Origin of the sequence: Streptomyces sp. NPDC005263 (assembly GCF_042872365.1) — a bacterium.
Classification (GTDB): Bacteria; Actinomycetota; Actinomycetes; order Streptomycetales; family Streptomycetaceae; genus Streptomyces.
The window spans coordinates 1-57,671 of the sequence record NZ_JBIAKJ010000010.1; the positions used below are offsets into that span (position 1 = coordinate 1).

Annotated in this window: 49 protein-coding genes (1 of these 49 running past the window's edge); 34 read left to right on the forward strand and 15 right to left on the reverse strand. The window is 70.0% G+C overall.

Annotation, left to right across the window (positions count from 1 at the left end):
- Window positions 1-374: 374 nt before the first annotated feature.
- Window positions 375-1,430 carry an LLM class F420-dependent oxidoreductase gene (locus tag ACFYRY_RS34740; protein ID WP_389154916.1) on the forward strand — a complete coding sequence of 352 codons (1,056 nt, stop codon included), beginning with the start codon at window positions 375-377 and terminating at the stop codon, window positions 1,428-1,430.
- 158 nt (window positions 1,431-1,588) lie between these two features.
- A complete protein-coding gene (locus ACFYRY_RS34745) occupies window positions 1,589-2,377 on the forward strand; it encodes a ferritin-like domain-containing protein (RefSeq protein ID WP_389154918.1) in 789 nt (262 codons plus the stop codon).
- A 1-nt stretch (window position 2,378) separates the two neighbouring features.
- Here ACFYRY_RS34745 and corA read toward each other — a convergent pair whose 3' ends face one another.
- Complete coding sequence (corA, locus tag ACFYRY_RS34750) at window positions 2,379-3,374, reverse strand: magnesium/cobalt transporter CorA (RefSeq protein WP_389154921.1); 996 nt, start codon at window positions 3,372-3,374, stop codon at window positions 2,379-2,381.
- A 62-nt stretch (window positions 3,375-3,436) separates the two neighbouring features.
- On the opposite strand from corA, the gene ACFYRY_RS34755 reads away from it, so the two are divergent.
- The 4 genes from ACFYRY_RS34755 to mshC all read left to right on the forward strand — a co-directional run bounded on the left by ACFYRY_RS34755 (window position 3,437) and on the right by mshC (window position 7,006).
- Complete coding sequence (locus tag ACFYRY_RS34755; RefSeq protein ID WP_389154924.1) at window positions 3,437-4,123, forward strand: histidine phosphatase family protein; 687 nt, start codon at window positions 3,437-3,439, stop codon at window positions 4,121-4,123.
- A gap of 121 nt (window positions 4,124-4,244) precedes the next feature.
- Window positions 4,245-4,835 carry a DUF3090 domain-containing protein gene (locus tag ACFYRY_RS34760; RefSeq protein ID WP_389154927.1) on the forward strand — a complete coding sequence of 197 codons (591 nt, stop codon included), beginning with the start codon at window positions 4,245-4,247 and terminating at the stop codon, window positions 4,833-4,835.
- Window positions 4,799-5,629: an SCO1664 family protein gene (locus ACFYRY_RS34765; RefSeq protein WP_389154930.1), complete on the forward strand. Its 831-nt coding sequence runs from the start codon at window positions 4,799-4,801 to the stop codon at window positions 5,627-5,629. Before ACFYRY_RS34760 ends, ACFYRY_RS34765 begins: the two co-directional genes overlap by 37 nt.
- Window positions 5,630-5,776: 147 nt before the next feature.
- The gene (mshC, locus tag ACFYRY_RS34770; protein WP_389154933.1) at window positions 5,777-7,006 is read left to right on the forward strand and encodes a cysteine--1-D-myo-inosityl 2-amino-2-deoxy-alpha-D-glucopyranoside ligase; all 1,230 of its coding nucleotides are present in this window, start codon (window positions 5,777-5,779) and stop codon (window positions 7,004-7,006) included.
- A gap of 178 nt (window positions 7,007-7,184) precedes the next feature.
- Here the strand turns inward: mshC and ACFYRY_RS34775 are convergent, their stop codons facing one another.
- The 6 genes from ACFYRY_RS34775 to ACFYRY_RS34800 all read right to left on the reverse strand — a co-directional run bounded on the left by ACFYRY_RS34775 (window position 7,185) and on the right by ACFYRY_RS34800 (window position 14,260).
- Window positions 7,185-8,171, reverse strand: a complete 987-nt coding sequence (locus ACFYRY_RS34775) for a PAC2 family protein (RefSeq protein ID WP_389154936.1) — start codon at window positions 8,169-8,171, stop codon at window positions 7,185-7,187.
- A 140-nt stretch (window positions 8,172-8,311) separates the two neighbouring features.
- Complete coding sequence (locus ACFYRY_RS34780) at window positions 8,312-8,983, reverse strand: FadR/GntR family transcriptional regulator (protein WP_356771681.1); 672 nt, start codon at window positions 8,981-8,983, stop codon at window positions 8,312-8,314.
- 192 nt (window positions 8,984-9,175) lie between these two features.
- Window positions 9,176-10,792 (reverse strand): FAD-dependent oxidoreductase, encoded by a 1,617-nt coding sequence (locus ACFYRY_RS34785; protein WP_389154940.1) that lies wholly within the window; start codon window positions 10,790-10,792, stop codon window positions 9,176-9,178.
- Between the two features lie 18 nt (window positions 10,793-10,810).
- Window positions 10,811-12,349, reverse strand: a complete 1,539-nt coding sequence (gene glpK, locus ACFYRY_RS34790; protein WP_389154943.1) for a glycerol kinase GlpK — start codon at window positions 12,347-12,349, stop codon at window positions 10,811-10,813.
- Between the two features lie 70 nt (window positions 12,350-12,419).
- Window positions 12,420-13,214: an MIP/aquaporin family protein gene (locus ACFYRY_RS34795; protein ID WP_389154945.1), complete on the reverse strand. Its 795-nt coding sequence runs from the start codon at window positions 13,212-13,214 to the stop codon at window positions 12,420-12,422.
- Window positions 13,215-13,495: 281 nt separating this feature from the next.
- Window positions 13,496-14,260 (reverse strand): IclR family transcriptional regulator, encoded by a 765-nt coding sequence (locus tag ACFYRY_RS34800; RefSeq protein WP_356771689.1) that lies wholly within the window; start codon window positions 14,258-14,260, stop codon window positions 13,496-13,498.
- A gap of 285 nt (window positions 14,261-14,545) precedes the next feature.
- Between ACFYRY_RS34800 and metH the strand changes: the two genes are divergently transcribed.
- The 4 genes from metH (at window position 14,546) to ACFYRY_RS34820 (ending at window position 22,602) form a co-directional block, all read left to right on the forward strand.
- Window positions 14,546-18,061, forward strand: coding sequence for a methionine synthase (metH, locus tag ACFYRY_RS34805; protein ID WP_389154947.1), 3,516 nt, complete (start codon window positions 14,546-14,548; stop codon window positions 18,059-18,061).
- Between the two features lie 148 nt (window positions 18,062-18,209).
- Window positions 18,210-18,905: an HAD family hydrolase gene (locus ACFYRY_RS34810; RefSeq protein WP_389154950.1), complete on the forward strand. Its 696-nt coding sequence runs from the start codon at window positions 18,210-18,212 to the stop codon at window positions 18,903-18,905.
- A gap of 446 nt (window positions 18,906-19,351) precedes the next feature.
- Window positions 19,352-20,956: an ABC transporter substrate-binding protein gene (locus tag ACFYRY_RS34815; protein ID WP_389154953.1), complete on the forward strand. Its 1,605-nt coding sequence runs from the start codon at window positions 19,352-19,354 to the stop codon at window positions 20,954-20,956.
- Window positions 20,957-21,024: 68 nt separating this feature from the next.
- Window positions 21,025-22,602: an ABC transporter substrate-binding protein gene (locus tag ACFYRY_RS34820; RefSeq protein WP_389154956.1), complete on the forward strand. Its 1,578-nt coding sequence runs from the start codon at window positions 21,025-21,027 to the stop codon at window positions 22,600-22,602.
- Between the two features lie 99 nt (window positions 22,603-22,701).
- Here ACFYRY_RS34820 and ACFYRY_RS34825 read toward each other — a convergent pair whose 3' ends face one another.
- Both ACFYRY_RS34825 and ACFYRY_RS34830 read right to left on the reverse strand, forming a co-directional pair.
- Window positions 22,702-23,373, reverse strand: coding sequence for a response regulator transcription factor (locus tag ACFYRY_RS34825; RefSeq protein WP_030606450.1), 672 nt, complete (start codon window positions 23,371-23,373; stop codon window positions 22,702-22,704).
- A gap of 14 nt (window positions 23,374-23,387) precedes the next feature.
- Window positions 23,388-24,491, reverse strand: a complete 1,104-nt coding sequence (locus ACFYRY_RS34830) for a RecB family exonuclease (RefSeq protein ID WP_389154959.1) — start codon at window positions 24,489-24,491, stop codon at window positions 23,388-23,390.
- 174 nt (window positions 24,492-24,665) lie between these two features.
- On the opposite strand from ACFYRY_RS34830, the gene ACFYRY_RS34835 reads away from it, so the two are divergent.
- The 3 genes from ACFYRY_RS34835 (at window position 24,666) to ACFYRY_RS34845 (ending at window position 28,004) form a co-directional block, all read left to right on the forward strand.
- Complete coding sequence (locus ACFYRY_RS34835) at window positions 24,666-26,264, forward strand: site-2 protease family protein (RefSeq protein ID WP_389154962.1); 1,599 nt, start codon at window positions 24,666-24,668, stop codon at window positions 26,262-26,264.
- A gap of 48 nt (window positions 26,265-26,312) precedes the next feature.
- Window positions 26,313-27,215, forward strand: coding sequence for a tRNA (adenine-N1)-methyltransferase (locus ACFYRY_RS34840; RefSeq protein ID WP_356771703.1), 903 nt, complete (start codon window positions 26,313-26,315; stop codon window positions 27,213-27,215).
- A gap of 210 nt (window positions 27,216-27,425) precedes the next feature.
- Complete coding sequence (locus tag ACFYRY_RS34845; protein ID WP_389154965.1) at window positions 27,426-28,004, forward strand: hypothetical protein; 579 nt, start codon at window positions 27,426-27,428, stop codon at window positions 28,002-28,004.
- Between the two features lie 58 nt (window positions 28,005-28,062).
- On the opposite strand, the gene ACFYRY_RS34850 is transcribed toward ACFYRY_RS34845, so the two are convergent.
- Complete coding sequence (locus ACFYRY_RS34850; protein WP_356771707.1) at window positions 28,063-28,368, reverse strand: ferredoxin; 306 nt, start codon at window positions 28,366-28,368, stop codon at window positions 28,063-28,065.
- Between the two features lie 244 nt (window positions 28,369-28,612).
- Between ACFYRY_RS34850 and arc the strand changes: the two genes are divergently transcribed.
- From arc to prcA, 6 genes are all read left to right on the forward strand, one after another.
- A complete protein-coding gene (gene arc, locus ACFYRY_RS34855) occupies window positions 28,613-30,379 on the forward strand; it encodes a proteasome ATPase (protein WP_356771709.1) in 1,767 nt (588 codons plus the stop codon).
- A gap of 245 nt (window positions 30,380-30,624) precedes the next feature.
- Entirely contained in the window at window positions 30,625-32,136 is a 1,512-nt protein-coding gene (gene dop, locus ACFYRY_RS34860; RefSeq protein WP_389154969.1) for a depupylase/deamidase Dop, read from the forward strand.
- A 155-nt stretch (window positions 32,137-32,291) separates the two neighbouring features.
- A complete protein-coding gene (locus ACFYRY_RS34865; protein ID WP_389154972.1) occupies window positions 32,292-32,507 on the forward strand; it encodes a ubiquitin-like protein Pup in 216 nt (71 codons plus the stop codon).
- 50 nt (window positions 32,508-32,557) lie between these two features.
- Window positions 32,558-33,163 (forward strand): endonuclease VII domain-containing protein, encoded by a 606-nt coding sequence (locus ACFYRY_RS34870; RefSeq protein ID WP_389154974.1) that lies wholly within the window; start codon window positions 32,558-32,560, stop codon window positions 33,161-33,163.
- On the forward strand, window positions 33,115-33,960 hold the full coding sequence (gene prcB, locus ACFYRY_RS34875) for a proteasome subunit beta (protein WP_389154977.1): 846 nt from the start codon (window positions 33,115-33,117) through the stop codon (window positions 33,958-33,960). Before ACFYRY_RS34870 ends, prcB begins: the two co-directional genes overlap by 49 nt.
- Window positions 33,961-34,023: 63 nt before the next feature.
- Window positions 34,024-34,761 (forward strand): proteasome subunit alpha, encoded by a 738-nt coding sequence (gene prcA, locus ACFYRY_RS34880; protein WP_356771717.1) that lies wholly within the window; start codon window positions 34,024-34,026, stop codon window positions 34,759-34,761.
- 72 nt (window positions 34,762-34,833) lie between these two features.
- On the opposite strand, the gene ACFYRY_RS34885 is transcribed toward prcA, so the two are convergent.
- Window positions 34,834-35,889 carry a LacI family DNA-binding transcriptional regulator gene (locus ACFYRY_RS34885; RefSeq protein WP_389154980.1) on the reverse strand — a complete coding sequence of 352 codons (1,056 nt, stop codon included), beginning with the start codon at window positions 35,887-35,889 and terminating at the stop codon, window positions 34,834-34,836.
- A 74-nt stretch (window positions 35,890-35,963) separates the two neighbouring features.
- On the opposite strand from ACFYRY_RS34885, the gene ACFYRY_RS34890 reads away from it, so the two are divergent.
- The 11 genes from ACFYRY_RS34890 (at window position 35,964) to ACFYRY_RS34940 (ending at window position 47,505) form a co-directional block, all read left to right on the forward strand.
- Window positions 35,964-37,223, forward strand: a complete 1,260-nt coding sequence (locus ACFYRY_RS34890) for an MFS transporter (RefSeq protein ID WP_389154983.1) — start codon at window positions 35,964-35,966, stop codon at window positions 37,221-37,223.
- 9 nt (window positions 37,224-37,232) lie between these two features.
- A complete protein-coding gene (gene pafA / locus ACFYRY_RS34895) occupies window positions 37,233-38,594 on the forward strand; it encodes a Pup--protein ligase (RefSeq protein ID WP_356771723.1) in 1,362 nt (453 codons plus the stop codon).
- 128 nt (window positions 38,595-38,722) lie between these two features.
- Window positions 38,723-39,727, forward strand: coding sequence for an FKBP-type peptidyl-prolyl cis-trans isomerase (locus ACFYRY_RS34900; RefSeq protein WP_389154987.1), 1,005 nt, complete (start codon window positions 38,723-38,725; stop codon window positions 39,725-39,727).
- Between the two features lie 107 nt (window positions 39,728-39,834).
- The gene (locus tag ACFYRY_RS34905) at window positions 39,835-40,206 is read left to right on the forward strand and encodes an FKBP-type peptidyl-prolyl cis-trans isomerase (RefSeq protein ID WP_389154990.1); all 372 of its coding nucleotides are present in this window, start codon (window positions 39,835-39,837) and stop codon (window positions 40,204-40,206) included.
- A 128-nt stretch (window positions 40,207-40,334) separates the two neighbouring features.
- Window positions 40,335-41,288 carry a helix-turn-helix transcriptional regulator gene (locus ACFYRY_RS34910; protein ID WP_389154993.1) on the forward strand — a complete coding sequence of 318 codons (954 nt, stop codon included), beginning with the start codon at window positions 40,335-40,337 and terminating at the stop codon, window positions 41,286-41,288.
- Window positions 41,289-41,303: 15 nt separating this feature from the next.
- The gene (locus tag ACFYRY_RS34915) at window positions 41,304-42,299 is read left to right on the forward strand and encodes a helix-turn-helix transcriptional regulator (protein WP_389154996.1); all 996 of its coding nucleotides are present in this window, start codon (window positions 41,304-41,306) and stop codon (window positions 42,297-42,299) included.
- Between the two features lie 154 nt (window positions 42,300-42,453).
- A complete protein-coding gene (locus ACFYRY_RS34920) occupies window positions 42,454-42,741 on the forward strand; it encodes a hypothetical protein (RefSeq protein ID WP_389154998.1) in 288 nt (95 codons plus the stop codon).
- Window positions 42,742-42,812: 71 nt separating this feature from the next.
- Window positions 42,813-43,007: a hypothetical protein gene (locus ACFYRY_RS34925; protein ID WP_356771735.1), complete on the forward strand. Its 195-nt coding sequence runs from the start codon at window positions 42,813-42,815 to the stop codon at window positions 43,005-43,007.
- Window positions 43,008-43,237: 230 nt separating this feature from the next.
- Complete coding sequence (gene tatA / locus ACFYRY_RS34930; RefSeq protein ID WP_389155001.1) at window positions 43,238-43,525, forward strand: Sec-independent protein translocase subunit TatA; 288 nt, start codon at window positions 43,238-43,240, stop codon at window positions 43,523-43,525.
- 92 nt (window positions 43,526-43,617) lie between these two features.
- Window positions 43,618-44,514: a twin-arginine translocase subunit TatC gene (gene tatC / locus ACFYRY_RS34935; protein WP_389155599.1), complete on the forward strand. Its 897-nt coding sequence runs from the start codon at window positions 43,618-43,620 to the stop codon at window positions 44,512-44,514.
- A gap of 183 nt (window positions 44,515-44,697) precedes the next feature.
- The gene (locus ACFYRY_RS34940) at window positions 44,698-47,505 is read left to right on the forward strand and encodes a DEAD/DEAH box helicase (RefSeq protein ID WP_389155004.1); all 2,808 of its coding nucleotides are present in this window, start codon (window positions 44,698-44,700) and stop codon (window positions 47,503-47,505) included.
- Window positions 47,506-47,595: 90 nt separating this feature from the next.
- Here the strand turns inward: ACFYRY_RS34940 and atzF are convergent, their stop codons facing one another.
- From atzF to ACFYRY_RS34960, 4 genes are read right to left on the reverse strand one after another with little or no spacing between them, the layout of a single operon-like run.
- A complete protein-coding gene (gene atzF, locus ACFYRY_RS34945; RefSeq protein ID WP_389155007.1) occupies window positions 47,596-49,251 on the reverse strand; it encodes an allophanate hydrolase in 1,656 nt (551 codons plus the stop codon).
- 14 nt (window positions 49,252-49,265) lie between these two features.
- Entirely contained in the window at window positions 49,266-52,799 is a 3,534-nt protein-coding gene (locus ACFYRY_RS34950; RefSeq protein ID WP_389155010.1) for a 5-oxoprolinase/urea amidolyase family protein, read from the reverse strand.
- Window positions 52,796-53,449, reverse strand: a complete 654-nt coding sequence (locus ACFYRY_RS34955) for an urea amidolyase associated protein UAAP2 (protein WP_389155013.1) — start codon at window positions 53,447-53,449, stop codon at window positions 52,796-52,798. The genes ACFYRY_RS34950 and ACFYRY_RS34955 overlap by 4 nt, the downstream gene beginning before the upstream one ends.
- Window positions 53,446-54,270, reverse strand: coding sequence for an urea amidolyase associated protein UAAP1 (locus ACFYRY_RS34960; RefSeq protein WP_389155016.1), 825 nt, complete (start codon window positions 54,268-54,270; stop codon window positions 53,446-53,448). The genes ACFYRY_RS34955 and ACFYRY_RS34960 overlap by 4 nt, the downstream gene beginning before the upstream one ends.
- A 234-nt stretch (window positions 54,271-54,504) precedes the next feature.
- Between ACFYRY_RS34960 and ACFYRY_RS34965 the strand changes: the two genes are divergently transcribed.
- From ACFYRY_RS34965 to ACFYRY_RS34980, 4 genes are all read left to right on the forward strand, one after another.
- A complete protein-coding gene (locus ACFYRY_RS34965) occupies window positions 54,505-55,140 on the forward strand; it encodes a TetR/AcrR family transcriptional regulator (protein WP_389155019.1) in 636 nt (211 codons plus the stop codon).
- Window positions 55,141-55,457: 317 nt separating this feature from the next.
- Window positions 55,458-57,053 (forward strand): sensor histidine kinase, encoded by a 1,596-nt coding sequence (locus ACFYRY_RS34970; RefSeq protein WP_389155022.1) that lies wholly within the window; start codon window positions 55,458-55,460, stop codon window positions 57,051-57,053.
- The gene (locus ACFYRY_RS34975) at window positions 57,050-57,457 is read left to right on the forward strand and encodes a roadblock/LC7 domain-containing protein (protein WP_389155024.1); all 408 of its coding nucleotides are present in this window, start codon (window positions 57,050-57,052) and stop codon (window positions 57,455-57,457) included. The genes ACFYRY_RS34970 and ACFYRY_RS34975 overlap by 4 nt, the downstream gene beginning before the upstream one ends.
- Window positions 57,454-57,671, forward strand: partial view of a DUF742 domain-containing protein gene (locus ACFYRY_RS34980; RefSeq protein WP_389155027.1) — the 5' end (the start) only. It continues 247 nt past the right edge of the window; 218 of the gene's 465 nt are visible here — the first part of the coding sequence; it begins with the start codon at window positions 57,454-57,456; the stop codon falls past the right edge of the window. Before ACFYRY_RS34975 ends, ACFYRY_RS34980 begins: the two co-directional genes overlap by 4 nt.

Genomic DNA, 57,671 nt, shown 5'->3' on the forward strand with positions numbered 1-57,671 from the left:
GCCTGTGCGGGTTCGGTGGGGGTGGCTGTAGCGCCATGCGGTTTGGTGGGGGTCGGGGCCGGGGGGGGGGGGGGGGGGGGGGGGGGGGGGGGGCGGGCGGGGGGGGGGGGGGGGGGGGGGGGGGGGTGGGGGGCGGGGGCGGGGGGGGGGGGGGGGGGCCCCGCCCGGCGCCCCCCCCCCCCCCCCCCCCCCCCCCCCCCCCCCCCCCCCCCCCCCCCCCCCCCCCCCCCCCCCCCCCCCCCCGCCCCCGACCCCCCACCGAACCGCAGGCGCAACCGCACCCCCACGGCCCCCGCACAGGCGCCGCAGGCACCGCCCAAGCCACACGCTATGGTCTCCCCAAGGCACGTTACTGATCGGTAAGGGGATTCGGCATGCAGCTAGGCATCAACCTCGGCTACTGGGGTGCCGGCATGGACGCGGACAACCTCGCGGTGGCCAAGGAGGCCGACCGCCTCGGATACGCCGTCTGCTGGGCCGCCGAGGCCTACGGCTCCGACGCGGCCACCGTCCTCACCTGGGTCGCCGCCCAGACCGACCGTATCGACGTCGGCTCGGCCATCTTCCAGATCCCGGCCCGCCAGCCGGCGATGACCGCGATGACCGCCGCCACCCTCGACTCCCTCTCCGGCGGCCGCTTCCGCCTGGGCCTCGGTGTCTCCGGCCCGCAGGTCTCCGAGGGCTGGTACGGCGTCAAGTTCGACAAGCCGCTCTCCCGCACCCGCGAGTACGTGGAGATCGTCCGTAAGGCGATGACCCGCGAGCGCCTCACCCACGACGGGGAGCACTGGACCCTGCCCCTGCCGGGCGGCCCCGGCAAGCCCATCAAGCTCACCGTGCACCCGGAGCGCGAGCACATCCCGCTCTACATCGCCGCCATCGGCCCCAAGAACCTCGAACAGACCGGCGAGATCGCCGACGGCGCCCTGCTCATCTTCCCCTCCGCCGACCACCTCGAGGATACGGCGATCAAGTACCTGCGGGCCGGCCGCGAGAAGGCCGGGAAGACCCTCGACGGCTTCGACGTGTGCCCGACCCTGCCGCTCGCCCTCGGCGACGACAAGGACGTCAGCACGCTCGCCGACACCTTCCGCCCGTACACCGCGCTGTACGTGGGCGGCATGGGCAGCCGTAAGCAGAACTTCTACAACCAGCTCGCCCAGCGCATGGGCTACGAGAAGGAGGCCGCCGAGATCCAGGACAAGTACCTGGCCGGCGACAAGCAGGGCGCCGCGGCCGCGGTCCCGCACGACCTGATCGACAAGACGACCCTGCTGGGCTCCGTGGACCGCATCGCGGACCGGATGAAGGCCTACGCCGAGGCCGGTGTCACCACCCTCACCCTCGCTCCCGCGGGCTTCTCACTCGACGAGCGGCTCGCCTCGCTCCGCGCCGGCACCGAGGCCCTGGAGCAGGCCGGACTCGCCTAACAACAACCCGGGCGTCAAAAACGCACCGCAGGCCCCCGCGGTATGCCCCCGACGCCCGGGTCCTCCGTTCGGCGCAGTCGCAGGACACACCTGTTGCCGCACCTCTCGCACCGCATTTGACTCGTTCCTTGCGGGAACCCTGCAGAGAGGTGCCTCAGATGCTTTCGGCCAAGAGTCTGTTCCAGGAGATCGTCGACAACGACGAGTCGTTCCAGCTCTTCTGCTCCATCGCGGCCAGCGGGGAGTCACAGGGCGGTTGGGAGAACGGCCGCATCGCCGCGCTCGTGCCGGAGAGCGAGCGCGCCCTCGCTCCCAAGATCACCCGGCACGGAGCGGACGAGGACAAACACGGGCGCATCTTCAACGCGCTGCTGAGCAAGCGCGGCCTGCAGCCCGTCGTCGTCCCGTTCGAGACCGACTACACGATGCTCCTGGAGAAGCAGGGCATCGGTCTGGCCCACGAGAGGCTCAAGGCCGACCAGCCGCTCATGGTGGCCGACGTCATCACGTACCTGTCGCACAGCCGGGTCACCGAACAGCGCGCGTCCGACCAGATGGTGATGCTGCGGAAGCACTTCGGCGACCACCCCGAGGTCGGCAAGGCGGTCCGGATGATCTCCCACGACGAGGACAACCATCTCGCCTACACCCACGAGGAACTGCTGCGCTTCGCCGCCGCGGGGCACGGCCGGTTCATCCAGCGCACGCTGCGCGAGTGCGCCCTCGCCGAGATCCGCGTCTACCGGGACGTCAGCCTGGCGGTCATGGCCCACATGGGCCGCATCCTCGGCTGGTCGAGGGCCAAGTCGGCGCTCCTGACGATGGGCATCCACGCGATGTACGCGTACGAGCGCCTGATCGGCTGGCGCCGCATGGTGTCCCTGAGAATGCCGGACCACCGAGACGCCCTCGGCGGCCCCGCGACCCCGGCCCCGGAATTCGCCTGAACTACAACCACCCCCGGCGTTTGAACAGCCGATACAGCACAACCTCCAGGCCCGCCATCAACGCGATCACCGCCGGATACGACCACACCCACCGCAACTCCGGCATGTGCTCGAAGTTCATGCCGTAGATGCCCGCGATCATCGTGGGGATCGCGGCCATGGCCGCCCACGCGGAGATCTTCCGCATGTCGTCGTTCTGCCGGACGCTCATCTGCGCGAGATGCGCGGACAGGATGTCGGAGACCAGCCGGTCGAGGCCCTCCACGGACTCGTTCACGCGCGTGAGGTGGTCGTTGACGTCACGGAAGAAGGGCCGCGCCTTCTCGTTGACGAAGGGCACCGCGCCGCCGATCTGCCCGACCCCCGCGAGCCGGGTCAGCGGTACCGCCAGCGGGCCGCAGGCCCGGCGGAACTCCAGGACCTGCCGCTTGAAGGTGTAGATCCGGGAGGCGGTGTGCCGCGAACCCCCGCCGTCCGGCGAGAACACCTCCGCCTCCAGCTCCTCCAGGTCGGTCTGCAACTCGGTGGCCACGTCGAGGTAGTGGTCGACGACGGCGTCGGCGACCGCGTACAGCACAGCCGTGGGTCCCTTGCCGAGCAGCTCGGGCTCCTGCTCCAGCCGCCGCCGTACGACGCCCAGCGGGGAGCCCTCACCGTGCCGGACGGTCACCACGAAGGAGTCACCGAGGAAGAGCATCACCTCGCCGGTCGAGACGGCGTCGCTCTCAGGTTCGTACACCACGGGCTTGAGGACCACGAAGAGCGAGTCGTCGTAGACCTCCAACTTGGGCCGCTGGTGGGCCTTCAGGGCGTCCTCGACCGCCAGCGGGTGCAGTCCGAACTCCCGGGTGACGTGGTCGAACTCCTCCTCGGACGGTTCGTGCAGGCCGATCCAGACGAACCCGTGCGCGGACCGGGCCTCGGCGAGGGCGTCGGACAGGTCCTCGGGCCCTTCCGTCCGGTGCCCGTCCCGGTAGATGGCGCAGTCGACGATCACTGAGCGTATTCTCCCGTCGTCCGTGGTCCGCCACAGGCGGGCGTATGCCTACGCTGGACGGCATGCCCACGCTGATCCTCGTCCGGCACGGACGATCCACCGCCAACACCGAGGGCCTGCTCGCCGGCTGGACGCCCGGCGTCGCCCTGGACGAGCGGGGTGCCACGCAGGCCGCCGCGCTGCCCGGGCGGCTCGCCGAGCTGCCGCTCTCCGAGGTCGTCACCAGCCCGCTGCAGCGCTGCCAGGAGACGATCCGGCCGCTGCTTCAGGCCAGGTCCGGTCTCACGGCGCACACCGACGAACGGATCGGGGAGTGCCACTACGGCGACTGGTCCGGACGCAAGCTGGCCGAGCTCAGCGGGGAGCCGCTGATGGAGGTCGTGCAGGCGCACCCGTCGGCGGCCGCGTTCCCCGGCGGTGAGTCGATGCGGGCGATGCAGACCCGCGCCGCCGAGGCGGTGCGCGAGTGGAACGCGCGCGTGGAGCGCGATCACGGAGCCGACGCCGTCTATCTGATGTGCTCTCACGGTGATGTGATCAAATCGCTCGTCGCGGACGCACTCGGACTTCATCTCGACCTCTTCCAGCGGATTTCTGTTGAACCGTGTTCCATCACCGCGATCCGTTACACCCGTCTGAGGCCTTTTCTCCTCCGCCTCGGCGACACCGGCGACTTCGCGTCGCTGGCGCCGCGCGAGGAACCTCCGGCCGACGACGCCCCGGTGGGGGGTGGTGCGGGCGCACCGTGATCGTCGGGCGCAGTAGGGTGAAGCGGTCCACGCACACGGACGTCCCCCACACGCCACACTCACAACCCCGCACCCACCCCGTACTCACGACTACGTACTCACGATTCAATGGAGACAGGACGTGTCCCGTCAGGTGTTCCTCTACGACCCCCCGGACCGCTTCGTGGCCGGTACGGTCGGACTGCCCGGACGCCGTACGTTCTTCCTCCAGGCCACGGCCGGCCCCCGGGTGACCAGCGTGGCTCTGGAGAAGACCCAGGTCGCCGCGCTCGCCGAGCGGATGGAAGAGCTGCTGGACGAGGTGGTACGCCGTAGTGGCGGCAGCGCCGCCGTCCCGGCCGTGCCGCCCACCGAAGTCGCCGACACCGACCCTCTGGACACCCCCGTCGAGGAGGAGTTCCGGGTCGGCACCATGGCCCTCGCCTGGGACGGCGACGAGCAGCGCATGATCGTCGAGGCGCAGGCCCTCGTGGAGCTCGACGCCGACTCCGAGGAGGACCTCGCCGAGGCCGAGGAGCGGTTGCTCCAGGACGAGGAGAACGGTCCGCCGATGCTGCGGGTCAGACTCACCGGCTCGCAGGCGAGAGCCTTCGCCAAGCGGGCCCTGGACGTCGTCAACGCCGGGCGGCCGCCGTGTCCGCTGTGCAGCCTCCCGCTCGATCCGGAAGGACACGTATGTCCGCGCCAGAACGGATACCGACGCGACGCGTGACCACCGGGGCGATGTCGGCCGAACTGCTCGCCGAGGGCGAGCTGACCGTGCGCGGCCGCATCCGGGAGGCGTCCAACGCGGCGCTGTACTGCACGGTCTCGCACCAGGGCCGGGAGGCCGACTGCATCTACAAGCCGGTCGCCGGGGAGCGGCCCCTGTGGGACTTCCCCGACGGGACCCTCGCCCAGCGCGAGGTCGCCGCGTACGAGGTCTCCGAGGCGACCGGCTGGGGGCTCGTGCCGCCCACCGTGCTGCGCGACGGGCCGTACGGCGAGGGCATGTGCCAGCTGTGGATCGAGGTGACGTCCGAGAGCGAGCTGCTCGCTCTCGTCGACGCGGAGGAACCGGAGCCCGGCTGGAAGGCGATCGGCCTCGCCGAGGTCGGTGAGGGACGGACCGCGCTGCTCGTACACGCCGACGACGAGCGGTTGCGTCGGCTGGCCGTGCTCGACGCCGTGATCAACAACGCCGACCGCAAGGGCGGTCATCTGCTGCCGACCGCCGAGGGCCGGCTGTACGGCATCGACCACGGGGTCACCTTCAACGCCGAGAACAAACTGCGGACGCTGCTGTGGGGTTGGGCGGGCGAGCCCCTGACGGGTGAGGCGGTCGACGTCCTCAAAGGGCTCAAGGAGTCGCTCGGGGAGTCCGGCGCGCTGACCGGGAGACTGACCGCGCTGATCACCGCCGCCGAGATCGACGCCGTCCGCGCACGGGTCGACGCCCTGCTGACGTCCGGGAAGCACCCGGAGCCGAGCGGGGAGTGGCCGGCGATCCCCTGGCCTCCTGTCTGAATACCTCCCCACCTGCTCCGGAACGGCGCGTCTGTCGCCCCGTCGACTCGGGCGCGGCACAACGGCCGGTGACGCGCAAGAACGCGTTACCGGCCATCCGCCCGGTCCGGTTCGTATGCGGAACATCCGTCCGGTTAGGCTCAAGACATGCATGCCTGGCCCGCTTCCGAGGTCCCCGCCCTGCCTGGTCAGGGTCGCGACCTGAGGATCCACGACACCGCGACCGGCGGCCTGGTCACCCTCGCCCCCGGTCCCGTCGCCCGTATCTACGTCTGTGGCATCACGCCCTACGACGCCACCCACATAGGTCACGCGGCGACCTACAACGCGTTCGACCTCGTCCAGCGCGTGTGGCTCGACACCAAGCGGCAGGTCCACTACGTCCAGAACGTCACCGATGTCGACGACCCGCTGCTGGAGCGCGCACAGCGGGACGGCATCGACTGGGCCGCCCTGGCCGAGAAGGAGACCACCCTCTTCCGCGAGGACATGACCGCCCTGCGCATGCTGCCCCCGCGGGACTTCATAGGCGCGGTCGAGGCGATACCCGGCATCGTGCCGCTCGTCGAACGGCTGCGGGACGCCGGCGCCGCCTACGAACTCGAGGGCGACGTGTACTTCTCGGTCGAGTCCGACCCGAATTTCGGCAAGGTGTCCAACCTGGACTCCGCCGCCATGCGGCTGCTGTCCGCCGAGCGCGGCGGCGACCCCGACCGGCCGGGCAAGAAGAACCCGCTCGACCCGATGCTGTGGATGGCCGCCCGTGAGGGCGAGCCCAGCTGGGACGGCGGCTCGCTCGGACGCGGTCGCCCCGGCTGGCACATCGAGTGCGTGGCCATCGCCCTGGACCACCTGGGGATGGGCTTCGACGTGCAGGGCGGCGGCTCCGACCTCGCCTTCCCGCACCACGAGATGGGCGCCTCGCACGCCCAGGCCCTGACCGGCGAGTTCCCCATGGCCAAGGCGTACGTGCACGCCGGCATGGTCGCTCTCGACGGCGAGAAGATGTCCAAGTCCAAGGGCAACCTGGTCTTCGTGTCTGTGCTGCGGCGCGACGGCGTCGACCCGGCCGCCATTCGGCTGGCGCTGCTCGCCCACCACTACCGGGCCGACTGGGAGTGGACCGACCAGGTCCTTGAGGACGCCGTCGACCGGCTCGGCCGCTGGCGTGCCGCCGTGTCCCGCCCGGACGGCCCGCCTGCCGAGGCGCTCGTCGAGGAGATGCGCGAGGCCCTCGCGGCCGACCTGGACGCCCCGGCCGCGCTGGCCGCCGTGGACCGGTGGGCGGCGCTCCAGGAAGAGCGGGGCGGTACGGACGAGGGCGCGCCCGGCGTCGTCTCGCGGGCGGTGGACGCGCTCCTGGGCGTGGCGCTGTAACCGACCGCAGTACATGACAAAGGGGCGCTTCCTCCCGCAGGGGAAGCGCCCCTCTCGTTCTCACAGCGAACCGCCCCGGCGAACCGCCCTGGCGAACCGCGACCGCCGGCCCGGACCGCGGTCCACGGCGTGCCGCGAACCGCGAACCGCGAACCGCGACCCTCAATCCGGACCGCGATCAGTCCTCCGAGGACGAATCCTCGTCGCCCGCCTCAGGTTTCGGCGGCTTCGGCGGCTTCGTACGCCCCCCGGGGTTGTCCCGCAGATACGGCGTGCTGTCGCTGCCGTCCGCCGTGGCGTGCCCGCCGGAGCCGCCCGGACCGGATCCGTCCCGGCGCCGCAGATACCGCTCGAACTCGCGGGCGATCGCCTCGCCCGACGCCTCCGGCAGCTCAGCGGTGTCCCGGGCCTCCTCCAGCGTCTGGACGTACTCGGCGACCTCGCTGTCCTCGGCGGCCAGCTGGTCCACGCCCACCTGCCAGGCGCGCGCGTCCTCCGGCAGCTCGCCCAGCGGGATGCGGACGTCGATCAGGTCCTCCAGACGGTTCAGGAGAGCCAGCGTCGCCTTCGGGTTCGGCGGCTGCGACACGTAGTGCGGTACGGCCGCCCACAGCGACACCGCCGGGACACCCGCGTGCGTGCACGCCTCCTGGAGGATGCCGACGATGCCCGTGGGGCCCTCGTACTTGGTCTCCTCCAGATCCATGCGCCGGGCCAGGTCCGGGTCGGACGTGACCCCGCTGACCGGGACCGGACGGGTGTGCGGGGTGTCGCCGAGCAGGGCGCCTAGGACCACCACCAGCTCCACGCCCAGCTCGTGGGCGAAGCCCAGCAACTCATTGCAGAACGAACGCCACCGCATCGACGGTTCGATACCCCGGACGAGAACCAGGTCGCGGGGCTTGTCACCACCGACCCGGACCACCGACAATCGGGTCGTCGGCCACGTGATCTTCCGTACGCCATCGTCCAGCCACACCGTGGGTCGGTTCACCTGGAAGTCGTAGTAGTCCTCGGCGTCCAGCGCCGCGAACACCTCGCCCTTCCACTCCCTGTCCAGGTGCGCGACCGCGGTGGAGGCGGCGTCGCCGGCGTCGTTCCAGCCCTCGAACGCGGCCACCATGACCGGGTCGATCAGCTCGGGAACCCCCTCGAGCTCGATCACCCAGCGCCTCCTTCCGACGTGCCCTCGCTTAACGACCCAACCTTACGGCGTGACGCGGGGGCGCCCGCAGCCCCCTTGCGCGGGGGAGTGAACGGATCACTGCCCCGTTCGTCGCCCCCGGACACCCCGCCCTGCCGTCCTCACAGGCTCGACCGCAGCCACTGCTCCACGCTCGCGATGTGCACGGTCGCCCAGGACCGGGCCGCCTCCGCGTCCCGGTCGCGCAGCGCCGCCAGGATCGCCCGGTGCTCGCGCAGGGTGCCGACGACCGCGTCCTCCTGGGTCAGTCCGCGCCAGATCCGGGCCCGGGTGGTGGGGCCGGACAGGCCGTCGAGGAGGGAACACAGCACACCGTTGCCGGAGCTCTGCACGATGCCGCGGTGGAAGTCCAGATCGCAGGCGACGAGCTCCTCCACCGACGGGCTGTCACCGAGCTTGTCCAGCTGGGCGGAGAGCGCGTTCAGCTGTTGCTCGCTGATGCGCAGGGCCGCCATCGCGGTCGCGGCCGGCTCGAGTATGCGACGCACCGCGAGGAACTCCAGGACCGTGTCGTCGCGGTGGAAGTCCACGACGAAGCTGAGCGCCTCCAGCAGCAGCTGGGGGTCCAGGCTGGTGACGTACGTGCCGTCGCCCTGGCGTACGTCCAGGATCCGGATGAGGGACAGGGCGCGCACGGCCTCCCGCAGCGAATTGCGGGACAGACCCAGCTCGGCGGCGAGTTCGCTCTCCTTGGGGAGCCGGTCGCCGGGGCGCAGCGCGCCGGAGACGATCATGCCCTTGATCTTCTCGATCGCCTCGTCGGTGACTGCCATGACCTGGCCTCCCTGTCGTACTCGTACGGTGCCGAGACATCGGATGTCTCAGCACATTATGGGGCCAGTTCAGACGAGCGCTTCCAGATCGGCGATCACCTTTGACTCATCGACATGTCAGCAGGTGGCCGCGCGTGTCGACGAGCGTCGACGGTCCCGCCCCCGGGGAGGCCGGGGACGGGACCGTGGGCGCTACTTCTCGTCGAGCAGGTCCTGCACCCTCGCGCGGACGTCGTCCGTGGCCAGGCCCCGGATCGTCAGCGTGGTACGGCGGCGCAGCACGTCGTCCGGCGTCTGGGCCCACTCGTTGTCCCGGGCGTAGACGACCTGCGCCCAGATCTCCGGGGCGTCCGGGTGGACCCGCTCACCGAGCTGCGGGTTCTCGTTGGCCAGCCGGGCGATGTCGAAGGCCAGCGAACCGTAGTGCGTGGCCAGGTGCCTGGCGGTGTCGGCGGTCATCTGCGGGCCGGACGCCGCGTGGTCGACCAGCAGACGGTGCGCGACCGCGCGCGGGTTCGCGACACCGGGCAGCGGCAGCTTCTTCGGCAGCGCGGAGATCGGCTCGAAGCCGTCGCCCAGCGGGTGCCCCGGCAGCGCCTCCAGCTTCTCCATGACCGTACGGCCGATGTGCCGGAACGTCGTCCACTTGCCGCCCGCGACGGACAGCATGCCGCCCCTGCCCTCGGTCACCACCGTCTCCCGCTTGGCCTTCGCGGTGCTGCCGGGTCCGCCCGGCAGCACCCGCAGACCCGCGAACGAGTAGGTGATCAGGTCACGGTCGAGCTGCTGGTCGCGAATGGAGAACGCGGCCTCGTCGAGTATCTGGGCGGTGTCCTTCTCGGTGACCGCGACATCCGCCGGGTCGCCCTCGAACTCCTCGTCGGTCGTGCCGAGCAGCAGCATGTCCTCCCAGGGGAGGGCGAAGGTGATGCGGTACTTGTCGATGGGCGTGGCCAGCGCGGCCTTCCACGGGGCGGTGCGCTTGAGGACCAGGTGCGCGCCCTTGGACAGGCGGATGGACGGAGCCGCGTTCGGGTCCTCCATCCTGCGCAGGTGGTCGACCCACGGACCGGTCGCGTTCAGCACCAGCCGGGCGTTCACGCCGAACTCGTCACCCGAGGTCCGATCGCGCAGGTCCGCGCCCGTCACCCGGCCCTTGGTGAAGCGCAGGCCGGTGACCTCGGCGTGGTTCAGGACCACCGCGCCCGCCTCGACGGCCCCGCGGACCGTCATCAGCGCCATGCGCGCGTCGTTCATCTGGTCGTCGCCGTACACGGCCACGGCCTTGAGGTTGTCGGTGCGCAGCTCGGGCACGTCCCGCTGCGCCTTCGCCGGGGACAGCAGGTGCCCCACCCCGTCACCGAACGCCGACAGCATCGAGTACGCGAAGACACCGGCTCCGAGCTTCGCCGCGCCGTGCGGCCCGCCCTTGTACACGGGGAGGTAGAACGTGAGCGGGTTCGCCAGGTGGGGAGCCACCTGGCGGGAGACCGCACGGCGCTCGAAGTGGTTCTCCGCCACCAGCTTCACCGCGCCGGTCTGCAGGTAGCGCAGACCGCCGTGGAGCAGCTTGGAGGAGGCGGAAGAGGTGGCACCGGCGAAGTCGCCGGCGTCGACCAGGGCCACCCGCAGGCCGGACTGCGCGGCATGCCAGGCGGTGGAGATGCCCAGGATGCCACCGCCGATCACGAGAAGGTCGTACGACGCCTTGGAGAGCTGCTCCCGGGTCTCGGCTCGGCTCGGGTTCGAGCCGGACGCCGGGCGCGTCCCCAGGGCAGGTACGGACTGCAGGGTGGGCTGGCTGGTCATGTGGGGTCGTGCTCCTCGTCAGTTCTCGTCTTCGATCCAGCCCATGGTCCGCTCCACGGCCTTGAGCCAGCTCTTGTACTCACGGTCGCGGGCGTCCGCGTCCATGCGGGGGGTCCACTCGGCGGCCCGGCGCCAGTTGGCGCGCAGGTCGTCGGTGCTGGTCCAGAAGCCGACGGCGAGGCCGGCGGCGTAGGCGGCACCGAGGCAGGTCGTCTCGGCGACCATCGGGCGCACCACGGGGGCGTCCACGAAGTTCGACAGGGTCTGCATCAGCAGGTTGTTGGAGGTCATACCGCCGTCGACCTTGATCGCCGCGAGCTCGACGCCGGAGTCCTTGGTCATGGCGTCGGTGATCTCACGGGTCTGCCAGGCCGTGGCCTCCAGGACGGCGCGCGCGAGGTGCGCCTTGGTGACGTACCGGGTCAGACCGGCGATGACACCCCGGGCGTCCGAACGCCAGTACGGGGCGAACAGGCCGGAGAAGGCCGGCACGAAGTACGCGCCACCGTTGTCCTCGACCGTGAGCGCGAGCGTCTCGATCTCGGCGGCGGTGGAGATCAGGCCCATCTGGTCGCGCATCCACTGCACCAGCGAACCGGTGACGGCGATCGAGCCCTCCAGGGCGTAGACCGGCTTGTCGTCGCCGATGCGGTAGCCGACCGTGGTCAGCAGGCCGTTGTACGAGTTGACCGGCTTCTCGCCGGTGTTCATCAGCAGGAAGGTGCCGGTGCCGTACGTCGACTTGGCCTCGCCCTCCGCGAAACAGGTCTGGCCGAACAGGGCCGCCTGCTGGTCGCCGAGCGCGGACGCGACGGGAATGCCGCCGAGGACGTCACCGAGCTTGCCGCCGGTGACCGCGCCGTACACCTCGGCGGAGGAACGGATCTCCGGCAGCATCGCCAGCGGCACACCGATCGACTCGGCGATCTTCGCGTCCCACTCCATGGTGTGCAGGTTCATAAGGAGGGTGCGGGAGGCGTTGGTGACGTCGGTGACGTGCTTGCCGCCGTTGACCCCGCCGGTCAGGTTCCAGATGACCCAGCTGTCCATGGTGCCGAAGAGGATGTCGCCGGCCTCGGCGCGCTCGCGCAGGCCCTCGACGTTGTCCAGCAGCCAGCGGGCCTTGGGACCGGCGAAGTAGCTCGCCAGCGGCAGGCCGGTCTCGCGGCGGAAGCGGTCCTGGCCGACGTTGCGGCCGAGTTCCTTGCAGAGCGCGTCGGTGCGGGTGTCCTGCCAGACGATGGCGTTGTGGACGGGCTCACCGGTGTGCCGGTCCCACAGCAGCGTCGTCTCGCGCTGGTTGGTGATGCCGATGGCCTTGATGTCGTCGCGGGTGATGCCGGCCTTCTGTATGGCGCCGGCGACGACTTCCTCGACGTTGGTCCAGATCTCGGTGGCGTTGTGCTCGACCCAGCCCGGCTTGGGGAAGATCTGCTCGTGTTCCTTCTGGTCGACGGAGACGATACGGCCGTCCCGGTCGAAGACGATGCAGCGGCTGGAGGTGGTGCCCTGGTCGATCGCGGCGATGAAGGGGCCGGCGGTGTGGGCGTCGGTCACTGTGTGCTCCTGGGAGGTTCCGTGGGTGTGGGACTGGTCTACTGCTGCTCAGTGCTTCGAAGTGCGGTTTCTAAGCAAAAGCGACGTTGTAGATGCCGGCCGCGATGGCGCCGCCGAGAAGCGGGCCCACCACCGGGATCCAGGCGTAGCCCCAGTCGGAGCCGCCCTTGTTGGGCAGGGGCAGGAGGGCGTGCACGATGCGCGGGCCGAGGTCACGGGCCGGGTTGATCGCGTAGCCGGTCGGACCGCCGAGCGACAGACCGATGGAGACGACCACGAGCGCGGTGATCAGGGCGCCGAGGGTGCCGAGGCCCTTGCCGCTGTCGTTGAGGCCCTGCGTGAGGATGGCGAGCACCAGCACGACCGTGCCGATGACCTCCGTGGCGAGGTTCTGCCACACGACCCGGATCTCGGGACCGGTGGAGAAGATGCCCAGGACCGGGCCGGCGCCCTTCTCCTGAGCCTCGACGGCCTTGACCTTCGTGTCCTGCGCGCCCGGACCGCCGACGATCTCCTTGTCGGTGAGGTGCGCGTGGAACTGGCCGTAGTAGGCCACCCAGACCAGTGCCGCGCCGATCGCGGCGCCGAGCATCTGACCGCCCCAGTAGACCGGGACGTTGCTCCAGTCGTCGTCCTTGATGGCGAGCGCGAGCGTCACTGCCGGGTTGAGGTGGGCGCCGGAGAGCGGCGCGGAGGTGTACACGGCCGTCAGAACGGCGAAACCCCACCCGAAGGTGATGGCGAGCCAGCCGGCGTTGCGGGCCTTGGAGGCCTTCAGCGTGACGGCGGCGCACACGCCGCCGCCGAGCAGGATGAGTATGGCGGTACCGATGGTCTCGCCGATGAAGATGTCGGAGCTGGACACCCGCGACTCCTTTGTCCTTCGTCCAGGGGGAGAGCTGCCGGCCCTTGGCGTCGTATCACTGTAACGCCTATTGCCGGTCGGTGTTCGACAATGTCGACCGATGGACGGGAGTCTTGCTCCGGGGTTACGGGCACGTCAAGGGTTCTGTTCTCGAAAACAGGATCGTTATTGATTGCTGTGTGCTACCGATCTTGCGCTCGGCCGAGAACTCGGCCATGTCCGCGTACAGCGACCACCGGAACGGCCCCGCGGCCTCCCGGTCACCTCGCGTCCCGCGTCCCTCAGAAGCGGCCCGCGCCCAGGTCCCGCGACACCGCGCGGGCGCAGTCCCGCACCGCCGCGATCAGTTCGGGGCGCAGCTCGCCGTCCCGGCCCAGCCGCTCCACGGCCCCGGTGACGCCGACCGCGCCCACCGGCATGCGACGCCGGTCGTGGATGGGCGCGGCGATGGACGCGACGCCCTCCCAGGTCTCCTCGACGTCGGCGGCGTACCCGCGCGCGCGGGTGATGTCGAGGACGTGTTCGAAAGCGTCGAGGTCGCAGACGGTCCGGTCGGTGAACGCCTTGCGGTCGCTCTCCAGGGCCTCGCTGTGCGCCACCGGGTCGTACGCCGACAGCACCTTGCCCAGGGCCGTGGAGTGCAGCGGCTGCATGGCCCCGATCTCCAGGACCTGCCGGCTGTCGTCGGGCCGGAAGACGTGGTGCACGATCAGCACGCCCTGCTGGTGCAGGACACCCAGGTGGACGCTCTCCCCGCTGGAGCGGGCCAGGTCGTCGGTCCACACCAGGGCGCGTGCCCTGAGCTCGTGCACGTCGAGATAGGTGGTGCCCAGGCGCAGCAGTTCGGCGCCCAGCTGATAGCGCCCGGAGGCGTCGTCCTGCTCGACGAAGCCCTCCTGCTGGAGGGTGCGCAGGATGCCGTGCGCGGTGCCCTTGGCGAGGCCCAGGGACGAGGCGATGTCGGACAGGCCGAGTCTCCGCTCGCCGCCCGCGAGGAGCCGCAGCATCGCGGCCGCGCGTTCCAGCGACTGGATGTTCCGTGCCATCGCCGTCCTGCCTCCGTCCCCTACGACCGTCGACCCGCGAGGCCGCTGCCACCGTTCGGCAATGTCGAACACTACCGGTCCATGCCGACCTCCCGCCAATACTCAGCCCACATCTGTTGCCCCGCCCGTGTCCCGGAGGAGATGTGTCCGCCACCGGGGTCCGCCCCGTGGACGTCCTGACCATCGGCGGCGGGTCCCGGTTACTCTGGCGTGGTGCGCCGAGCGCGGACCGTCGCGTGGGCGCCGCACAAAGCCGACAGCCGTCGCACCTAAGGGAGCCCCTACATGGCCTCGTTGCCACCGACCCCTTCCGCCGACAGCCGGGCCCGTGTGTCCGCGCTCCGCGAGGCGCTCGCCACCCGTGTGGTGGTGGCCGACGGAGCGATGGGCACGATGCTCCAGGCTCAGGATCCGACCCTGGAGGACTTCGAGAACCTCGAAGGCTGCAACGAGATCCTCAACCTGACCCGCCCCGACATCGTCCGCTCCGTCCACGACGCGTACTTCGCCGTCGGCGTCGACTGCGTGGAGACCAACACCTTCGGGGCCAACCACACGGCCGCGACGGAGTACGACATCGCCGACCGCGTGCACGAACTGTCCGAGGCGGGCGCGCGCATCGCCCGAGAGGTGGCGGACGAGTACGCGGCCCGTGACGGCCGCCCCCGCTGGGTCCTCGGCTCCGTCGGCCCCGGCACCAAGCTGCCCACCCTCGGCCACATCGACTTCGCCACCATCCGCGACGGCTACCAGGCCAACGCCGAGGGACTGCTGGCCGGCGGCGCCGACACCCTGATCGTCGAGACCACCCAGGACCTGCTCCAGACGAAGGCCTCCGTCCTGGGCGCCCGGCGCGCCATGGAGGCGACCGGCGTCGAGGTGCCGCTGGTGGTCTCGATGGCGTTCGAGACGACCGGCACGATGCTCCTGGGCTCCGAGATCGGCGCCGCCCTGACCGCGCTGGAACCCCTCGGCGTCGACATGATCGGCCTGAACTGCTCCACCGGCCCGGCGGAGATGAGCGAGCACCTGCGCTACCTCACCCGGCACTCCCGCATCCCGCTGCTGTGCATGCCGAACGCGGGCCTGCCGATCCTCACCAAGGACGGCGCGCACTTCCCGCTCGACCCCGAGGGCCTGGCCGACGCGCAGGAGAACTTCGTCCGCGACTACGGCCTGTCCCTGATCGGCGGCTGCTGCGGCACCACCCCCGAGCACCTGCGTCAGGTCGTCGAACGCGTCCGCGACCTGACCCCCGGCGAGCGCGACCCCCGCCCGGAGCCGGGCGCGGCCTCCCTCTACCAGACGGTCCCGTTCCGCCAGGACACCTCGTACCTCGCGATCGGTGAGCGCACCAACGCCAACGGGTCGAAGAAGTTCCGCGAGGCCATGCTGGAGGGCCGCTGGGACGACTGCGTGGAGATGGCGCGCGACCAGATCCGCGAGGGCGCCCACATGCTGGACCTGTGTGTGGACTACGTCGGCCGTGACGGCGTCGCCGACATGAAGGAGCTGGCGGGCCGTTTCGCCACCGCCTCCACCCTGCCGATCGTCCTGGACTCCACCGAGGTCGACGTCATCGAGGCCGGCCTGGAGAAGCTCGGCGGCCGCGCGGTCATCAACTCGGTCAACTACGAGGACGGCGACGGCCCCGAGTCCCGGTTCGCGAAGGTCACCGCGCTGGCGCGGGAGCACGGCGCCGCGCTGATCGCGCTGACCATCGACGAGGAGGGCCAGGCCCGCACCCCCGAGAAGAAGGTCGAGATCGCCGAACGGCTCATCGACGACCTGACCGGCAACTGGGGCATCCACGAGTCGGACATCCTCATCGACACCCTGACCTTCACCATCTGCACCGGCCAGGAGGAGTCCCGGGGGGACGGCATCGCCACCATCGAGGCGATCCGCGAACTCAAGCGCCGCCACCCCGACGTACAGACCACGCTGGGCCTGTCGAACATCTCCTTCGGCCTCAACCCGGCCGCCCGCATCCTGCTCAACTCCGTCTTCCTGGACGAGTGCGTGAAGGCGGGCCTCGACTCGGCGATCGTGCACGCGTCGAAGATCCTGCCGATCGCTCGCTTCACCGAGGAGGAGGTCCAGACCGCTCTCGACCTCGTCCACGACCGCCGGGCGGAGGGCTACGACCCCCTGCAGAAGCTCATGCAGCTGTTCGAGGGCGCCACCGCCAAGTCCCTGAAGGCCGGCAAGGCCGAGGAACTGGCCGCACTGCCGCTGGACGAGCGCCTCAAGCGCCGCATCATCGACGGCGAGAAGAACGGCCTGGAGACCGACCTGGCCGCGGCGCTGGAGGAACGCCCCGCCCTCGACATCGTCAACGAGACCCTCCTGGACGGCATGAAGGTCGTCGGCGAACTGTTCGGCTCCGGCCAGATGCAACTGCCGTTCGTGCTGCAGTCCGCCGAGGTCATGAAGTCCGCCGTCGCCTACCTCGAACCGCACATGGAGAAGAGCGACGACGACGGCAAGGGCACCATCGTGCTGGCCACCGTCCGCGGCGACGTGCACGACATCGGCAAGAACCTCGTCGACATCATCCTGTCGAACAACGGCTACAACGTCGTCAACCTCGGCATCAAGCAGCCGGTCTCGGCGATCCTGGACGCCGCCGCCGAGCACCGCGCCGACGTCATCGGCATGTCCGGCCTCCTGGTCAAGTCCACCGTGATCATGAAGGAGAACCTGGAGGAGCTCAACCAGCGCGGCCTGGCCGTCGACTACCCGGTCATCCTCGGCGGCGCGGCCCTGACCCGGGCGTACGTCGAGCAGGACCTGCACGAGATCTACCAGGGCGAGGTCCGCTACGCCCGCGACGCGTTCGAGGGCCTGCGCCTGATGGACGCGCTGATCGGGGTCAAGCGGGGCGTGCCGGGCGCGAAGCTGCCGGAGCTGAAGCAGCGCCGGGTGCGGGCCACGGCCTCCGCGGAGGTCGAGGAGCGCCCGGAGGAGGGCCACGTCCGCTCCGACGTCGCCGTCGACAACCCGATCCCCACCCCGCCGTTCTGGGACACCCGCGTCATCAAGGGCATCCAGCTCAAGGAGTACGCCTCCTGGCTCGACGAGGGCGCCCTGTTCAAGGGCCAGTGGGGCCTCAAGCAGGCCCGCACCGGCGAGGGACCGTCGTACGAGGAACTGGTCGAGACCGACGGCCGGCCCCGGCTGCGCGGCCTGCTGGACAGGCTGCAGACGGAGAACCTGCTGGAGGCGGCCGTCGTCTACGGCTACTTCCCGTGCGTGTCCAAGGACGACGACCTGATCATCCTGGACGAGCAGGGCAATGAGCGCACCCGCTTCACCTTCCCGCGCCAGCGCCGCGGCCGTCGGCTGTGTCTGGCCGACTTCTTCCGTCCTGAGGAGTCCGGCGAGACGGACGTGGTCGGCCTCCAGGTCGTCACCGTCGGCTCCCGGATCGGCGAGGAGACCGCGAAGCTCTTCGAGGCCAACTCCTACCGCGACTACCTCGAACTGCACGGCCTGTCCGTCCAGTTGGCGGAGGCGCTCGCCGAGTACTGGCACGCACGCGTGCGTTCGGAGCTGGGCTACGCCGGCGAGGACCCGAACGACATCGAGGACATGTTCGCCCTGAAGTACCGGGGCGCCCGCTTCTCCCTCGGCTACGGCGCCTGCCCGAACCTCGAGGACCGCGCCAAGATCGCCGACCTGCTCCAGCCCGAGCGCATCGGCGTCCAGCTGTCCGAGGAGTTCCAGCTGCACCCGGAGCAGTCCACCGACGCCATCGTGATCCACCACCCGGAGGCGAAGTACTTCAACGCCCGGTGAGGCGCGAGCCACCACCTCACCCACGCTTCCGTCCCGTGCGGTGCGTCTCACCCGGCGCGCTGATCGGATAAGTCGTACACTGGTCGGTCCACTGCAGGCCGGTTCCCCCGGGGGAACCGGCCTGCTCGTCCCTCAAGGAGGTACGTGGATGACCAGCACGGTTCCCGCACCAGTGACCCGTACGGCCGAAGGCTCCGCCCTGCAGGCCGTGCTCCTCGACATGGATGGCACCCTGGTGGACACCGAGGGGTTCTGGTGGGACGTCGAGGCCGAGGTCTTCGCGCGTCTGGGGCACACCCTCGACGAGTCCTGGCGCCATGTCGTCGTCGGCGGCCCCATGACCCGCAGCGCCGGCTTCCTGATCGAGGCCACCGGCGCCGACATCACCCTCGCCGAGCTCACGGTGCTGCTCAACCAGGGCTTCGAGGACCGCATCGACCGGGCACTGCCGATCATGCCGGGAGCCGCCCGGCTGCTGGCCGAACTGGCCGCGCACGAGATCCCCACGGCGCTGGTCTCCGCCTCGCACCGGCGCATCATCGACCGGGTCCTCACCTCGCTCGGCCCCCAGTACTTCGCGCTCACCGTCGCCGGCGACGAGGTGGGGCGCACCAAGCCGCACCCCGACCCGTACCTGTTCGCCGCCGCCGGACTCGGCGCGGAACCCGCCAGGTGCGCGGTCGTCGAGGACACCGCGACCGGCGTCGCCGCGGCCGAGGCGGCCGGCTGCCAGGTCGTGGCGGTGCCGTCCGTCGCGCCCATCGCCCCGGCCGCCCGGCGTACCGTCGTGACCTCCCTCGAAGAGGTGGACCTGGCATTTCTGCGCGGTCTGATGCCGCTTTGACGGCCTTGACGGGAAAAATGCGCCGGGTGTTCACGCAGCGTGCGGTGCCGATAGCGGGGGAATTCCACGGACTGTGTCCGAGGGAATTCGAACCGCGCCGGATGGCTGAATTCCGGCGCCACTCCACACCGCTGGGTATGTGACGTTCCCCACGCCGCCGGGGCTCGACAGGGTGGTGGAGGTATGCAGCTCACCCCCGGTGGAGAGGGGCGGACGCGCCTTTGTGTCCCGATTGGTGAGAGCCTGCACGAATCCTTCCCCCCTCGGGTTTTCGGTCCGTCCACAGCTGGTTTCGCAGCGTGATGGGCCCTCAACTCCGGTCGCCGCGAACCCTCGTGCCGGTCCGGACTAATCTCCTCACGAGAACATCGCCCTTACCCCGTGCTCCGCATCGACACCCCTGCATGCCGGGTACACGGACTCGACAGCTCTGGAGAACTTCGAGCATGAACCGCAAGACTTTGGCGCTGCCGGCCGTGATCGGTCTGCTGGCGCCGGTGCTCGCAGCCTGCGGTGGCTCAGGCAGCGGGAGCGACAGTGATGGCGCGATCGCCGTCGGCACCACGGACCGGTTCACCGCCACGAAGAAGGCCCCGGCGCCGCTCGACCCCGCCTACGCCTACGACGTCGGCACCTGGAACATCCTGCGCCAGACCGTGCAGACGCTGATGATCATGCCGAAGGGCGACGGCGACCCGGTGCCGGAGGCCGCCGAGAAGTGCGGCTTCACCGACAGCGGCAACGAACGCTACGCGTGCACCCTGCGCGACGGCCTCAAGTTCGCCAACGGCGACGCCATCACCGCGAAGGACGTGAAGTTCTCCATCGACCGCGCCCGCGCGCTGAAGGCCGACAGCGGTGTCTTCGCCCTGCTGTCCACGGTCGACACCGTCGAGACCCAGGGCGACCGTGAGGTGATCTTCCACCTCAAGACGGCCGACGCCACCTTCCCGTACAAGCTGTCCACCCCGGTCGCGGGCATCGTCAACCCCGCCGACTACGCCGAGGGCAAGCTGCGCGACGGCTTCGACGTGGACGGCTCCGGCCCGTACACGCTGCAGGCCGACGTCAAGGACAACGTGCTCGTCAACGCCGTGTTCACCAAGAACCCCAACTACAAGGGGACGCTGAAGGTGAACAACGAGAAGGTGGAGATGCGCTCCTACGCGGACGCCGACGCCATGGGCGCCGCGCTCGACAAGGGCGATCTCGACCTGATGACCCGCACCATGTCGCCGGAGCAGATCACCAAGCTCGCCGGCGGTACGGACAGCAACATCGACCTGGTCGAGCTGCCCGGCCTGGAGATCCGCTACCTCGGCTTCAACACCAACGCGCCGTCCGTGAAGTCGAAGGCGGTCCGTGAGGCGATGGCCCAGGTCGTCAACCGCAGCGAACTCGTCGCCAAGGTGTACGGCTCACAGGCGGAGCCGCTGTTCTCGATGGTTCCGGCCAGCATCACCGGCCACTCCAACTCGTTCTTCAACACCTACGGCGAACCGAGCACCGCCAAGGCGAAGGCCGCGCTGAGCCGGGCGAACATCACCACCCCGGTGAAGCTGACCCTGCACTACACGACCGACCACTACGGTCCGGCCACCAAGCAGGAGTTCGAGGTGCTGCAGAAGCAGCTCAACGACACCGGCCTGTTCGACGTCAACATCAAGGGCACCCCCTGGGACACCTACCGCCCGGCCGAGCAGGAGGGCCAGTACGACGTCTACGGCATGGGCTGGTTCCCCGACTTCCCGGACGCGGACAACTACCTGGCGCCGTTCCTCGACAAGGACAACACCATCGGCTCGCCCTACGCGAACAGCGTCATCCGTAACACGCTGATCCCGGAGTCCCGCCGTGAGTCCGACCGGCTCGCCGCCGCCACCAGCCTGACCGACATCCAGGACATCGTCGCCGACGACGTCCCCGTCCTGCCGCTGTGGCAGGGCAAGCAGTACGTCGCCGCCCGCGACGACGTCACAGGGACCGCGTACGTGCTCAACTCCTCCTCGACGCTGCAGCTGTGGGAGCTCGGCCGCGGCGTGAGCGGCTGACACACAGCCAACCCTGTCCGGGGCCCGGGAGGGCGGCCCCGGGCCCGACAACAACGACAAGGCACTACGTGAACCTGCGCAACCAGTGGCCGGTCCTGCCCATAGTGGCAGGGCTGGCCTCCGGCCTGTTGACCGGATGCGGAACGGAGACCGGCGGCTCGGGGGGCAGCGGCTCGTCCGTGGTCATGGGAACGTCCGACGACGTCCTGGCCACCGACCCCGCCTCCGGCTACGACCCCGGCTCCTGGCTGTTGTTCAACAACGTTTTCCAGTCGCTGCTCAGCTTCCCCAAGGGGAGCACCGAGCCACAGCCGGAGGCCGCCAAGAGCTGCGGCTTCACGGACGCGGAGACCAAGGTCTACGAGTGCACGCTGAAGGACGGCCTCAAGTTCAGCAACGGTGACGCGCTCACCTCGAAGGACGTGAAGTTCTCCTTCGACCGCATGCTGAAGATCAACGACGACGCGGGCCCGGCGATCATGTTCCCCATGCTCTCCAAGGTCGAGACGCCGGACGAGAAGACCGTGGTCTTCCGCCTCAACACACCCGACGCCACCTTCCCCAGCAAGATCGCATCGGGCGCCGGTTCCCTCGTCGACCACACCCAGTACGACGCCGACGGACTGCGCGAGGACGGCGAAGCGGTCGGCTCCGGCCCCTACAAGCTGGACTCCTTCAGCAAGGACGAGGCCGTCCTCTCGGTCAACGAGAACTACCAGGGCACCGCCGACGTGAAGAACGACGGCGTCACCCTGAGGCTCTTCCACGGCGACCAGACCGCGCTCAAGAAGGCCCTGCTCGACAACAAGATCGACATCGCCTACCGAGGCCTCGGCGCGAGCGACATCGCGGACATCGAGCAGGGCGACGACGCGGGAGTCGAACTCGTCGAGGGCACCAGCGCGGAGGTCCAGCACCTGGTCTTCAACATGAACGACCCGGTCGCCGGACAGCTCGGCGTACGCAAGGCGATGGCCTACCTGATCGACCGCGACGCGCTCATCAACGACGTGTACCAGGGCACCGCCACCCCGCTGTACTCGATCATCCCGGCCGGTATCGCCGGCCACAACACGGCCTTCTTCGACACCTACGGTGACCACCCCTCCAAGGCCGAGGCCACCGCCGCGCTGAAGGCCGACGGCATCAGCGGCAAGGTGAAGCTGACCCTGTGGTCGACCCCGTCCCGCTACGGCCCGGCCACCGACTCCCTGCTGAAGGCGATCGCCGCCCAGCTCAACGCCAGCGGCCTGTTCAAGGCCGACGTCCGGTCCGTCGCCTTCGGGCAGTACGAGAAGGACATCAAGGCCGGCAAGTACGGCGTCTACGTGAAGGGCTGGGTTCCCGACTACCCGGACGCCGACAACTTCACCGCCCCCTTCTTCGGCAAGGGCAACGTGCTGGACAACAACTACGGCAACAGCACCATCACCGGCACGCTCATCCCGCAGACCGCCGCCCAGAGCGACCGCGCCGCCACCGACTCGGACTACGGCAAGCTCCAGGACATCGTCGCCGACGAACTGCCTGTGCTCCCGATCTGGCAGGGCAAGCAGTACGCCGTCAAACGCGAGGGCGTCTACGGCCTGGAGTACTGCCTCGACGCCTCGACCGTGTTCCGCTTCTGGGAACTCAGCAAGGACTGACCCGCCCGCACCTCCACGGCCGCACACACGAGGCGGGCGCCCCCGTTCGCAGGGGGCGCCCGCCACGTCGTAGGACCGCGGACCGCGGCCGCACCTCACCTACTGCGCGCCGGGGCGCACCAGCCCGCTCTCGTACGCGTACACCGCGGCCTGCACCCGGTCGCGCAGCCCCAGCTTGGTGAGGACGTGGCCGACGTGCGTCTTCACGGTGGTCTCGCTGACGAACAGATCCGCCGCGATCTCGGCGTTCGACAGCCCCCGCGCCACCAGCTTCAGCACCTCCACCTCACGATCCGTGAGCGTGTGCAGGGTGTCCGGAACCGGCTCGTCCCCGGACGGCAGATGGGTGGCGTACTTGTCGAGCAGGCGACGCGTGATGCTCGGCGCGAGCATCGCCTCACCGGCCGCCACCACACGGATGGCCTGCACCAGCTCGTTGGCCGGGGCGTCCTTCAGCAGAAAGCCACTGGCACCCGCCCGCAGAGCCTCCACCACGTACTCGTCGAGGTCGAAGGTGGTCAGCACCAGCACCTTGGCCGGGCCGTCCCGACCCGGCCCGGTGATCTGCCGGGTCGCCTCCACACCGTCCATCCGGGGCATCCGGATGTCCATCAGGACCACGTCGGGCTGCAACGCCCGCACCTGGTCCAGCGCCTGGAGGCCGTCTCCGGCCTCGCCGACGACCGCGAGGTCCTGCTCCGCCTCCAGGATCATCCGGAAGCCGGTGCGCAGCAGGGGCTGGTCGTCGACCAATAGGACACGGATGGCCACGTAAGTCTCCTTCGCTAGTCCGGGCCCATTCTGCCCTGCGCCCCAGCCTCGGACTCGGCCACCCTCACGGGCAGCGGATACGGCGGGGGAGTACCGCCGAACTCCGGACAATGCGCCTGGTGGTCGCACCAGCCGCACAACTTGGTCCGACGCGGCCGCCAGTCACCGGAGTCCGTGGCCTGCCGGATCGCCTCCCACAACGCGTGCAGCTTGCGCTCGACCCGCTCCAGGTCGGCGACGACGGGGTCGTACGTCAGGACGTCGCCGCTGCCCAGATAGACCAGCTGCAGCCGACGCGGGACGACGTTCTTCAGCCGCCACACCACCAGGGCGTAGAACTTCATCTGGAACAGCGCGCCCTCGGCGTACTCGGGGCGGGGCGCCTTTCCCGTCTTGTAGTCGACGATCCGCACCTCCCCGGTGGGCGCCACATCGACCCGGTCGATGATCCCGCGCAGTCTCAGCCCCGACTCCAGCTCCGTCTCCACGAACAGCTCACGCTCGACCGGTTCCAGCCGCGTCGGGTCCTCCAGCGTGAACCACCGCTCCACGAGCCGCTCCGCCTCGCCCAGCCAGCGCGTCAGCCGCTCGCCCTCCGGATCGTCGGCGAACAACTCGTCGACCTCCGGCCGGGTCTCCCGCAGCCGGTCCCACTGACCGGGGACCAGCGACGTGGCACGGGGCGCCGTCCGTTCGGCCGCCGGCGCGTCGAAGAGCCGCTCCAGGACCGCGTGCACCAGCGTGCCGCGGGTCGCCGCCTCGCTCGGCTTCTCGGGCAGCCGGTCGATCACCCGGAACCGGTACAGCAGGGGGCACTGCATGAAGTCGCCGGCCCGTGACGGGGAGAGAGAGGACGGCGCCGCAGCGGCCCGCCCGACCGGGGCCGCCTCGTCCGCCCCCGTCGCCCCGTCCGTGGTCGCCGTGATCACCGCCGTAGCCGGGTCCGCCGCGACGACCACATCGGGCCCCGCCACCGCACCCGCCGCCTGCTCCGCCGCCGCGTCCTCGTCCGGCCCGGTCACCCTCGCGGTCGTCGCCGACCCGGTCGGGACCGGTGGGCCCTCCTGCGCGTCACTCCCGTCGGCGGTCTCCGCCACGCCCTCCGTGCTCGTCTCCATGACCACAGACCATACGGCCCGCCACTGACAGTGACCCAGCCCCGGCCGTGACCGGCGCGACGACCGGGAAGACACAGGGGGTGCCGGGCGGAACGCATCGCGACGGCCGCATACCATCGACCCGAGACCATCCCGTCCGGCAGGCGCGGGAGACGCTTCGAACGAGGGGACATCGTGGACGAGAGCGGCGGGAGCGGGCAGCCGCGGTCCGGCAACGACGAGCCGACCCAGCACCCCGCAGCACCTGCGACCCCGGCCACCGGCCCCGCACGCCCCGGCCAGCCCACCCCGGGCACCGACACCGGCCAGGCACCGCCCGACGAACCCACCATGGTGGTACGCCGATCGGACCCCCCGCAGCAGCCCCCGCACCACGACGGCTCCACCGACCGGCCCACCGAGGACGACGTCACCGGGCCCGAGGCCACCGAGCCCGAGGCCACCGGGAACCAGGCCGCCCAGGACGCCGCGAACAAGACCGAGAACCCGAACGCGGACGACGAAGACGCGAACCCCGAAGCACCCCCCGGCACCCCCGAGCACCCCCACACCCACCCCGGCGACGACCGCACCCTCGCCCACGCCGGTGTCACCAAGGGCCGCCCGCCCCGCCGCGAACGTGGCCCCGGAGGCGGACTGCTGATGGGGCGCCCCTTCGGCGTACCCGTCTACGTCGCGCCCAGCTGGTTCCTCGTCGCCGCCCTGATCACCTGGGTGTTCGGCGGACAACTCGACCGCGTCCTGCCCGAACTCGGCGGCCTGCGCTACCTGGTCTCGCTCTTCTTCGCGATCGCCTTCTACGCCTCCGTCCTGGTCCACGAACTCGCCCACACCGTCGCGGCCCTCCGCTTCAAACTCCCGGTCCGCCGCATCCAGCTCCAGTTCTTCGGCGGCGTCTCCGAGATCGAGAAGGAGGCCGAGACCCCGGGCCGCGAGTTCGTCCTGGCCTTCGTCGGCCCCCTGCTCTCCCTCGTCCTCGCCGGCTTGTTCTACCTGGCCATGCAGCCCGTCGAACCCGGCACCGTCCCCGGCGTCCTGCTGGCCGGCCTGATGATCTCCAACCTGATCGTCGCCGCCTTCAACCTGCTTCCCGGCCTGCCCCTCGACGGCGGCCGGATGCTCCGCGCGGTCGTCTGGAAGATCACCGGCAGGCCCATGACCGGCACCGTCGCCGCCGCCTGGGTCGGCCGCCTGCTCGCCGTCTCCGTCCTCATCGGCCTGCCCCTGCTCACCCAGTCCGGGGCACTCGGCACCAACGCCGAGGACAACGTCGGCATGGACACCGTCATGGACGCCCTGCTCGCCGCCATCCTCGCCGCGATCATCTGGACCGGCGCCGGCAACAGCCTGCGCGTCGCCCGACTGCGCGAACACCTGCCCGAACTGCGCGCCCGCACCCTCACCCGCCGCGCCGTCCCCGTGGAGACCCACACCCCCCTCTCGGAGGCCCTGCGCCGCGCCAACGCCGCCGGAGCCCGCGCCCTCGTCGTCGTCGACACCGACGGACACCCCCTCTCCCTCGTCCGCGAGGCCGCCATCGTCGGCGTCCCCGAACACCGCCGGCCCTGGGTCGCCGTCAGCGGCCTCGCCCAGGACCTCACCGACGGCATGCGGGTCTCCGCGGAACTCGCCGGAGAAGACCTCCTGGACGCCCTGCGCACCACCCCCGCCACCGAGTACCTCGTCGTCGAGGAGACCGGCGAGATCTACGGAGTCCTCTCCGCCGCCGACGTGGAACGCGCCTTCGTGAAGGCGATGGCCAGGCCCTCCTAGCGCCCGCCCATGGTCCGCGGCCCCCGCGGAGACCGGTAGTCTGTTCACATGTCCGAACCGACCGGTGCCGCCCGCCGACGCGGGCCCTTCAAGGTCGGGGACCAGGTTCAGCTGACCGACCCCAAGGGCCGCCACTACACGTTCACGCTCGAAGCCGGGAAGAACTTCCACACCCACAAGGGTTCCTTCCCGCACGACGAACTGATCGGTGCTCCCGAGGGCAGCGTTGTCCGCACCACCGGGAACGTCGCCTACCTCGCGCTGCGCCCCCTGCTCCCCGACTACGTCCTGTCCATGCCCCGCGGCGCCGCCGTGGTCTACCCCAAGGACGCGGGGCAGATCCTCGCCTTCGCCGACATCTTCCCCGGCGCCCGCGTCGTCGAGGCCGGCGTCGGCTCCGGCTCGCTCAGCAGCTTCCTGCTGCGCGCCATCGGCGACCAGGGCATGCTGCACTCCTACGAGCGCCGCGAGGACTTCGCCGACATCGCCCGGCAGAACGTGGAACGCTACTTCGGCGGCCCCCACCCCGCCTGGCAGCTCACCGTCGGTGACCTCCAGGACAACCTGTCCGACACCGACGTCGACCGCGTCATCCTCGACATGCTCGCCCCCTGGGAATGCCTCGAAGCCGTCTCCAAGGCCCTCGTGCCCGGCGGCATCCTCTGCTGCTACGTGGCCACCACCACGCAGCTCGCCCGGACCGTCGAGTCCATCCGAGAGATCGGCAGCTTCAACGAGCCGACCTCCTGGGAGTCGATGATCCGCAACTGGCACGTCGAGGGCCTCGCCGTCCGCCCCGACCACCGGATGATCGGCCACACCGGCTTCCTGCTCACCGCCCGCCGCCTCGCCGACGGAGTCGAACCCCCCATGCGCCGCCGCCGCCCCGCCAAGGGCGCCTACGGCGAGGACTACTCAGGCCCCAACGCCGACGGCGGCGCCACCCGCTGAGGCGACCGGCGCCGCGTCAACGCGCGAACACCCTGGCCCAGTTCCCTGCCAACCCCGGGAACTGGGCCACGCCACACCCGTGTTGACAGGGCGCCAGAATCCGTAACGCCCCAGTCCGGCCGAACCCCACCCCGCCGTTCCCCCCTGGCTGTGACGTGTGGCACCATGCAGGCCACCCCCACCGGCACAGCCCCCAGGAGGACGCTCCTAGTGCAGCAATCCGCCGTCCCGGAACTGGCACACACCCACACCCGACCCATCCACTGGGTCGCCACCGCGACGGCGGTCGCCGGCGTGGTGGCCCTCTCCTCGGTCCTGCAACCGAACCCGGCCACCGCCGCCCAGGCGGCCGCCCCCCGGACGAAGTCCGCGCCCACCGCCCTCACGGCCCCCGACCCCGCGGACGTCCACTTCCCGATCGAGTGCGGACCGGTCAAGGCCATCGTGGTCAAGAAGGCCGCCGGAGACCTCGACGGCGACGGCAGGCCCGAAACCGTCGCCGTGGTGCACTGCGACGCACCCATGGGCACCCCACCCGACGGCGTGTACGTCCTCACCCGGTCCGCGGACACCGGCAAGCCCCGCGTGGTCGCCACCCTGGTCAACCCCAAGGACCGCCGGACCGTGACCGACTTCGCCCTGCGGGACCACGCCGTCGTCGCCACACTCCTCGGCTACTCCACCGCCGACGTGCCCAGTTGCTGCCCCGACGTGAAGGACAGCGCGAAGTGGCAGTGGAAGGACGGCGCGTTCGTCCGCTCGACACCCGCCGGCTCACACACCGTCTGACCCACGTCACCAGCGTGTGTGAGAAATCAGACAGTGATCACAACAGGTGTCAGTACGGTCACTCCGCGTCGGGACCGTACACCTCGACCAGGTCCGAAACCCGACGCACATGGATGCACTCGCCCGGACAGTCCTTCACGGACTCCACGACATCCGTGAGAAGCGGCAGCGGTACGGGCGTTGTGGCGCCCTTGTCCTGCAGCAGCTCCTCACCCGTACCCTTGACATAGGCGAGCCCGTCGATGTCCAGCTCGAACACCTCCGGCGCGTACTGGACACAGATCCCGTCACCGGTACAGAGATCCTGATCGATCCAGACCTCCAGCCCCTCGCCGCCGGACCCGGCCTCCTGCTGCACGTCCATCTCTCCTGCCGTTTCTGCGTCGATCCGGCCGGGAATCCGGCCAGCTCTGACGGGTGTTGAACACTTCGACCCTACCTCCGGCGGCTTCCCAATCATGTTCGGTGGGTATTCCCCTGGCGTGAGGGAGAGCGCAAGGGTGAAGATCGGACACACCCCGACCGTCTTTGTGATCTAGGGGTTTCAATCGACACCCACCCAGGTAGGGTCTGGAAGCGTCCAGCTCCCCTTGGAGGAGGTGAGGACCGTGGCAGCCCACGACGACGACATGAACCGCGGCATCCGCCCGGGACGAGGGTCCGAAGACCCCGCCGGGCAGATTGCCTACCTTGAGCAGGAGATCGCCGTCCTGCGACGCAAGCTCGCCGACTCTCCGCGACACACGAGGATTCTCGAAGAGCGGATCGTCGAGCTGCAGACCAATCTGGCCGGCGTGTCCGCCCAGAACGAGCGACTCGCCAACACGCTCCGTGAGGCCCGCGACCAGATCGTGGCCCTCAAGGAGGAGGTCGACCGGCTCGCACAGCCACCGGCCGGCTTCGGTGTCTTCCTCACGGCGAACGAGGACGGCACGGCGGACATCTTCACCGGCGGCCGCAAGCTGCGGGTGAACGTCAGCCCTAGCGTGGAACTCGACGAGCTCCGACGCGGCCAGGAAGTGATGCTCAACGAAGCTCTCAACGTGGTCGAGGCCATGGAATACGAGAGCGTCGGCGACATCGTCACCCTCAAGGAGATCCTCGAGGACGGCGAGCGCGCCCTCGTAGTGGGGCACACCGACGAGGAACGGGTGGTGCGGCTCGCCGAGCCGCTGCTGGACATCACCATCCGCCCCGGCGACGCCCTGCTGCTCGAACCCCGCTCCGGCTACGTCTACGAGGTCGTACCGAAGAGCGAGGTCGAAGAACTCGTCCTCGAAGAGGTACCGGACATCGGCTACGAGCAGATCGGCGGCCTCGGCGGCCAGATCGAGGCCATCCGCGACGCGGTCGAGCTCCCGTACCTGTACCCGGACCTGTTCAAGGAGCACGAACTGCGCCCACCCAAGGGCGTCCTCCTGTACGGACCGCCCGGATGCGGCAAGACACTCATCGCCAAAGCCGTCGCCAACTCGCTGGCCAAGAAGGTCGCCGAGGTCACCGGCCAGGCCCAGGGCAAGAGCTTCTTCCTCAACATCAAGGGCCCCGAACTCCTGAACAAGTACGTCGGCGAGACCGAGCGGCAGATCCGCCTCGTCTTCCAGCGTGCTCGTGAGAAAGCCAGCGAGGGCACCCCCGTCATCGTCTTCTTCGACGAGATGGAATCCCTCTTCCGCACCCGAGGCTCAGGTGTCAGCTCGGACGTGGAGAACACCATCGTCCCGCAGCTGCTCGCCGAGATCGACGGCGTGGAGGGCCTGCAGAACGTGGTCGTGATCGGCGCCTCCAACCGGGAGGACATGATCGACCCCGCCATCCTGCGGCCCGGCCGGCTCGACGTGAAGATCAAAATCGAACGTCCGGACGCCGAAGCGGCCAAGGACATCTTCGGCAAGTACCTCACCGAGCGCCTCCCACTGCACTCCGACGACCTCGGAGAGCACGGCGGCAGCAAGGCCACCACCGTCGGAAGCATGATCCAGACGGCCGTGGAACACATGTACGCCGAATCCGAGGAAAACCGCTTCCTGGAAGTCACCTACGCCAACGGCGACAAGGAAGTCCTCTACTTCAAGGACTTCAACTCCGGCGCCATGATCGAGAACATCGTGGGCCGCGCCAAGAAAATGGCGATCAAGGACTTCCTGGAACACAGCCAGAAGGGCCTCCGCGTCTCCCACCTCCTCCAGGCCTGCGTGGACGAGTTCAAGGAGAACGAGGACCTGCCGAACACCACCAACCCGGACGACTGGGCCCGCATCTCCGGCAAGAAGGGCGAACGGATCGTCTACATCCGCACCCTGATCACCGGAAAGCAGGGCGCAGACACCGGACGCTCCATCGACACGGTGGCAAACACCGGTCAGTACCTGTAAAACACAGGGCGGCTGCGGGTGCCCACACCGGGTACCCGCAGCCGACTGTTTTCCAGGCCACGGCCTTAACAAGAGGCGTGCAAGGCAATGACGCAAATGATCTCCCCACCAGCGCAGAGGCGTTCTAGGCTCTTCCATACCGCCGAGTCGCGAAGTGCGGGGACGGGCACCGCACACGCACCGGAGCGCCAGCGGTACTTGAGCGGCGTTCCCGACCGAGGACGCCGCCGGGCAAGGAGGGCCGCATGACCGTACGGCGAGTAATGGGCATCGAGACGGAGTACGGGATCTCCGTCCCCGGCCACCCCAACGCCAATGCCATGCTCACCTCATCCCAGATCGTCAACGCCTACGCGGCGGCGATGCACCGGGCCCGACGGGCCCGCTGGGACTTCGAGGAGGAGAACCCGCTACGGGACGCGCGAGGCTTCGACCTCGCCCGCGAGGCCGCCGACTCCAGCCAGCTCACCGACGAGGACATCGGCCTCGCCAACGTGATCCTCACCAACGGCGCACGGCTCTACGTCGACCACGCACACCCCGAATACAGCGCGCCCGAGGTCACCAACCCCCGGGACGCCGTCCTCTGGGACAAGGCCGGCGAACGCATCATGGCCGAAGCCGCGGAACGGGCCGCCCAGCTCCCCGGCGCCCAGCCGATCCACCTCTACAAGAACAACACCGACAACAAGGGCGCCTCCTACGGCACGCACGAGAACTACCTGATGAAGCGGGAAACCCCCTTCTCGGACATCGTGCGCCACCTCACGCCGTTCTTCGTCTCCCGCCAGGTCTTCGCCGGAGCGGGCCGAGTCGGCATCGGCCAGGACGGGCACGAGCACGGCTTCCAGCTCAGCCAGCGCGCCGACTACTTCGAGGTCGAGGTGGGCCTCGAAACCACCCTCAAGCGCCCCATCATCAACACCCGGGACGAACCGCACGCCGATGCCGAGAAGCACCGCCGCCTGCACGTGATCATCGGCGACGCGAACCTCTCGGAGATCTCGACCTACCTGAAACTCGGCACCACAGCGCTCGTCCTGTCCATGATCGAGGACGGCTTCATCGCCGTCGACCTGGCCGTGGACCAGCCCGTTCGCACCCTCCACCAGGTCTCCCACGACCCGAGCCTCCAGCGCCTGGTCACCCTCCGCAGCGGCCGGACACTCACCGCGGTCCAGTTGCAGATGGAGTACTACGAGCTGTCGCGCAAGTACGTGGAGGACCGGTTCGGCGCGGACGCCGACGACCAGACCAAGGACGTCCTGTCCCGCTGGGAGGACACCCTCAACCGTCTGGAGAACGACCCGATGAGCCTGGCCGGCGAACTGGACTGGGTCGCCAAGCGGGAGCTCATGGAGGGCTACCGGCGCCGGGACGACCTCGACTGGGACGCCGCCCGGCTGCACCTGGTCGACCTCCAGTACGCCGACGTACGCCCCGACAAGGGGCTCTACAACCGGCTGGCGGCCCGCGGCCGGATCAAGCGGCTGCTGGACGACAACGAGGTCGAGCGGGCCCGCACGAAGCCGCCTGAGGACACCCGCGCGTACTTCCGCGGTCGCTGCCTGGAGCAGTACGCGGACGACGTGGCGGCGGCCTCCTGGGACTCGGTCATCTTCGACCTGCCGGGACGGGACTCGCTCCAGCGGGTCCCAACCCTGGAACCGCTTCGCGGAACGCGTAATCACGTCAAGGAGCTGCTTGACCGCTGTCGCACGGCGGAAGACCTGGTCAGGGTGCTGTCCGGCGGCTGAGGGGGTACTCGGGGCCGGCACGGCCCACAGGGTGGAAAGGTCCGTGTCCGGGAATCATCGAGGTGGTCCCCGGACGTTGACGGAACAGCGGGGCCAATGTCGGACCCTGCTTGTAGGGTCTGATCAAGAACGTCGAACCGAGCGGGGTGAGGGTTATGGCGACCAAGGACACCGGCGGCGGACAGCAGAAGGCGACGCGCAACACCGAGGAGGTCGAGGAGGCGCCCGAGGCGCAGTCATCCGAAGACCTCAAGGAACGCCAGGAGAAGCTGAGCGACGACGTCGACTCGGTGCTGGACGAAATCGATGATGTGCTCGAGGAAAACGCCGAGGATTTCGTGCGCAGCTTCGTGCAGAAAGGTGGCGAGTAAAGGGCGCCGGGTCACTTTTACCTTCGAATTGAAGGTTGCGGGGGGTAAGGGTGGCTGGTGAACCGGACGCCAAGCAATGCAGGAAATGCAGGCGGGACCTGCCTCTTGCCGCCTTCGCGCGGGACAAGAATCGGTGTGACGGCCTCCAGGTGGACTGCCGGGAGTGCGTGGCGGAGTACGGCGCCGCGCGCTACCGGCGCCGTCGGGAGGCCATGGGAAAGACGGTTCGCGCGAAGGTGGACGTTCCGGAGGGGTACAAGCTGTGCCGGGGTTGTGGCGAGGCGAAGCCGCACAGCGAGTGGCATCGCAAGCGCAGCGCACCCGACGGCTTGGCGACCCGCTGCAAGGCGTGCCGTGCGGTTTTGCTGCGGCAGGACCACCTGAAGCGGAAGTACGGTCTCACCGAGGCTGAGCGTGACGAGTTGGTCGCTGCCCAAGGTGGCGTTTGCTGTATCTGTCTATCCGCTCCTGCGACGCATGTGGATCACTGCCACCAGACGGGTAGGGTCCGAGTCGTACTGTGCTTCAACTGCAATTCCGGCCTCGGCCTGTTGAGGGACGACCCCGACGCGATGAACCGAGCTGCCGATTACCTGGAAGGAAACGCGTGGAAGCCAACACTCGTAGCACCGGGCGTCTACCAGCTGCCTTCCTGACGCCTGGGTCGTCCTCCTTCATGGACTTCCTGTCGGAGCACCAGCCGGAGATCCTGCCCGGCAATCGGCAGCTGCCGCCCACCCAGGGTGTGATCGAGGCGCCGCACGGCACCACGATCGTGGGTGTGACGTTCCCGGGTGGTGTCGTGCTCGCCGGTGACCGTCGCGCCACGATGGGCAATGTCATCGCGCAGCGCGACATCGAGAAGGTGTTCCCGGCCGATGAGTACTCGGCGGTCGGTATCGCCGGTACCGCGGGTCTGGCCGTCGAGATGGTGAAGCTGTTCCAGCTGGAGCTGGAGCACTTCGAGAAGGTCGAGGGGGCGCAGCTGTCCCTGGAGGGCAAGGCGAACCGGCTGTCGACCATGATCCGTTCCAACCTGGGCATGGCGATGCAGGGTCTTGCGGTGGTTCCGTTGTTCGCCGGGTTCGACGTGGACCGGGCGAAGGGGCGGATCTTCTCCTATGACGTGACCGGTGGTCGTTCGGAGGAGCACAACTTCGCGGCGACCGGTTCGGGGTCGATCTTCGCGCGGGGTGCGATGAAGAAGCTCTACCGTGACGACCTGAGCGAGGACGAGGCCACGACTCTTGTGGTGCAGGCGCTGTATGACGCGGCAGATGACGACTCGGCGACCGGTGGTCCCGATGTCGCTCGCCGGATCTATCCGATCGTCACTGTGATCACCGAGGACGGTTTCCGTCGGCTCACTGAGGACGAGTCCTCCGAGATCGCCCGTTCGGTCCTGCAGCGGCGGCTGGAGCAGCCCGATGGGCCGCGGGCCGCGCTTCTGTAGTCGGCGGGTCGGGTTTTCTTGCCAGGTGGTCCAGTGACTTCGAATGAAAGGGACGGATAACCGGTGTCGACGCCGTTCTATGTCTCCCCCCAGCAGGCGATGGCCGACCGGGCGGAGTACGCCCGTAAGGGCATCGCTCGTGGTCGCAGCCTCGTTGTGCTGCAGTATGCCGACGGCATTGTGTTCGTCGGCGAGAATCCGTCCCGTGCGCTGCACAAGTTCAGTGAGATCTATGACCGGATCGGTTTCGCGGCCGCCGGCAAGTACAACGAGTACGAGAATCTGCGGATCGGTGGTGTGCGGTACGCGGATCTGCGTGGTTACACCTATGACCGGGATGATGTGACCGCTCGTGGTCTGGCGAATGTCTATGCGCAGACGCTGGGCACGATCTTCTCCAGTGCGGCGGAGAAGCCGTACGAGGTGGAGTTGGTGGTCGCCGAGGTCGGTGAGACGCCGGAGGGTGACCAGATCTATCGGTTGCCGCATGACGGTTCGATCGTGGATGAGCACGGTTCGGTCGCGGTGGGTGGCAATGCCGAGCAGATCAGCGGTTATCTGGATCAGCGTCATCAGGACGGTATGAGTCTGGCGGGGGCGCTCGAGCTCGCGGTGCAGGCGTTGTCCCGTGACACGAACGGCAGTGAGCGGGAGATTCCCGCGGAGCGTCTGGAGGTCGCGGTGCTGGACCGTACGCGGCCGCAGAAGCGCAAGTTCAAGCGGATCGTCGGCCGTCAGCTCGGTCGGCTGCTGGAGGCGGGCGGGGCGACCACGGAGGCGGAGAGCTCCGAGGAGGAGTGACGTCACGCGCCTCATCTTCGAAACGACGTGCTGTGTGCCCCGGTCGATCTCTCGGCCGGGGCACAGGGCGTTTCAGGAGGCTCTGGGGGGTGCTGTGGAGCCCCGGACGATGAGTTCCACGGGAATGTCCCCGGCGTCCGGTGTACGGCCTTCCAGGACCGCCAGGAGGGCTCGCATCCCGTGTTCGCCGAACCGTTCGGAGTCGAGGCGTACGGTCGTCAGCTCGGGGTCGATGGCGGTGGCGAGGGCGAGGTCGTCGAGGCCGGTGACGGAGATGTCGTCGGGGATGCGCAGGCCGAGTCGGCGCAGGGCCTTGTAGGCGCCGGCGGCGAGTTTGTCGTCGTCACAGACCAGGGCGGTGGGTCGGGGGCCGGGGGCGGACAGTGCGGTCTGGGTGGCGGTCGTGGCGGCTTCGATGGTGAGGGGCGCGTGGACCGTGCGGACGGTGGTGCCGGGGACGGTGGCGGTGCGGGCGGTGAGTTCGCGGGCGCGGATGTCGAAGGTCCAGGAGGGTACGTCCGCCGCGAGGTGGAGGAAGTTGCGGTGGCCCAGGTCCAGGAGGTGTTCGGTGACCTGTCGTACGCCGTCGGTGATGTCGAGGTTGACGGTGGCGGCGCCGAGGCTTCCGGAGGGGTCGCTGTCGAGCATCACGAGGGGGAGTTGGTCGCCGCGGATGGCGGTGAGGGCGTCGGCGGCCATGGAGGAGGCGATGATGCCGTCGAGGGCGGCCTGGGCGGAGGCGAAGGGGTCGCGGGCGGGGCCGACACCTTCGGGGGAGGGGTAGAGGACCACGCCGAAGCCGTGTTCGGCGGCGATGCGGGCGGCGCCCGTGTAGACACCGGCGAAGAACTCCGTCGTCAGGGCCGGGACGACGAGCAGGACGGTGCGGGTGTGGCCGAGGCGGAGGTTGCGGGCGGCCAGGTTCGGCCGGTAGCCGAGCTCACGGGCGGCTTCCCGGACCCGCTCGGCCGTGGGTTCCGAGACCCGTCCGCGCCATTTGTCGCCGAGGACCAGGGAGACCGCGGCCTGGGACACGCCGGCGGCGTGGGCGACGTCTCGGCTGGTGGGGCGGGTGCCTGGGGCCACCGGTTGCCTGCGCTTTCGTGTGGACGGGTGAACAGCGCACATGGTACGTATGACGGCGGAAGTTATACGTAAAACCTCATGCGCCGTCGGCGCACCGGGCGATCGAGGGGTGGGACGTGGCCGCGGGATACCTGGACATTCTCAGGGCGAGGCATGCCGTCCGGTTGCTGGTCGGGACGCTGGTGGGGCGGTTGCCGAACGCCACCGCCGCGATCGCGATCATGCTGTTCGTGCGTGCGGAGGGCGGGTCGTACACCCTGGCCGGTGGGCTGGTGGCCGGGTACGGGGTGGCCAACGCGGTGGGGCAGCCGGTGCTGGGGCGGCTGGTGGACCTGTACGGCCAGCCGCGTGTCCAGCTCTCGGCGGCGGTCCTGTCGGGGCTCGCGATGGCCGTCTTCGCGTTCACGGGTGTCGAACCGCTGCCGCGGGCCTATGTCGCGGTGGCCGCCGCCGGGCTCCTCGCGCCGCCGCTGGAGGGCGGTCTGCGGGCGCTGTGGCCCTCCGTCCTCGGCGAGGAGGACGAGGTGCACACGGCGTACGCCATGGACGCCATAGCGCAGGAGGTGATGTTCACCGTCGGGCCGCTGCTGGTCACGTTGTGCGTGTCGCTGTGGTCGGAGATGGCGGCGCTGCTCGCCCTGAACGTCGTGGGCGTGCTGGGTGCGCTGTCCGTGGTGGTGTCGCCGCCCTCGCGTGCGTGGCGTTCGGCGCCGCGCGAGGCGCACTGGCTCGGTGCGCTGCGTTCGAACGGTCTGCTCGCCCTGCTCGGCGCGTTCGTGTTCGTCGGTATCGCGCTCGGCTCCATCACGGTGGCGGCGGTGTCGTACGCGGACGAGCACGGTGGTGACGCGGTGTACGGCTGGATGATGGCGGGCATCGGGCTGGGGGCGCTGATCGGCGGTCTGTTCTACGGGGCGCGGCAGTGGACGGGTGAGCCGGCGCGGCGACTGCAGGTCCTGGTGGCGTTGCTGGCGGTGTGTTACCTGCCGTTGACGCTGATGCCGGGTGCGGTGGCGATGACGCTGTTGACGGTTCTCGCCGGTGTCTTCCTGGCGCCGGTCCTCGCGTGCGCTTTCGTGCTGGTCGACCGGCACGCTCCGCGCGGGACGGTCACCGAGGCGTTCTCCTGGCTTGTGACGACGTTCACCGTGGGTACGTCCGTGGGGACGGGGCTGGCGGGGCCGGTGGTCGAGGCGGGTGGGGCGCTGTGGGGTTTCGCGGTGCCGGGCGCGGCGGGGGCGGTGTCGTTGGCGGTTCTGCTGGCCACCGGGAGGGTACTCGCAGGTGTCGGCGCGGGTGCGGTGGTTGCGTCTTCATCGGAAAATGATCCAAACCGTGCTGCCGAACCCCGTTTCAGCTCGGGGGATCGGGCGTAATGTTCACTCATGGACCGCCGCATTTTCGGGCTGGAGAACGAGTACGGCGTCACGTGTACGTTCAGGGGACAGCGCCGCCTGTCTCCCGACGAGGTGGCGCGGTACCTCTTCCGCCGTGTCGTGTCATGGGGCCGTAGCAGCAATGTCTTTCTGCGAAACGGCGCTCGCCTCTATCTCGATGTCGGGTCACATCCGGAATACGCAACACCGGAATGTGACAACGTGACCGAACTGGTCACGCACGACAAAGCGGGCGAGCGCATTCTCGAAGGACTCCTGGTGGACGCCGAACGACGCCTGCACGAGGAGGGAATCGCGGGCGACGTCTACCTCTTCAAGAACAACACAGACTCGGCGGGCAACTCGTACGGATGCCACGAGAACTATCTGGTGGCGCGGCACGGCGAGTTCTCCCGGCTCGCGGACATTCTCATTCCGTTCCTCGTCACCCGTCAGCTTCTGTGCGGGGCGGGCAAGGTGCTGCAGACCCCGCGTGGCGCGGTCTACTGCGTCAGTCAGCGGGCCGAGCACATCTGGGAGGGTGTCTCCTCGGCGACGACCCGTTCCCGGCCGATCATCAACACCCGCGACGAGCCGCACGCGGACGCCGAGCGTTATCGCCGTCTGCATGTCATCGTGGGCGACTCCAACATGTCCGAGACGACGATGCTGCTCAAGGTCGGCGCCACCGACCTGGTGCTGCGCATGATCGAGGCGGGTACCGTGATGCGGGACCTGACCCTGGAGAACCCGATCCGGGCGATCCGCGAGGTCAGCCACGACATCACCGGGCGGCGCAAGGTGCGTCTGGCGAGCGGCCGGGAGGCCTCCGCGCTGGACGTGCAGCGCGAGTACTACGAGAAGGCCGTGGACTTCTGTGAGCGCCGCGGCATTCGCACGGGCACCGTCGAGCAGGTCCTGGAGCTGTGGGGCCGCACGCTGGACGCGATCGAGGCCGAGGACCTCGACCGGATCGGCACCGAGATCGACTGGGTCATGAAGTACAAGCTCATCGAGCGGTACCGGGCCAAGCACAACATGACCATGTCCCACCCGCGGGTCGCGCAGATAGACCTCGCATATCACGACATTCATCGTCGTCGTGGGCTGTACTACCTGTTGGAGAAAAAGGGCCAAGCCGCCAGGATCTGCAACGACTTGAAGATCTTCGAGGGCAAGTCGGTTCCGCCGCAGACCACTCGGGCGCGGCTGCGCGGTGACTTCATCCGGCGGGCGCAGGAACAGCGCCGTGACTTCACGGTCGACTGGGTTCACCTCAAGCTCAATGACCAGGCACAACGCACTGTCTTGTGCAAGGACCCGTTCCGTTCGGTGGACGACAGGGTGGAGAAGCTCATCGCCGGAATGTGAGCAGCGCGTTTCGGAGGAGCACGCGGAACGCAACACGGGCGCCGTACGTTTCCCGTACGGCGCCCTTCTCACGCCGTAGAGTTGCGCGCACTCCATCCACAAGATCGACCGATTATGAGGCTCTCGCTGTGCGCCGACGCTCGCTGCTCATCGCCGTACCCACTGGACTGGTCACGCTCGCCGGATGCGGCGACGACGAGTCCGACACGAGCAAGGCGGGAGACAGCGCGTCGCCTGCGGCGTCGGAGTCGGCCTCGGCCGCGCCGCCGCCGAAGATCGTCGACGGGCCGCTTCCGGCGATCACCGCGGGCACCAAGTTCGGTGAGAAGCCGACTGTCGCCAAGGGCAGCGGTGACCCGTCGAAGCAGTTGGCCGTGAAGACGGTCATCGCGGGTGGTGGGAAGGTCGTCGCGGAGGGCGACTTCATCCTGGCGAACTACCTGGGGCAGCTGTGGGACAACGCGAAGGTCCTGGACAACTCCTACGACCGTAAGGCGCCGTTGCTGACCCAGATCGCCCAGGGCAGCACCATGGAGGGCTGGCGGTACGCGCTGACGGGCAAGAAGGCCGGCAGCCGAGTGGAGTTCTCGGTGCCCCCGACCTGGGGGTTCGGCAAGGCGGGCAACCCGCAGGTGGGTGTCAAGGGCACCGACACGCTGCTGTTCGTGTTCGACATCGAGGACACGTTCACCGCCAAGAGCTCGGCCAAGGGCAAGGACGTGGCGCAGGACGACGCGGACCTGCCGAAGGTGGGGACGAACACCGACGGCAAGGCGCCCTCCATCGACATTCCGAAGGCCGGCGCGCCGACGAAGCTGGTGGCGAACTACGTCATCGAGGGCGACGGCGAGGAGCTCAAGGCGGACAGCACCGTGCTGGTGCAGTACAAGGGCGTGATCTGGGACACCGGCAAGGAGTTCGACTCGACGTACAGCAGCGGCAAGCTGACGTCGTTCTCGCTCCAGCAGGTCGTCAAGGGGTGGGCGCAGGGTCTGACCGGCAAGAAGGTCGGCAGCCGCGTCCTGATCGTCATCCCGCCGAAGCTGGGGTACGCCGACAGCCCGCCGGCCGGCAGCGGCATCAAGAAGGACTCCACGCTGGTCTTCTCGGTCGACATCCTGGCCAAGATGTAGTCGGCGTCCTGGCCTGGCCGTGACCGTGCATCCTGGCGGGGCCGTAACCGTGCCGAGATGCAAGACTGTGTCTGTTGCCTTTCCGTACACAAGCAGGAGCTAGAGACGTGAGCATCGACAAGCCCGAGGTCGACTTCCCGGGCGGCGAGCCCCCGGCGGACCTGGAGATCAAGGACATCTGGGAGGGCGACGGCGCGGTGGCGCAGGCGGGCCAGACCGTCACCGTCCACTACGTGGGTGTCGCCTTCAGCACCGGCGAGGAGTTCGACGCCAGCTGGAACCGTGGCGCGCCGTTCCGTTTCCCGCTGGGCGGCGGACGGGTCATCAAGGGCTGGGACCAGGGCGTGCAGGGCATGAAGGTCGGCGGTCGCCGTCAGCTGACCGTTCCGGCGCACCTCGCCTACGGCAACCAGAGCCCGACCCCGGCGATCAAGCCGGGCGAGACGCTGATCTTCGTGGTCGACCTCCTCGGGGTCTGATCGTCGCAGGACCGGTCTCGACCACCTGGGGCCCATGCCTGCCCGGGCATGGGCCCTCGGCTTTGCCGTGCCACTGCGGGGCGGTACGGTCATCGTCCGTAAGCACCTCAGGGAGGCGAAGGGCGTCGATGGCCATTGCCAAGGCCGAGCGGCTGATGAACCTCGCGCTGTGTCTGCTCGGGACCCGGCGGCCGCTCACCAAGCGCGAGCTGCGGGAGTCCATCGAGGCCTACCTCGAAGCGGGGTCCGACGACTCCTTCAACCGGATGTTCGAGCGCGACAAGGACGATCTGCGCGAACTCGGCCTGGTCATCGAAACGGTCGAGAACCTCGACGGCGAGGTCGGCTACCTGGCCCGTCGTGACAGCAACCGCCTCCCGCCGATCACTCTCGACGCCGAGGAGGCAGCGGCCCTGGGCCTGGCCGCCAAGGTGTGGCAGCAGGCCCGGCTGGCCGGCGCGGCCAGCGGTGCCCTGCAGAAGCTGCGCGCGGCGGGCCTTCCGGAGGACGTCGATCCCTATGAGGCGCACAGCGCGCTGGAGCCCCGGATCCCGGTGCACGAGGCCGCGTTCGAACCGCTGATGCTCGCCTGCCGTGACCGGCGCCCGGTCGTGTTCGACTACCGCAAGGCGAACGCCGCCCATCCCGAACCCCGCCATGTCGAACCGTGGGCGCTGGAGTGCTGGCGCGGCCACTGGTACCTGGCTGGATTCGACCGTGACCGGGGGGCCGAGCGGGTCTTCAGGCTGTCCCGGATCACCGGCCGGGTGCGTTCGCGCGGTACGAACTTCACCGTGCCGGTGCCGGACGTGGTCACCGTGCGGGAGACCGTCGCGAGCTGGGCCGGTGAGAACGCCGAACGTTCCGCGTTGATCCGGCTGCGTACCGGCGCCGGGTACCCGTTGCGGGCGAGGGCCACCTCCGTGCGGGAACTGGGGGACGGCTGGGACGAGTTGGAGATCCCGTACGGTCATGGCCTGGACGCCTGGCTGGTGGAGTTCGGGCCGGACGTGGTGGTCCTGGAGCCCGCCGAGCTGCGGGCCGACGTGGTGGACCGGCTGCGTGCCGTGGCCAAGGGCTGAGGGGGACGTAAGAAAGTGGTGGGAAAACCGGCCAGGCCGGGCAACGCCATCGACCAGACCCGGCGGATGCTGTCCCTGGTGACGTACCTGAGGGAGCGGCCCGGGGCCCGGGTCGAGGATGTGGCCCGTGCCTTCGGGATCACCGAGGACGAACTGGTCTCCGACCTCGATGTGCTGCCCATGTGCGGCACCAGCTTCCGGGGCGGCGACCTGCTCGACATCGACACCGACGGGGAGCGGATCTGGTGGCACAACCCCGCCGCCCTCGGGGCGGAGGCCGCCGAGCCGCTGCGGCTCGCCGCCGACGAGGCGACCGCGCTGCTGGTCGCGGCCCGCGCGGTGTCCACGCTGCCGGGCCTGCGGGAGAGCGACCGGCAGGCGCTGCTGCGGGCCACCGCCAAGGTGGAGGCCGCGGCCGGTGAGCAGGCGGGGGCCAGTGCCCGGTTGTCTGTCACCTTCGAGTCCGAGGGCGGGGTCTTCGCGGACGTCGACCGGGCGATCTCCGAGCGGCGCCGCCTGTGGATCCGCTACTACTCGCCCGCCCGTGACGAGGTAACCGAGCGCGAGATCGACCCGATCCGGCTGGTCAGTGTGGGGCACACCTACGTGGAGGCCTGGTGCCGGCGTTCCGAGGCGCGTCGCACCTTCCGGCTGGACCGGGTCGCCGAGATCAAGATCCTCGACGAGCCGTCCGCGCCGCCCGAGATCGAACTGCGGGACCTGTCCGAGGCGCTGGTGCAGCCCGCCGCGGAGGACCCGGAGGTCGTCGTCGAGGTCGGCCCGGGTGGTCGCTGGGTCGCCGAGTACTACCCGCACGACAGTGCGGATGAGCTTGCGGACGGTGGGCTGCGTATCACCTTGCGGACCCCGGATCCGGCGTCCCTCCGACGGCTGGCGCTGCGTCTCGGGCGTGATGGCCGGATCGTGTCGCCGCGGGACCTCGCAGACAGCGCCCGCGAGGCGGCCCGCGGGGCGCTGGCGGGGTACGACGGGGTCGAGGCGCATGCGTGACGGGCAGTACGACAGACGGAAGTGAGCCGCGGGGGTGTGCCGGCCGTGGCGGGAGACCGCTCGGTGACCCGGGGGCTGAGCACGGTCTCCCTCCCGCCGCCGGCGGTGGCGCCCCGGCGGCGGACGAACGCCCACAGGAAGAGGAGCAGGGGCTTTGAGTGAGTCGTCGACGTCCGGTGCGGACATGACGGTGGCGTCCGCGTTCGCCGGGATGCGAAGCGTGACGCCGGTGACGTTCAAGGCCGGCTGCCCGGACTGCCGGGGCCGCTTCGAGCTCGCCGCGAGCGCCCTGCGTCTCGCGATCGGCGCCAGCAGCCGCACCACCTTCTACTCCTTCACCTGCCCGGAGTGCGGCGCCTCGGTCCGCAAGCCCGCAGGCGAGCGGATCGTGGAACTCCTCACCGGCGGAGGGGTCAGCACGCTGCGGCTGCAATCCTCGTAGGCCCCCTGAGGCGCCGACCGGTGCGCACCCTTCGGCGCGGGCCGCCGAGCCGGACCGTCTAGGCTCGGCTCATGTTCTGGCCGATGTTCGCGGTAGCGGTGGGTTTTCTGGGTCTGGCGGTTCTCGGGGTGTTCGCGGTCCGGGTGTTTCTGGAGGCGCAGCGTCTGGGCAGGCAGGTCACGGACTCCGCCCGGCGTATCAACCGCGCCGCCGAGGACCTGGAGCGGGCGACCGTGAGCGCGGCCCGCTCCGTGGACGCCCTGTGAGTTGCGGGTCCTGCGGAATTGTGGTTCGCCTTGTCACCTTCTCACCCGAGACAGGTACGCTCATTGACACGGCCTGAGGACGAGGCGCGGGCCGAAAATGGAGTACGCACAGACATTGCCTGACGTTTACTCCTGCGGGTTACGATCGCCCCAAAGCCAACTGGTCGGATCTCTGTCCGACCAAGCGAACACAAGAACTTCCTGTCGCCTCGGTGAAGAAGGTAAAAGCTATGGGTAGGCTCGGCCCCACAGAGATCATTCTCATCCTCGTCATCGTCATCCTGCTGTTCGGAGCGAAGAAGCTTCCGGACATGGCTCGGTCGCTGGGCAAGTCCGCCCGCATCCTGAAGAGCGAGGCCAAGGCGATGAAGTCCGAGGGCCAGGACAACACGTCCACGGCCGCGGCCCCGCCGAACGACGACCAGCAGCCCCCGGTTCAGCGCACCATCCAGGCATCCCCCGGCGACGTGACCAGCTCGCGCCCGGTCACCGAGCCGACGGACACCGCCAAGCGCTGACGCAGGGCCGGTGACCTCCGGCCCGCCGCACGAGATGGGAACGTGGGTTGCTGAAGCCTGCCCGCAAGAAGGAGAAGGACCCGGAGGGGCGGATGCCCCTCGCGGAGCACCTTCGTGAGCTCCGCAACCGGCTCGCGAAGGGCATGTTGGCGATCACGGTGGTGTCCGTGGTGGTCGCCTTCTACAGCCAGGAGCTGATGAACTTCCTGATGGACCCCGTCCCGCGCTGCACCAGCGGACTGGGCGAGTCCACGGGCGGTACCTGCGCGGTCATCGCGTACACCGACCTGCTGTCACCCTTCACCACCACGGTGAAGGTGTGCTTCATGGCGGGCATCATCATCTCGAGTCCGGTCTGGCTCTACCAGCTCTGGGCGTTCGTCGCGCCAGGACTGCACAAACATGAGCGCAAGTACACGTACTGGTTCGTGTCCGCGGCCGTGCCGCTCTTCCTGGGCGGAGCCGCCCTTGCCTACAGCGTCCTGCCGATCAGCATGCGCGTGCTCCTCGGGATCACGCCCGACGGCTCGGCGAACATCCTCCCGATGGACAAGATCCTGGACTTCATCGTCAGGATGATCCTTGTCTTCGGCGCCGCCTTCGAGCTGCCCCTGCTGCTCGTCATGCTCAACTTCAGCGGCATGGTGACCGGTCGCCGGATGGCCGGATGGTGGCGTGGTGTGGTCATGGGCGTCTTCATCTTCGGCGCCGTGGCGACCCCGACCACCGATCCCTTCGGCATGATCGCGCTCGCCGGACCGATAGTGATCCTTTACTTCATCGCGGTCGGAATCTCCCTGCTGAACGACCGGCGGCGCAGGCGCGCCGATCCCGACGCCGAACTGGACGACGACGAGGCATCGCCTCTCGACCTCACGCCGGAGGCCGTCGGCGAGGTCGAATCCGTGTCCGCCTCCAAGGCCCTGCCCCACCAGGCGAGCGCGAGCGAGGGCACCTCCGTGGTCAACGGCTACGACGACGTCACCTGAGCCGGACCGCACCGCTGTTCACCACGGGTGGGACCGGCACGGCCGGGGAGAACAGCGGGCCGTTGCGGATGGCCACGGCGTTGTCGTTGAGGTGGTACGTCGCCGTCACGCGGTTGGCTGCCGGATCCGGATCCGGATAATGATCGTCCGTTGTCAGTGGCGCCCGGTACGCTCGAAAGCACGATGACAGAGGACCTCTCACCGGCCGAGCGGTACGCGGCAGCCCGTAGGCATGCTGTGGAGCAGGCCACCGCGCTCGCCGACTTCCGCGAGATGTACGACTTCGGCCTCGACCCCTTCCAGATCGAGGCCTGTCAGGCGCTCGAAGCGGGCAAGGGCGTCCTGGTGGCCGCGCCCACCGGATCCGGCAAGACGATCGTCGGCGAGTTCGCCGTCCACCTCGCCCTCCAGCAGGGCAAGAAGTGCTTCTACACGACACCCATCAAGGCGCTGTCGAACCAGAAGTACGCCGACCTCTGCCGCCGATACGGCGCGGACAAGGTGGGCCTGCTCACCGGCGACAACAGCGTCAACTCCGACGCCCCGGTGGTCGTGATGACCACCGAGGTACTGCGCAACATGCTGTACGCAGGCTCACAGACCCTGATCGGCCTCGGATACGTGGTGATGGACGAGGTGCACTACCTCTCCGACCGCTTCCGCGGCGCCGTATGGGAGGAAGTGATCATCCACCTCCCCGAGTCGGTCACCCTCGTCTCGCTGTCGGCCACCGTGTCGAACGCCGAGGAGTTCGGCGACTGGCTCGACACGGTCCGCGGTGACACCGAGGTGATCGTCTCCGAACACCGGCCCGTGCCGCTGTTCCAGCATGTGCTCGCCGGGCGGCGGATGTACGACCTGTTCGAGGAGGGTGAGGGCCAGAAGAAGGCCGTCAACCCCGACCTCACGCGGCTGGCCCGCATGGAGGCGCAGCGTCCGTCGTACCAGGACCGCAGGCGGGGCCGCGCCATGCGCGAGGCCGACCGGGAGCGCGAGCGCCGACAGCGTTCGCGGGTCTGGACACCGAGCCGTCCCGAGGTGATCGAACGGCTGGACGCGGAGGGCCTGCTGCCCGCCATCACGTTCATCTTCAGCCGCGCCGCCTGCGAGGCCGCCGTACAGCAGTGCCTGTACGCGGGTCTTCGGCTCAACGACGACGAGGCGCGGGAGAAGGTGCGTGCCCTGGTCGAGGAGCGCACGGCCTCCATCCCCACCGAGGACCTGCACGTCCTCGGGTACTACGAGTGGCTGGAAGGCCTGGAGCGCGGTATCGCGGCCCACCACGCGGGCATGCTGCCGACCTTCAAGGAAGTCGTGGAGGAGCTGTTCCTGCGCGGCCTGGTGAAGGCCGTGTTCGCGACCGAGACACTCGCGCTGGGCATCAACATGCCCGCGCGGTCGGTGGTGTTGGAGAAGCTCGTCAAGTGGAACGGCGAGCAGCACGCCGACATCACACCGGGCGAGTACACGCAGTTGACGGGGCGTGCGGGCCGGCGTGGCATCGACATCGAGGGCCACGCGGTGGTGCTGTGGCAGCGCGGGTCGAGCCCCGACCACCTGGCGGGACTGGCCGGCACCCGCACCTATCCGCTGCGCTCCAGCTTCAAGCCGTCGTACAACATGGCGGTCAACCTGGTCGAGCAGTTCGGCCGGCACCGCTCGCGTGAGCTCCTGGAGACGTCCTTCGCGCAGTTCCAGGCCGACAAGTCGGTCGTCGGGATCTCCCGGCAGGTGCAGCGCAACGAGGAGGGGCTGGAGGGCTACAAGGACTCCATGACCTGCCACCTCGGTGACTTCGAGGAGTACGCGCGACTGCGTCGCGAACTCAAGGACCGTGAGACCGAGCTGGCGAAGCAGGGAGCCAGCGAGCGGCGCGCCGAGGCCGCCGTCGCGCTGGAGAAGCTGAAGCCGGGTGACGTCATCCATGTCCCGACCGGCAAGTACGCGGGCCTGGCGCTGGTGCTGGACCCCGGGCTGTCGGCCGGACGGTCCAACGGCCACCGGGGTTTCGAGCACCACGACGGCCCGCGCCCGCTGGTGCTGACCGCCGAGCGGCAGGTCAAGCGGCTCGCGTCGATGGACTTCCCGGTGCCCGTGGAGCCGCTGGAGCGAATGCGGATCCCGAAGTCCTTCAACCCGCGCTCACCGCAGTCCCGTAGGGACCTCGCCTCGGCGCTGCGTACGAAGGCCGGGCACATCCCGCCGGAGCGGGCCCGCAAGAAGCGCGCCCAGGCCGCCGACGACCGGCAGATCGCCCGGCTGCGTACCGAGATCCGGGCGCACCCCTGCCACGGCTGCAACGATCGTGAGGACCACGCCCGTTGGGCCGAGCGCTACCACCGACTGCTGCGGGACACCTCACAGCTGGAGCGGCGCATCGAGGGTCGTACGAACACCATCGCCCGGACGTTCGACCGTATCGTCGCGTTGCTGACCGAGCTGGACTACCTGCGCGGTGACGAGGTCACCGAGCACGGCAAGCGGCTCGCCCGGCTGTACGGCGAGCTCGACCTGTTGTGCAGCGAATGCCTGCGCGCGGGTGTGTGGGAGGGCCTCGGCCCGGCCGAACTCGCCGCGTGTGTCTCGGCGCTGGTGTACGAGTCGCGGGCCGGTGACGACGCGATGGCGCCGAAGCTGCCGTCGGGCAAGGCCAAGGCCGCGCTCGGGGAGATGGTGCGGATCTGGGGGCGCCTGGACGCCATGGAGGAGGAGTTCCGGATCACCCAGAGCGAGGGCGTGGGGCAGCGCGAGCCCGATCTCGGCTTCGCCTGGGCCGCGTACATGTGGGCGTCCGGGAAGGGCCTCGACGAGGTGCTGCGTGAGGCGGAGATGCCGGCGGGGGACTTTGTGCGGTGGTGCAAGCAGGTGATCGACGTGCTGGGGCAGATCTCCGCGGCGGCGGCCTCCGAGGGGTCCACCGTGGCGAAGGCCGCGCGTAAGGCGGTGGAGGGGCTGCTGCGGGGGGTCGTGGCCTACTCGTCGGTGGGGTAGCCGTCGGCGGGCGGGTGGTGCCCGTGGCCCGGTCGCGCCCACGCGGCGGAGCCGCACATTGATGCGGCCCCGCCGCCCGGGTGGCTCGGCTCAGCGTTCGTCGAGATAGGAACGCCAGCTGCCGTACCGAGAGATGTCCTCCGCGTCCGTCAGGGCGCCCGGCTCGCACAGGAATCCCGGCACGCTGGTGCCGTCGGCCAGTTCCACGCTGCCGAGGGCCATCGGGCGGGGGAGTGCGGCCAGCAGGCGGCCGAGTCCCTCCGCCGGGAGGTGCCAGATCTCCGTCTCGATCGCCGTGCCGCCCTCGCCGACATGTACCAGGCCCGGCTTCGGTGGCGTCGTTCGCAAGGCGTGCAGGCGATAGGCCGCAGCGGTCGTCGTCGTACGGTCCAGGCGGGCGCCGAGCGACAGGAGTTGGGTGTTGAGGGGCTGGCCCGTGAGGTGGGCGCCCACCACCGCCAGCCGGGTCTCCGGCTGGAGCAGCCGTGCGAGGCGCGCCAGGCGTTCGTCGGTGAACGCTCGGCCGATCAGCATCACGCCGAAGGGCAGACCGTTCACCTCGCCCGCCGGTACGGCCACCGCCGCCAGGTCGAACAGGTTGGTGGAGTTGGTGAAGCGGCCCAGGCGGGCGTTGGCGCCCAGCGGGTCGGCGGCCACCTCGGCGAGGGTGGGGTGGCCGGGGGCGGTGGGCAGCAGCAGGGCGTCCGCGTCGGCGAGCGCGGCCAGGGCACGGCCGCGCAGGGCGGCGAGGCGGTCGGTGTCGGTGTACAGCTGGTGGGCCGGGATGTCGCGGGCCCGGGTGATGATGCCGGCGACGGTGGGGTCCAGGGACGTGTCGTTCCCGGCCAGCGCTTTGTCGACAAAGTCACCTACGGCCGCGTAGCGCTCGGCGACGAACGCGCCCTCGTACAGCATCGCCGCGGCCTCGGTGAAGGGACTCAGGTCGATCTCCCGCACCGACGCGCCCGCGGCGACGAGCTGGTCCACCGCCGCCTCGTAGGCCTGCGCCCAGCCCTCGTCCAGCTCGCCGAGCTGCGCCCGCGCCGGGACGGCGACCCGCCAGGGGCCCGGGGTCCGCTGGGGGAGCGGGGGGAGGTCGCGGCTGGGCGGGGACGCCATGTGGGCCAGGGCCTGCTCGGCCTCGGGGAGGGTGCGGGCGAAGACCGTCACGCAGTCCAGGGAGGCGCAGGCCGGGACCACGCCGGCGGTCGGGACCAGGCCCCGGGTCGGCTTGAGGCCGACGATGCCGTTGAAGGCGGCCGGGACACGGCCCGAGCCCGCGGTGTCGGTGCCCAACGCGAGGTCGACGATGCCGAGGGCCACCGCGACGGCCGAGCCGGAGCTGGAGCCGCCGCTGATCCTGGCCGGGTCGTGCGCTGCACGTACCGCGCCGTGCGGGGAGCGGGTACCGACCAGCCCGGTCGCGAACTGGTCCAGGTTCGTGGTGCCCAGGACGATGGCGCCCGCCGCGCGCAGGCGGGCGACGACCGGCGCGTCGGCCTCGGGCCGGTAGGCGTACGACGGGCAGCCCGCGGTCGTGGGCAGGCCGGCCACGTCGATGTTCCCCTTGACGGCGAACAGGCGGCCGGCGAGGGGACGTGGTTCGCCGGCGGCGACGAGCTCGTCGAGCCTGCGGGCCTCCGCCTCGACCTCAGCCCGTGGGCGCAGGTCGATCCATATCTCGGGCCGGTCCACGGCCTCGACGCGGGCGTAGGCGGCGCGGACGCGCGAGAGAGTGCTGGACATTCCTGGTTCCTCCGTCAGTTCGCGGCCGCGACCAGGACGACCAGTGCCGTCCCCGCCTCCACCTGGTCCCCGGGCCGGGCCAGGACCTCGGCCACCACCCCGTCCATCGGCGCGTGCACCCGGGACTCCATCTTCATCGCCTCCAAGGCGAGCAGTGGCTGACCGGCCGTCACCTCGTCGCCGGGCTCGACGTTCAGCTGCCAGACGGACGCCGCGAACTCGGCCTCGACGAGCCGCCCGCCGGGCGGGACGGTGACCTCGGCCGGGGCGGCGGCCGGTGCGGCGGCCGCCTGCGCCCGGGTGAACTCGCCCGCCGCCTGCCACGCGTCCCGCTCCGCGGCGAACGCGGTCTGCTGCCGGGACCTGAACTCGGCGATGGATTCGGCGTCGGCGGCCAGGAACGCCTGGTACTCGGCCAGGGAGAAGGTGCCCTCCTCGACGCGGGGCACGAAGCGGCCCGAGGTGATGTCGGCGCGCAGGTCGAGCAGTTCGTCGGCGTCGACCGGATACCACTTGATCCGGTCGAAGAAGCGCAGCAGCCAGGGCGAACCCGGCTCGAACGCGCCGCGCTGCTGCCAGCCCGACCAGACCTGGGTGGTCCGGCCCACGAACTGGTAACCGCCGGGGCCCTCCATGCCGTAGACGCACAGATACGCCCCGCCGATGCCGACGGAGTTCTCCGCCGTCCAGGTGCGTGCCGGGTTGTACTTGGTGGTCACCAGGCGGTGGCGGGGATCCAGCGGGGTGGCCACGGGGGCGCCCAGATACACGTCGCCCAGGCCCAGTACGAGGTACTCGGCGTCGAAGACCGTGCGGTACACGTCGTCCACAGACTCCAGGCCGTTCACCCGGCGGATGAACTCGATGTTCCACGGGCACCAGGGCGCGTCGTCGCGGACGCCCGCCATGTAGCGGGCGATCGCCTCGCGGGTCGCCGGGTCGTCCCAGGACAGGGGAAGGTGGACGGTGCGGGAGGGGACGACGAGTTCGTCGCTCGGCGGGAGGGAGGCGGTGATCTCCCGTACCGCGGCGAGGAGTTCGTGCTGCGGCAGACGCCGTGGGTCGGCCTGGATCTGGAGTGAGCGGATGCCCGGGGTGAGGTCGGTGATCCCCTCCGGGCCCCGCGCGGCCACGCTCTCCATCAGCGCGTGGACCCGCATCCGCAGGGCCAGGTCGAGCTGCATCGGGCCGAACTCGACGAGCAGGTTGTCGTCGCCGCTGCGGCGGTAGGTCACATCGCCGTCCCGGGCCAGGATGCCGCCGTCCACGATGGCCGCGCGGGGTCCGCCCGACACGTCCACCGGCACGAAACGCACCGTGTCGCCCGGGCGCAGCTGGCCCAGCTTCCAGCGCTCGGTGCTGAGCACCGTCGCCGGACAGACGAAGCCGCCGAGCGACGGGCCGTCCGGGCCGAGCAGCACCGGCATGTCGCCCGTGTAGTCGACGGCGCCGACGGAGTAGGGGGTGTCGTGGATGTTGGACGGGTGCAGGCCCGCCTCGCCGCCGTCGGCGCGGGCCCAGCGCGGCTTCGGGCCGACCAGGCGGACACCGGTACGGGCCGAGTTGAAGTGGACCTTCCAGTCGGCGGCGTAGAAGTCGTGGATGTCGTCCTCGGTGAAGAACTCCGGCGCGGCGTGCGGGCCCTCGACGGCGCCCACCTGCCATACGGCGGTGAAGTCCGGGCGGTCTTCGAGGGGCACCGGGCCGGCCTCGGGCGTCTGGTCGGCGCCCGTGGTCACCGCCCCGGCGTGCAGGACGTCACCCGTGCGCAGTGCCCGGCCGCCGTGTCCGCCGAAGCGGCCCAGGGTGAAGGTGCTCGCGCTGCCGAGGAAGGCGGGTACGTCGAGACCCCCGGCGAACAGCACATAGGTCCGCAGGCCGTGTTCGAGGGGCGCGCCGACCTCGAGTGCGGCCCCCGCGGGCACCGTCAGAGGCTCCCACCGCGCGACCGGCGCACCGTCCACGGTGACCGCGGCGGGCGCGCCCGTCACACACACGGTGGTGGGGTGGGTGAACCTCAACACCGGTCCCTGGAGGGTGCATTCGAGTCCGGGCGCCCCCTCGTCATTGCCGAGGGCCCGGTTGCCGAGCCGGAAGGACCGCTCGTCCATCGGACCGCACGGCGGAACGCCGACCTGCCAGTAGCCGGTGCGGCCGGGCCAGTCCTGCACGGTGGTCAGGGTGCCGCCGGAGACGACCTCGATGCGCGGGGTCGGGTCGCTCACCCCGGCGAGGGTCGCCGTGGAGTGGGTGGCCTCGCGGAAGTCCGGGTCCGTGAGTGCCGCCCGGACCAGGCCCAGGTTCGTCTCGATGCCGTCCACGCGGGTGCGGGCCAGTGCCTCGCCCAGTCGCCGCACCGCGTGCGCCCGGTCGGGGCCGTACGCGATGACCTTGGCGAGCATCGGATCGTACGACGTCGTCACCTCGGTGCCCGTCTCCACCCAGCCGTCGACGCGGACGCCCGGTGGGAACTCCACCCGGGTCAGCAGACCGGCCCCGGGACGGTGTTCACGGGACGGGTCCTCGGCGTAGAGGCGGGCCTCGACGGCGTGGCCGCGGGGCGGGCCCGGCTCGCGCACGACGTCCTTCTCGCCGCGTGCCAGGCGGAGCATCCAGGCGACCAGATCGACGCCGTAGATCTCCTCGGTGACCGGGTGCTCGACCTGGAGTCGGGTGTTGACCTCCAGGAAGTACGCCTCCTCGCGGGCGGCGTCGTAGACGAACTCGACGGTTCCGGCGGAGCGGTAGCCGATCGACGCGCACAGGTCGCGGGCGGACACGGCGAGTCGTTCGCGGATGTGCGACGGCAGCCCTGGGGCCGGGGCCTCCTCCAGGACCTTCTGGTTGCGGCGCTGGAGGGAGCAGTCGCGGTCGCCGAAGGTGACCACCTTGCCGTCGCCGTCGCCGAAGACCTGCACCTCGACATGGCGGGCGTGCTCGACGAGGCGTTCCAGGAAGACCCCGGCGGACGAGAAGGAGGCGGCGGCGACGCGCTGCACCCGCTCCCAGGCGTCGGCGAGTTCGCCGGCGGAGCGGCAGGCCGACATGCCGATGCCGCCGCCCCCGCCGGTCGCCTTGAGCATCACGGGGTAGCCGATGACCGCGGCCCGGTCGAGGGCCTCGTCGAGCGAGCCAAGGAGCCCGGTGCCGGGAGCGAGCGGCACCCCGGCGGCCTCGGCGGCGGCCCGGGCCGTGTGCTTGGCGCCGAACAGGTCCAACTGCTCCGGCGTCGGGCCGACGAACACGATCCCGGCGTCCTCACAGCGGCGCGCGAAGGACGCGTCCTCGGACAGGAATCCGTAGCCCGGGTGGATCGCGCCCGCCCCGGTGTCCTTGGCCGCCCGCAGCACCAGGTCGGCGTCGAGGTACGACTCCTTCGCGGGCGCCGGACCGAGCCGCACCGCCTCGTCGGCGAGCCGGACGTGGGGCGCGCCGCGGTCCGGGTCGGAGTACACGGCGACCGTGCGCAGGCCGAGTTCGCGGGCCGTGCGCAGGATGCGGACCGCTATCTCTCCCCGGTTGGCGACCAGCAGCGTCTCGAAGGTCATGCCGTGCCCGCCTCGGTGATCGTCATCTCCACGGCCGTCGGTTCGAAGCCGTTGCAGGGGTTGTTGATCTGGGGGCAGTTGGACACCAGCACCAGGACGTCCCGTTCGGCGCGCAGGGTCAGGGCCAGTCCCGGCGCCGAGATGCCGTCCACGATGCCGAGCGTGCCGTCCGTCTCGACCGGCACGTTCATGTACCAGTTGATGTTGGAGACAAGGTCGCGCTTGCCGAGCCCGTACCTGGCACCTTCGGCGAGGAAGTTGTCCACGCAGGCGTGCTGCGACCAGGTGTGGTGGCCGTAGCGCAGGGTGTTCGACTCCTTGGAGCAGGCGCCGCCGACCGTGTCGTGGCGGCCCACCTGGTCGGCGACCACCGTCATCAGCGGGGTGTGTTCGTTGGACATCAGCACGCTGCCGGAGGTCAGGAAGATGCCGCCCTGGGCGTGGATGGTGTCGGGCGCGCTGTAGCGGACCGAGGTGTCGTGCGCGTCGTAGACGAGGAAGTCGACGGCCTGGTTGCCGTGCAGGTCGGTGATGGTGAGCGTCTCACCGGCGCGGATGACGGACGACCACGCGGCGCGCGCCGCGACGACGGCGGTGCGTGCTGTCAGCCGCGGGCGCGGGTCGGGATGCGGGTGCGTGTGCGTGCTCATGCGAGCCCCCTCGCGGCGAGGAAATCGGTGGTGTTGAGGAAGGCGCGACGTCCCTCGGGACCGGCGTCCCACAAGGGATCGCCCGGCCCGGTCGGCTCGGCGCGCCAGGCGAGCACCTCCAGCGGGGTGCTGACGTACTCGGGGCGCGGATCGGCCGGATGCGGCACGTTCGCGATCAGTACGGTGACGTCCTGCTCGGCGCGCAGGGTCACGCTCGCGCCCGGGCCGGCCGAACCGGTGAAGTCGAGGGTGCCGTCCTCGCGTACCCGCACGCCCTGGAAGAAGGAGAGCGACGGTGGCAGGTCGCGGGGCTCCAGGCCGTTCTTGGCGGCCGCCAGCTTGAACAGCTCGCGGCCCGCGGGAGAGGGGCCCTGCGGGGTGCCGTCGCCGTACCGCCCGGTGTTGCGGACGAGTGTGGAGGTGCCGCACAGCGCGTCGTGCCGGCCGGAGGTGTCGGCGCGAACCGAGGCGAGGACCCGGCCCTGGTCGGACAGCAGCAGCTGGCCCTCGCCCAGGTAGGCGTTCCACTGGACCTTCACCGTGTCGGCGACGTTCAGCCGCTCCCAGGGCCGGTCGGCGGCGTACAGCAGCAGGTGGGCGCAGGCGTCGCCGCGCAGGTCGGTCAGCCGCAGCTCGGTGCCCCGGGCCAGGACCCGGTGCGTGTAGTTGCCGCCCGCGACGGTCTCGGCCCACACCAGGGGACCGGCCTCGCCGGGTGGGGACGGCCAGTCCCCGGCCGGGACGACGGGCATCGCCTCGGTGCGGGTGCCCTCCTGGGCACGCGCGTGGTCTCGGGCTCCGTAAGTGGTCTGTGTCGCCATCGCGGGACCTCCGGCTGAGGGGGCTTGTGGTGCCTGGCCCTATTTCTGTCGCTCGACAGAAATTAGGCGCGAGGCGCGTCCCCGGCGTTGCCGCCGCGTTGCCGCTCGGTTACCGGGCGCTCACGAAGATCGCCTAGGGCCTGTGCGAGAGTCCCGTCTTGGGTCGTAGGGCGTCGCGGGGCAGGCGGGACTCTCGCAAGGGGCCCTCGCGTGGTGGTGTGCGAGGATCGGCGTATGGCGACAGCGGGTGCACAACGGGGCCGACGGGTGGGCCGGCCGCGAGCCGCGCAGCGGCCGGACAGTGGGCTGGAGCCGCGTGCGGAACTCCTCGCGGCCGCCGCGGAGTTGTTCACCACCCTCGGCTACGGGGCCACCTCCACCCGGGCCGTCGCCGAGCGCGCCGGCATGCGTCAGGCGTCCATGTACCACTACGTCTCCGGCAAGGAGGAGCTGCTCGCCCGGCTCCTGGAGTCCACGGTCGCGCCCTCGCTGGCCGTCGCCCGCGAGCTCCTCGCCGACACCTCCGTTCCGGCCGAGGACCGGCTGTGGGAGCTGTGCCGGGGGGACGTGGACGTGCTCTGCGGGGGGCCGCACAACCTCGGCGGCCTGTATCTGCTGCCCGAGGTGCGTGCCGAACGGTTCGCCGGTTTCCATGCCGTGCGCGCCGAACTCAAGGATGCCTACCGGCAGTTGATCGCCGCGACGGCGGCCGGCGGCGCGCTCGCCGAGGACGCGCTCGACCTCCGCACGGACCTGGTGTTCGGACTGATCGAGGGCGTCATCCTGGTCCACCGCTCCGACCCGGAGCGGCCCGTCTCGGTGTTCGCGGAGGCGACGGCGGACGCGGCCCTGCGCATCGTCGGGGTCTGAGCCGGCGAGCCGCGGCTCACGGACACGTCACTCGTCACGGTGAGTGTTTCCGTACGCCTGTACGTCGTGACGCACCGTGTGTGAATGCAATCGCAGCGTGCAAATGGGTTCGAGCGTACTCCCCTCGCGCGCCCCGTTTCAGGTGCTCGATGAATATGACACGACGATGATCCGGTCGGACTAAGCTCGCTCGCAGCGCACCGAGTTGCGGTGTAATCGTGCGCTTGTTCCCAAATGCGTCGAAGTCCCGGCATGCCCGTGCCGTACCCGCACGCAAACTCCCCCGACACCCCGCCGACTTGTTTCAGAGGGCCCACATGGTGAGTGTTCCAACTCCTCCAGGAAGCCGTGAACTCCCCTACGCGCGTGCGTTGTTGCTGCCTGCCATAGCGATGGCCGCGGCGACCGGGGGCGCCGTCGCACTGGTGACGGCGCCGGCCAGGGCGGCTGTCGGCTGGTGCGGCGCCGTCGCCACGCTGCTGGTGGTCGCGACGGCGGCCGAAGCGATCCGCCGGGGCCGCAACCTCCGCGCCCAGCGCGCGGACCACGCCCGTCACAGTGCGTATCTGGAACGGCGGATCGCCGCCCACGACGAGGAGATGACCCGCCTCGGCCAGGAGATCCTGCCGACCGCGCTCAAGCTGCTGCGCGGCGGGAATTCCCCCGCAGAGGTGATTCGCCACCTCGGTGACTACGAACCCGCGTGGCGCGAACTGCCCGAAGCGCACCTGCTGTTGCTCAAGAAGCTGCTCGACGTCATCGACACCGAGGACGTCATGCGCGACGCCGCGCAGCGTTCCTTCGTCAACATCGCCCGTCGCGTCCAGGCGATCGTCCACCAGCAGGCCAACGAACTGAGGGAGATGGAGGAGGACCACGGCCGCAACCCCGAGGTCTTCAACGACCTGCTGCGCATCGACCACGGCACCGCGCTGATCGGCCGGCTCGCCGACTCCATCTCGGTCCTCGGCGGCGGTCGCCCCGGACGCCAGTGGCCCGAACCCGTGGCGCTGTACAGCGTGCTGCGCGGCGCCATGTCCCGGATCCTGGAGTACGGGCGCATCGACCTGTCCTCCATCGCCAAGGTCAACGTCAAGGGCACCGCCGTCGAACCCGTCATCCACGCGGCGGCCGAACTCCTCGACAACGCCACCCGCTACTCGCCGCCGCAGACCAAGGTGCACGTCACCGCCACCGAGGTGCAGACCGGCGTCTGCATCGAGATCGAGGACGCCGGCGTCAGCCTGAGCGAGGAGGCCCGCGCCCGTGCCGAGGGCATGCTGGAGCGGGCCATGGCGGGCGTCGACCTGCAGGACCTCGGCGAGGCCCCCCGCCTGGGCCTCGCCGTGGTGGGCCGACTCTGCCGGACCTACGACATGCAGGTCTCGCTGCGCGCCTCCGCGTACGGCGGGGTCCGGGCCATCCTCGTCGTGCCGAGCGACATGCTCACCACCGAGCCCGGCGTCGGACTCGCCCACGGCATCGGCGCGACGGCCGTGCCCCAGCCCGAGCTCGGCGCCCTTCCCGGACCCAAGCGCACGATCAAGACGCGCCGTCCCACCAGTCCGAAGTTCGTCACCCCGGTCTCCCTGGAGGACGACGTCCCCGAGGTCACCGAGTGGACCGCGGGCGGACTGCCGCAGCGCCGCAGCCGGGTCAAGACCTCCCTCACCCAGCGGTACGCCGAACAGGCCGCCATCGAGCAGGCCGAACGGGAGGGCCGGCCGACCATCTGGTCGACCGCCGGGCGTGAGCCCGAACCCGAACCCGAGGAGAAGGCGCCCGAGCCCCCGCCAGGCCTGTGGGTCCAGGCGTTCTTCGACGGACTCAAGCGCCCGGCCTCCACCGCATTCACCCAGCCGACCGATGAACCGGCCCGCGTCGAGGCCGACGACGAGGGGGATCTCACGTGATCCAGCAGCGAGGCAACTTCGACTGGATGCTCCAGGACCTCGCCAAAGGCGTACCGGGCATCCAGATGATCGTGGTGCTCTCCGCCGACGGCCTGCGCATCGCCCGCCACGGCGGCGACCCGGACACCGCCGACCGCGTCGCCGCGGCCTGCGCGGGCCTGCAGAGCCTGGCGGGCGCCGTCGCCCAGGAGATCCCGGGCAGCGAGGGCGAGATGAAGATGGTCCTCATCGAGATCAACGGCGGCTACTTCTACCTGATGGCCGCGGGCCCCAACGCCTATCTCGCGGTGCTCTCCGACGTGCGCGCCGAACCCGGCTACATGAGTGCCCGCATGAGCGACCTGGTCGTCCGGATCGGCGCGCATCTCACCAGCCCGCCCAGGCGCAACGGGCAGACCGTATGATTCCTCCGCAACGCCGACGGCGACACCCCACGCAGGAACCCGAGTCGTATGCCGGGCCGGACCCCGAGCCGCACTCCCGGCCGGACCCCGAGCCGACGTACCCGCCGGACGAAGAGCGGGCGCCCGAGGGGGAGAAGAAGAACCCCGAGCGGCTCTACGTGATCACCGGACCGGACGGCGTCGTCCGCACCGACCTCGACCTGGTCACGTTGAT

Bases quoted from the DNA above. Each gene is read 5' to 3' on its own strand.
- ACFYRY_RS34785 (WP_389154940.1), bottom strand. From the start codon at position 10,792: ATGACCAGCCAGCCCACCCTGCAGTCCGTACCTGCCCTGGGGACGCGC.
- tatA (WP_389155001.1), top strand. From the start codon at position 43,238: ATGGGTAGGCTCGGCCCCACAGAGATCATTCTCATCCTCGTCATCGTC.
- ACFYRY_RS34830 (WP_389154959.1), bottom strand. From the start codon at position 24,491: ATGGAGACGAGCACGGAGGGCGTGGCGGAGACCGCCGACGGGAGTGAC.
- ACFYRY_RS34780 (WP_356771681.1), bottom strand. From the start codon at position 8,983: ATGGCAGTCACCGACGAGGCGATCGAGAAGATCAAGGGCATGATCGTC.
- ACFYRY_RS34765 (WP_389154930.1), top strand. From the start codon at position 4,799: ATGTCCGCGCCAGAACGGATACCGACGCGACGCGTGACCACCGGGGCG.
- ACFYRY_RS34865 (WP_389154972.1), top strand. From the start codon at position 32,292: ATGGCGACCAAGGACACCGGCGGCGGACAGCAGAAGGCGACGCGCAAC.
- ACFYRY_RS34815 (WP_389154953.1), top strand. From the start codon at position 19,352: ATGAACCGCAAGACTTTGGCGCTGCCGGCCGTGATCGGTCTGCTGGCG.
- pafA (WP_356771723.1), top strand. From the start codon at position 37,233: ATGGACCGCCGCATTTTCGGGCTGGAGAACGAGTACGGCGTCACGTGT.
- ACFYRY_RS34910 (WP_389154993.1), top strand. From the start codon at position 40,335: ATGGCCATTGCCAAGGCCGAGCGGCTGATGAACCTCGCGCTGTGTCTG.
- dop (WP_389154969.1), top strand. From the start codon at position 30,625: ATGACCGTACGGCGAGTAATGGGCATCGAGACGGAGTACGGGATCTCC.
- metH (WP_389154947.1), top strand. From the start codon at position 14,546: ATGGCCTCGTTGCCACCGACCCCTTCCGCCGACAGCCGGGCCCGTGTG.
- mshC (WP_389154933.1), top strand. From the start codon at position 5,777: ATGCATGCCTGGCCCGCTTCCGAGGTCCCCGCCCTGCCTGGTCAGGGT.
- ACFYRY_RS34885 (WP_389154980.1), bottom strand. From the start codon at position 35,889: ATGTGCGCTGTTCACCCGTCCACACGAAAGCGCAGGCAACCGGTGGCC.
- ACFYRY_RS34940 (WP_389155004.1), top strand. From the start codon at position 44,698: ATGACAGAGGACCTCTCACCGGCCGAGCGGTACGCGGCAGCCCGTAGG.
- tatC (WP_389155599.1), top strand. From the start codon at position 43,618: ATGCCCCTCGCGGAGCACCTTCGTGAGCTCCGCAACCGGCTCGCGAAG.
- ACFYRY_RS34925 (WP_356771735.1), top strand. From the start codon at position 42,813: ATGTTCTGGCCGATGTTCGCGGTAGCGGTGGGTTTTCTGGGTCTGGCG.
- ACFYRY_RS34810 (WP_389154950.1), top strand. From the start codon at position 18,210: ATGACCAGCACGGTTCCCGCACCAGTGACCCGTACGGCCGAAGGCTCC.
- ACFYRY_RS34955 (WP_389155013.1), bottom strand. From the start codon at position 53,449: ATGAGCACGCACACGCACCCGCATCCCGACCCGCGCCCGCGGCTGACA.
- ACFYRY_RS34840 (WP_356771703.1), top strand. From the start codon at position 26,313: ATGTCCGAACCGACCGGTGCCGCCCGCCGACGCGGGCCCTTCAAGGTC.
- ACFYRY_RS34755 (WP_389154924.1), top strand. From the start codon at position 3,437: ATGCCCACGCTGATCCTCGTCCGGCACGGACGATCCACCGCCAACACC.
- ACFYRY_RS34960 (WP_389155016.1), bottom strand. From the start codon at position 54,270: ATGGCGACACAGACCACTTACGGAGCCCGAGACCACGCGCGTGCCCAG.
- ACFYRY_RS34745 (WP_389154918.1), top strand. From the start codon at position 1,589: ATGCTTTCGGCCAAGAGTCTGTTCCAGGAGATCGTCGACAACGACGAG.
- ACFYRY_RS34850 (WP_356771707.1), bottom strand. From the start codon at position 28,368: ATGGACGTGCAGCAGGAGGCCGGGTCCGGCGGCGAGGGGCTGGAGGTC.
- ACFYRY_RS34800 (WP_356771689.1), bottom strand. From the start codon at position 14,260: ATGGCACGGAACATCCAGTCGCTGGAACGCGCGGCCGCGATGCTGCGG.
- ACFYRY_RS34950 (WP_389155010.1), bottom strand. From the start codon at position 52,799: ATGACCTTCGAGACGCTGCTGGTCGCCAACCGGGGAGAGATAGCGGTC.
- ACFYRY_RS34970 (WP_389155022.1), top strand. From the start codon at position 55,458: ATGGTGAGTGTTCCAACTCCTCCAGGAAGCCGTGAACTCCCCTACGCG.
- ACFYRY_RS34740 (WP_389154916.1), top strand. From the start codon at position 375: ATGCAGCTAGGCATCAACCTCGGCTACTGGGGTGCCGGCATGGACGCG.
- ACFYRY_RS34965 (WP_389155019.1), top strand. From the start codon at position 54,505: ATGGCGACAGCGGGTGCACAACGGGGCCGACGGGTGGGCCGGCCGCGA.
- atzF (WP_389155007.1), bottom strand. From the start codon at position 49,251: ATGTCCAGCACTCTCTCGCGCGTCCGCGCCGCCTACGCCCGCGTCGAG.